The following is a 56,345-nucleotide window of genomic DNA, read 5'->3' on the forward strand; positions in this document are numbered from 1 at the left end:
TGCGCGTAGTCGTTGTGCGGTCCGCCGCTGTAGAGGTCGTAGCCGCCGTACGAGTTGTAGGCCTGCCACGTGGTGACACCGTTGATCAGCACCACCTTGCCGGCCGTGGACGTCGACCTGACGGTGATCGGCACGAACCGCGCGCCCTTCACCTTGCCGCCGACCGCGTCCAGCCGGATCAGGTACGAGCCCTCGGGCCAGTTGCCGGTGGCCACCGTCAGGGACGGCTGCCAGGTCGTGCTGACCGTGTTCACCTGAGACTCGACGGTGTACTTCGGCTGCACCTTCCCGGGCGTCGCGTCGGACTTCCACACCTGCCGGGCCTGCGTCCCGCCGTAGTAGCCGATCCGGTACGCGGTGGCTGTGAACTGCGGCGCGGCGGTGTTGACGTACAGCTTGAAGCTCTGTCCGGAGGTCACGGCTATCTGGTCGGCGTAGCCCTCGATCCCGTGGTCCTCGCCGGAATCTATGCCCTTGTTCCAGTTGGCCGTGCCGGGCTGGGCGTTCTCGGCCGCGACGTTCAGGGCCCCAGCGGGAGCCCCAGTAGGTCCGCCGGGACTCGCGCCGGAAGCACCACCCTGAGTGGTACCCGGCGCCCCGCCGTTGTTCGGACCCGACTGCTTCGAGCCGCCCCCCGAACACGCCGCCGCCGATGCCACCATGAGCACCGCGGCGACGAGCGCTGCCGCCCGGCCTATTCGAGCCTTCACAGGCTCAGTCTTCCTTATACGCGCGATGCAATGCGACGATTCCGCCAGTCAGGTTACGGTGCGCGACCCTGCGCCAACCCGCGGCACCGATCACGGCCGCGAGTTCCCGCTGGTCCGGCCAGGCGCGGATGGACTCGGCGAGATAGACGTAGGCGTCCGGGTTCGAACTCACCTTCGTCGCCACCGCGGGCAGCGCCTTCATCAGGTACTCGATGTACACGGTGCGCAGCGGCGCGAGCGTCGGGTGCGAGAACTCGCAGACCACCAGCCGCCCGCCGGGCTTGGTGACGCGCAGCATCTCGCGCAGCCCGCCCTCGGTGTCCTGGACGTTGCGCAGCCCGAAGGAGATCGTCACCGCGTCGAAGACGCCGTCCCGGAACGGCAGCCGCGTGGCGTCCCCGGCGGCGAACGTCAGGTGCGGCAGCCGGCGCTTGCCGACCTGCAGCATGCCGAGCGAGAAGTCGCAGGAGACGGTGTCCGCCCCGGCGGCGTGGAACGGCTGCGTGCTGGTGCCGGTGCCGGCCGCCAGGTCCAGGACGCGCTGCCCGGGCCGGGCGTCCACGGCCTGCCGCACCGCCCGGCGCCACAGGCGCGTCTGGCCGAGCGCGAGCACGTCGTTCGTCAGGTCGTAGCGCTCGGCCACGCCGTCGAACATGGCGGCGACCTCGTGCGGCTGTTTGTCCAGGGATGCTCGGCTCACGGGGCGATTCTCTCACCCGGGGTGCCCGGCTCCCGTACCGCCTCAGACGGTGCGGTGCACGATGGTGCCGCCGAGCACGGTCGCCACGCAGGTCCCGTGGTCGATCAGGCGCCGGTACGGATCGCTGTCGCCTTCCTCAACGCCGCCTGCTTCAGCGCCGCCTTCCTCAACGGAGAACACCGCGAAGTCGGCGCGAACCCCGGGCTCCAGCCGTCCGACCCCGTCCGGCCCCTCGGTCAGCCCGAGCGCGACCGCGCCGCCGAGCGTCGCCGCCTCCACGATGCGCCGGTCCAGATCCTCGGCGGCGTACCCCTGTGCGCGGGCCACCGCGCGCAACGCCCGCGCCTCGTCGAGCAGGTCGAGCGACGGCGAGGAAGCAGCCGAGTCGGTGCCCACCCCGATCGGCGAGCCCTCCGCCAGATACGCGGCGACCGGCGGCTCGCCGGCCTCCAGGATCCGGTTCGAGCGCACGCACAGCGCCACCGCCGTCCCGCGCTCCCGCAGCAGCGCCCGGTCGGACTCGCTGACGTGGATGCCGTGCGCGATGTGGCAGTCGTCGCCGAGCGCGCCGCGCGCGTCGGCCCACTCCACCGGCGTCATGCCGGTGCCGCGGTCGAGGATGTCGGAGAAGTCGAGCCCGAACTGCTTGGCGTTGTCGGCGAAGGGGCCGGTGCCGGTCAGCACGTACTCCGATTCCTGCGTGGTCTCGGCGATGTGCGGGTGCAGGCGCCTGCCGCGCTCGTGCGCGATGGTGACGCAGTCCTCGTACACGCCGGTGCTGATGGTGAACGGCGTGTGCGGCGAGACGCCGCGCGCCGGGCCGCCGGCCCCGTCCACCGCCGCGACGAGCTCGGCCCGCTTGCCGGCCGCCCACGAGGCGTCGTCGGCGAAGACCGCCTCGATGTAGGCCACGCCCCGGATCCCGCTGCGCGCGATCGCCGAGAGCACCACCGGCTCGGTGACGATGTCCGCGACCGCCGTCGTCCCGGTCTTCAGATACGCGTGCAGCCCGCGCCGCGTGGACTCCTGCCACATCGCGTCGGTGAAGGTCGCCCGGCGCTCGACCATCTGGTGCAGCCACTCCGGGAACGGCAGGCCGGAGGTCGCCAGGTCCGCGAAGTCGTAGTACTGCGTGTGCGCGTGGCTGTTGACCAGTCCCGGCGTGAGGATGCCCGGCCAGTCCCGCACGCGCGCCTCCGGATGCGCGGCGACGAGGTCGGCGCGGGTTCCGACGGCGAGGACGCGGTCGTTGTCGACGACGATCGCGCCGTCGGCGATCGGGGCGGAGGTCATCGGGAGGACGAGCGGGGCGGCGTGGAGGGTCAGCACCGTTCGAGGTTAAGGCACGGCGTGCGGCCGGGCCCGCGCGAGGGCTTACGGTCCGCGGAAAACCGCCGGGCCGGTGCGCGGAACGCACCGGCCCGGCGGCCTTGTCTCAGCTCACCTCGGTTGAGGTCGCGATCAGCTCAGTCGCACTCGCGGCCCAGGGCGGGCAGCACCTTGGTGTGCTCGATCCGCACCGCCTGCAGGCGCTGCGGGTCCAGGCCGAGCAGCCGCAGGATGGTCGGCGCGATCTGCGTGGTCTCGACCGGCTGGTCGTTCACGCCGCGCGCGTCCACGCCGGCACCGGAGACCACGATCGGCACGTCGCGATCGTCCTCGGCCGCGCCGCCGTGCTCGGCGATCTTCGCCTGGCCGCCGGTGAACACCACGCCGTGCTGCGCGATGCCGAAGACGTCCGGCACCCGGGTGTCGCCCGGCTGCACGTGGAAGTACTTGCGGGCCTCGGCGCCGGCGTAGACGGTGGTCAGACCGCTGTGCGTGAACGCCTTCGGGTCGCCCTTGATGTCGTTGCCGGTGCCGCTCTGGGCCAGCAGGTACTTCTTGGCGAAGTCCGCGGCGGCCTGGCTGCGGTCGTTCAGCCACAGCAGCATGCCGTCGTCGTCGGTGGACAGCGCGACCAGGTCGCCGGCGCCCGGGTGGGCCTTCTTCCAGGCCGCGTTCAGGCCGTCGAGCAGCGGGCCGTCCGGGATCCGGGTGAGCGCGGCCGGGTTCTTCGGGGACTGGCCGTGCTTGGCCGACAGGATGATGGTGGTGTTCTTCGCCAGGCCGTCCTTCTTCAGCTCGGCGGTGAACCGGCCGACCTCGCCGTTGACGAAGTCCAGCGCGCCGGACAGCAGCGGGCCGGGGGTCTGGCCGTCGGCCAGGTAGCCGCCGGTCTGGCCGTCGGAGGTCGGCAGCTTCTGCGCGGTGGAGACCGCCTGGAAGTTCAGGCCGAAGATCGCCGGGGTGCCGACCTTGGTCTTGCCGCTGTGGTCGTAGCCGTCGATCTCGTTCAGGACGCCCTGGACCTTGTAGTCGTCGTACTGGCGGGTCGCGCCGTTGTCCGTGGTCCAGTCCGAGCCCGCGGCCAGCGCCGGGTCCTGGCTGTTGATCTGTATTTGACTATTAATCTCGGGGGAGAACAGGTCCTGGATGCCGGTCCCCTCGGGGCCGGACAGCAGGTCGTACGCGGCGTGCTTGTCGGACCAGGCGGTGCCCAGGCCGGCGTCGTGAACGACGTTGAAGACCGTGTTCACCTGCAGGTAGTTGTTCGGGTAGACCGGCTTGCAGGTCTTCGGGTCCACGGGCAGCTTCGCCGGGTTGATCAGCGACTTGGCGTCGCCGGTGAGGTTCAGGATCGAGTTCGGCAGGCCGCTCAGACCCTGGCCGGCGTCGATGGAGTTCTTGTTCCAGTCGAGGTCTTCGGTGTAGTCGACCTCGGCGCCCAGCGGGACGCTGCCGTCGCACTTGGTGGTGCCGGCGGGCAGCAGGCCGTGGTTGTAGGTGTCGTCGTAGTAGACCCCGGTGGTGCCCGGGTTGCCGCCGGTGACCTGCGCGGTCATGCCGGGGAAGGAGTCCGACGGGACCGGGGTCGAGGCCGCGGAGTAGTCCACGCCGCCCTTGACCAGCTTGGCCAGCGCCGAATCCGGGTGCTGCTTGACGTACCAGGCCAGGTCGGACTGGTGCAGGCCGTCCACGGAGATCAGGAGCACGTGCTTGGCCGGGGCGTGCGACTTGGCGGGCGAGGCCGCCTGCGACGGGGCGACGGCGAGGACGCCGCCGAGCAGGGCGGTGAGGCCGCCGGCGACGGCGAGCCGGGTGACGGTGCGGGACAAGGTTGGGACCCCCTTGTGATGTGCGACCGGCCCGGGATGGCCGGTCGCCGCCCGGTATCCTCCGAGGCCAAGGTGGACGGCGGGCGCACCGTCAGCTGAACAGAGTCCCAACTGCGCGCTTCTGGATCATGGATGGTACGACAAAGAGGGGCGTTGTGGATGGCAGGGGGCTGACGTCACGGGGTTGCCGAGCGGGGTCGAAGGCCCCGGACGTCAGCACGATCCGGTGGCGAGCAGGGTGCTGATCAGTTCACCTTGCGCTCCCGGCCCTCCCAGTACGGCTCGCGCAGCTTGAACTTCTGGAGCTTGCCGGTCGCGGTGCGCGGCAGCGTCTCCCGGAACTCCACACTCGTCGGCGCCTTGTAGCCGGCGATCAGGCCCTTGCAGTGCTTGATCACCTCGGCCTCGGTGGTGGCGCGCGAGGAGTGGTCCTCCTTCAGCACGACGAGCGCCTTGATGGTCTCGCCCCACTTCTCGTCCGGTACGCCGATCACCGCGCACTCGGCGATCGCCGGGTGCTTGTAGAGCGCGTCCTCGACCTCGATGGAGGAAACGTTCTCTCCGCCGGTGATGATGACGTCCTTCTTGCGGTCGGAGATGGTCAGGTAGCCGTCGGCCCCGATGGTGCCGCCGTCGCCGGTGTGGAACCAGTCCTCGGCCAGCGCCCGCCCGGACTCCTCGGGCTGCTGCCAGTAGCCCTCCAGGACCACATTGGAGCGCACCAGGACCTCGCCCTCGGGGTCGGTGACCATCCGGGTCCCCAGGGAGGGCACGCCGGCGCGCATCAGGTTCTGCGCGCGTTCCAGGCTCGACAGCGCGTCCCACTCCTCGCGGGTCCGGTTCACGGTGACCAGCGGCGCGGTCTCGGTCAGGCCGTAGATCTGGTTGAACTGCCAGCCCAGGACGTCCTCGACCTGCTGGATGACGGTGCTCGGCGGCGGCGCGCCGGCCACCACGATGCGCACGCGGTCGCGGCCGGGGATCTCGCCGTCCCAGTCCTTCGCGGCCGCCAGCACCATCGCGATGACGGTCGGGGCGCCGTTCAGGAGGGTGACGCCGTGCTGGTCGATGCGCCGCAGGACCTCGGCGCCGTCCACCTTGCGCAGGACGACCTGCTTCGCGCCGAGGCCGGTGACGACGTACGGCATGCCCCAGCCGTTCGCGTGGAACATCGGGAGCGTGTGCAGGTAGACGTCCCGGTCGCTGACACCGAGGTGCAGGCCCATCAGAACCGCGTTCAGCCACAGGTTGCGGTGCGTCAGCTGCACGCCCTTGGGCCGCGCGGTGGTGCCCGAGGTGTAGTTGATCGTCGCGGTGTCGTTCTCGCCGACCGCGTGCCGCACCGGCTCGTGGTCGCCCTCGAAGAACTCGGCGTCGGTCTCCGCGCCGATGACGAACCGGTGGCGCGCCTTCACGTCCTTGAGCGCGTCGTCCAACTCCGGGTCGACGAGCAGCACGTCGGCCCCGCTGTGCTCGACGATGTACGCCACCTCGTCGGCCCGCAGCCGGAAGTTCACCGGCACCAAGACCCGGCCGTAGCCGCTGACGCCGAAGAAAGAAGTGAGCAACCGTGCGGAGTTGTGCGAGACCACTGCCACCCGGGCCCCTGCGCCGACGCCTAGGCGGTCCAGCGCAGCCGCCTGCGCACGCGCACGCTTAGCGATGTCCTTATACGTGAGGGTGCCCCAGGACGGCGCAGGCTGATCGGGTTCGTCGACGACAGATGCTCGGTCGCCGTAGACGACTTCTGCGCGGTCCAGGAAGTCGGAGACAGTGAGGGGAATCTGCATTCCCTCACTGTCTTACTTCCTAGTAGCTCTGCATAGAGGCTGTTCGGCGTGTCGCGCCCGTCGGCTTTCTCTACCGGACGTCGACGAGCTTCAGCTCCGGGTGCGCGGTACCGCCCTCGATCGCCGTGGAGGCGATGTGGCTCATCACGTGGTCGTCGACCGGGTCGTGCGCCGGGTCGTCGTGCACGGTGATCAGCTCGTAGGTGGTGCTGCGCTGGGCCGGGACGCGGCCGGCGGCGCGGATCAGGTGGATCAGCTCCATGCGGTTGGAGCGGTGCTTCGCGCCGGCGGAGGAGACCACGTTCTCCTCCAGCATCACCGAGCCGAGGTCGTCGGCGCCGTAGTGCAGGGACAGCTGGCCGGCCTCCTTGCCGACGGTCAGCCAGGAGCCCTGGATGTGCGCGACGTTGTGCAGGTACAGGCGGGCGACCGCGATCAGCCGCAGGTACTCGAACATCGTGGCCTGCGTGCGGCCCTTGAGGTGGTTGTTCTCCGGCTGGTACGTGTACGGGATGAAGGCGCGGAAGCCGCCGGTGCGGTCCTGGACGTCGCGGATCATGCGCAGGTGCTCGATGCGCTCCGCGTTGGTCTCGCCGGTGCCCATGAGCATCGTGGAAGTGCTCTCCAGGCCGAGGCCGTGGGCGGTCTCCATGATCTCCAGCCAGCGCTCGCCGGACTCCTTCAAGGGAGCGATCGCGGTGCGCGGGCGGGCCGGGAGCAGTTCGGCGCCGGCGCCGGCGAAGGAGTCCAGACCGGAGTCCTTCAGGCGGGTGATGGCCTCTTCGATGGTGACGCCGGAGACCTTCGCCATGTGCTGCACTTCGGAGGCACCCAGGGAGTGGATGACCAGCTGCGGGTACTCGGCCTTGATGGCGCGGAAGTTCTCTTCGTAGTACTCGACGCCGTAGTCCGGGTGGTGGCCGCCCTGGAACATGATCTGCGTGCCGCCGAGGGCCACGGTCTCCGCGCAGCGGCGCAGGATGTCCTCCAGCGGCCGGCTCCAGACCTTGTCGGACTTCGGGGCGGCGTAGAAGGCGCAGAACTTGCACGCGGTGACGCAGGCGTTGGTGTAGTTGATGTTCCGCTCGATGATGTACGTCGCGATCTCGCCGTCCTCGCCGTACACACCGGAGTAGCGCTTGCGGCGGGCCGCGTCCGCGGCGGTGCCCAGGGAGTGCAGAGGCGCGTGGCGGTACAGCTCCAGTGCTTCCTCGTACTCGATGCGCCCGCCGTCAGCCGCCCGGTCGAGGGCGTCTTGGAGCTCCGCGGAGATCTGCTTGCTCATCGGGCGTGCCCTTCGTCCGGGATCTTCAGTGCCCCTCCAGGGTACTTCGGTTGTCAGTGCGGAAACTGTCTGGGTATCCGGCGCTCCGCCAGACCGTCGCGGAACCGCTCGATGATCAACGAGATCTGTCGGAAGGTCTGAGTACCTTCCAACTCCGGCAAGTAGAGGTGTCGGGCCGCGAGTCCTTCGACAGTGACTGTGAAGTACATCGCCATGAGTGGGTTCACAAAAAGCACACTGTTGTGTGTGCGTTGTGTGAAGTGGATGTCGCCGGACACGCCGAGCATCGCCGAGGCGATCTGGCCGTGCACGATCGACGGCCGCAAAGGGGTGTTCTCCTGCGCGTATGCGACAGCGTCGAGGTAGAGCGAGCCCTCGCGGCTGGCGCGCGGGATGGAGAAGGCGCCCAGGTACGCGCCGTCTGTATCGAGGTCGGCGAGGTTCTCCAGGACCTGCACGTGGTTCACGCCGTGGTAGGCGTCGATACCGAAGCCGATGCTGACCACCAGCCGGACCGGGATCTCGGCCAGACCGGCCACGACCGCCAGGCTCAGCATGTCCTCCGCCGGCGTGCCCAGGCCTGTCTCGTCGCCGCGCATGAGGATGTCGGTGCCGCCGTCGACCAGCACGATCGCGTCGATCTCGTGGTGCGCGATCAGGGCCCGATAGGCCTCGCGCAGGGGCTCGACGCCGGTGCGCTGGAAGGAGTAGACGGTCGACGGTTCGCCGACGGTCTTCAGCCAGCGCGCGAGCGTGCGCTCGGGGAAATAGTCGGTGAAGCCGCCGCTGGTCGGCGTGATGGTCGCGACGTCGGGGGCCAGCCAGGCGTCGAGGCTGAAGCCGGAGGAGACGAAGGTCAGATTGCCGAGGAACACCTCGGCACCGCGCTCCCGCAGCGCCAGGGCCAGAGGGATCCCGCCGAGGACGTCGAACCCGCCGCCGGCGCCGACGATCAGGATCCGGCGGGAGTCGGCGAGGGCGGCGAACAGCGGCAGTTCGCGCAAGCTGGTGGTCATGGGAGAGGACGATAACGGCGGGGCGGCCGCTGCGCGCCGCTGTTCTTTGCACGCTGCTTCTCTATGCGCGCTGCTCTCTTTACGCGCTGCTTCTCTATACGCGCGGCTACTTGTCGCCGGCGCGGAAGATCATGCAGGTCGAGGTGGCGGTCGCGTAGAGCTTGCCGTTCCCGTCGACGATCCGCGCCTCGGCGAGCGCCGTGCGGCGGCCCATGTGCGTGACCGTTCCGATGCACTGCACCTCGCCGGTGTCCTTCGTCATGCCGCGCACGAACTTCACCGACAGGTCGAGCGACGTGTAGTAGTCGCCGGCCGGCAGCAAGGACTGCACCGCGCAGCCGCAGGAGGAGTCCAGCATCGTGGCGAAGACACCGCCGTGCACCGACCCGATCGGGTTGTAGTGGAACTCCTGGGGGGTCAGGGTGAACACCACCCGGCCCTCCTCGACGTCGCCGAGGTAGATGCCGGTCGTCGCGGCGATCGGCGGCCAGGGGATCCGGCCCTCGGCCATGGCCCGCAGGTATTCGATGCCGGACAGTCCCGCGCCCTCGGCGAAGGAGGCCAGCGGATCGCTCCAGCTGTAGGTGCGGGTGCGGTCGGCGTCGGCCGCGGCGGCGTCGTCGACGCCCTCAACGGTCTCGGTCATGGCGGCGGTCCTCCCAGATCCGGGCGCGACTCACTGAGTTAGCTACCGATAAGTAACAACCAGTCTAGCCCACGCCGCGTCTCCAGGCGGTGTGCGGACGATCCCCGCGGCGCCGGCTCCCCTCCGGCGCCGCCGGACGAACCCGGCTCAGACCTGCCGCGGCAGCAGCATGACCTCCGGCACGTCCAGCACGCCGATCTGGTCGCCGACCTGCCGGGCGAACTCGCGGACCCCCTCCAGCTGGCGCTCTCCGAGGGAGAAGTCCAGCGTCGTGAAGTAGTCCTCCAGCTCCGCGGCCGGGAACTGCTCCCAGCGCTCGACCTGGCGGGCCACCTTGTCGACGTGCTCCAGGGAGATGTCGCGGCTGCGGAGGAAGCCGCGGTGGACCTCGTGGACGATGTCCGGGCAGCGCTCCAGGTACTCCTTGCGGACCGCCCAGACGGCGAACACCATCGGCAGACCGGTCCAGTCCTTCCAGGCCTGGCCCAGGTCCAGCAGGTTGGTGCCGAGGCGGTCGGAGTCGTAGAGCCAGGCGCGCAGGGCCGGGTCGCCGATGATCACGCCGGCGTCACCCTCACGGAGCATCTGCTCCAGGTCGGGGGCGCAGGGGAAGTACTCGGGCGTCACGCCGTACTTCTCGCGCAGGATGAGCTTGGCCAGCTGGACCGTGGTGCGGCTGGTCGAGCCGAGCGCGACGCGGGCGCCGTGCAGCTGCTCGTAGGGGATCTTGCTGACCAGGTTGCAGCTGGTCACCGGACCGTCGCTGCCGACCGCGACGTCGGGGAGGACCACCAGGTCCTCGGCGTTGCGGAGGTACTCCACCAGGCTGATCGGGCCGATGTCCAGGTCGCCGGCCACCAGCATGGTGGAGAGCACGTCGGGGCTGTGTTTGACCAGCTCCATGTCGAGGATCGCGCCGGAGTTGACCAGACCCCAGTAGATGGGAAGGCAGTTCAGGAACTGGATGTGCCCGACACGGGGTCGCCGCCGGCACTGGGAGAGATGCGCTTCGAGCCGCGCTCCGGAGAGTTCGTCCACGGGGTTCAGGGTACGACCGGGTGATCAGGTGTCCAGAGGCGGGGCAGTCGGGCGAAAGCGGCGAGCCGGACACGCGCCCCCCGGCGCGCCGCGTCCGCCGGATCAGTCCTCGTCCTCCATGGCCGCGTTCTCCTCGAACTTGTGGGCCATGCGCTCGGTGCGGCGGGTCACCTGCACGGACATCGCGTCGCGCTGCCGGGAGAGCAGGAAGAAGGACGCCACGCCCGAGATGAGCAGCGCGCCCATCATCAGGTACAGCACGCCGTTGCCGGTCACGATGTGCCCGGTCGCCGCGACCGCGCCCCACAGCACGGCGAGCGAGACGATGAAGATCGCGATGCGCAACGTCGCGTAGCGCATCGTGGCGTGCTTGCCCTGTGCCACGGCCGCACCCGCGGCCAGCACCTCGGAGTCGGACCCGGGCTCGGAGCCGGCCGCGTCCTGCACCTCGGCCTTGTCAGCCGTCTTGTTGTCGGCAGGCATCCGCCGACTCCTTCCATCGGTATGAGAGACCAGCCCCGGGCCGAGGTCTACAGGCTCAGGGCCATGTGGATCTCGTCCCGGTAGTCGTCCGCGGCGACCCGCAACATGCGCGGGATGCGGCCGACCTCGGTGTATCCGCACTTGCTGTAGAAGTGTTCCAGCCCGAGCCCGCCACGGCAGGTGAGGTGGAGCATTTCGACACCGTCGAGGGTACGCGCCACCCGCTCGGCTGCCCGCAGCAGTTCCGCCCCATAGCCCCGACCCTGGCGCTTCGGGTCCACGACCACGGTCTTGAGCAGCCGCGCGTGGTCCATCAGCGGGAACTGGTGGTCCACGATGACCAGGAACGCGGCGGGCTCGCCGGCCTCGAACCCGACCAGCATCAGATCCTTGCCGACCGTGAAGGCACGGAACGCCTTGGCGTCCACCGCCTCGCGCTCCACCGGCGCGACGAAGCCGACGGCACCGCCGGCGTTGGTGGCATCGGTCCAGATGTCGACGAGCAGAGGACGCAGGTCCTCGGAGATCTCGGCGTACGTCTCGAAGGTCAGAGCCATGACAACACCGCCCCGCTCAGCGCTCGACGGCGTCGGCCCCGCGCCGCGCCCGCCGCAGACCCACCGCGATATTCAGCACCGTCACCGCGACCACGACCAGAGCGGCCCCGCCCACCTCGGAAGGCACAACCGGCTGCGACTCGTTCAGCAGCAACGCGCCGCCGGCCACCGCGAACAGGCCGACGGCCAGCACGCGCAGCTCGGTCGCCAGGCTGAAGGCGCGGGGACGACGGGGTCGACGGCTGAGGCGGCTGCGGCGGTCGCGGAAGTTCACAAGATAGGACTATGCGGCACCGGTCCGCCGATTCCCAAATCAGTCCCGCAGGGTAGACGCGCCCCCTACCGGTGGGGGCGGGGCTGGGATTGGGAGCGGCCGACAGCCCAGCCGCGCGACGCCGAACCACTCAGGTCGCAGCGCCTACCTGGTCGGCAGCTTGCCCGACCACTCCGCCCGCCCGACGCTCATCCGCTGACCGCTCAGCCGCGCGGTGCCCGGCCGCCGACCGGCACCGCGCCCGCCCCGCCGCGGCCTCAGAACGTCATCAGCTGCGGCTCTTCCCGCCGATTCAGCTCCGGCCCCTCGTACTCCCGAATCACCTCGTACCGCGTGTTGCGCTCCATCGGGGTGAAGCCGGCGTCGCGGATCAGCTCCAGGAGGTCGTCGCGGGTCATCTTGTTCGGGGTGCCGAAGTCGTCGGCGTCGTGCGTGATCTTGTACTCGACCACCGAGCCGTCGAGGTCGTCGGCGCCGTAGTTGAGCGCGAGTTGCGCCGTGGACAGGCCGTGCATGACCCAGAAGCACTTCACGTGGTCGAAGTTGTCCAGCAGGAGGCGGGAGACGGCGAAGGTCTTCAGTGCCTCGACGCCGGTGGCCATCGGCTGGTTCATCAGGCGGTTGCGGACCTTGCCGTCCTTGCTGTCGTGGAAGTCGTGCTGGAAGCGCAGGGGGATGAACACCGCGAAGCCGTTGGTCTCGTCCTGGAGCTCGCGGAGGCGGAGGACGTGGTCCACGCGGTGGCGGGGCTCCTCGATGTGGCCGTAGAGCATGGTGGCCGGGGTGCGCAGGCCCTTGGCGTGCGCCAGGCGGTGGATGCGGGACCAGTCCTCCCAGTGCGTGGCGTGGTCCACGATCTGGGAGCGGATCTCCCAGTCGAAGATCTCCGCGCCGCCGCCGGTCAGGGACTCCAGGCCGGCTTCGATCAGCTCGTCGAGGATCTCCTCGGCGCTCAGGCCGGAGATCTTCTCGAACCAGTGGATCTCGGTGGCCGTGAAGGCCTTGATCGAGACGCCGGGGAGGACGGCCTTGAGCTCGCTGATCGACTTCGGGTAGTAGCGCCACGGCAGCGTCGGGTGCAGGCCGTTGACGATGTGGAGCTCGGTGATGCCGTCCGGCTCCATGTCCTTGGCCAGGCGGACGGCTTCTTCGATGCGCATCGTGTAGGCGTCCTTCTCCCCCGGCTTGCGCTGGAAGGAGCAGTACGCGCACGAGGCCGAACAGACGTTCGTCATGTTCAGGTGGCGATTGACGTTGAAGAAGACCTTGTCGCCGTTTTTGCGGGTCCGCACCTCGTGCGCGAGCTCGCCGAGCCAGGCCACCTCGTCGGTGTCGTACAGCGCCACGCCGTCCTCGAAGGACAGCCGCGAGCCCGCGAGGACCTTTCCTTCGATCTCCCGCTTGAGCCCGGAGTCCATGGCCTCACCCTTCCGTCGGACGTCTACCTGATCACACAGCAGAGTACGGCAGTGCCCGGTGACGACCTCGTCCGGATTGCGTGATCACGTTGCGATCCGGCGGCCGGACAGCGGATAGTCGTCATCATGTCCGAAACACCCTCACGACGAGCCGCCGGCCGAACCCCCGGCCGACCCCCCGGAGACGACCGGAGTCGTCGTGGGCGGTACGACGAGCGCGAGCGCTATGACGAGCGCCACGACGACCGCTACGACGAGCGCCGTGACGACCGCTATGACGAGCCGGAACGCTACGACGCCCCGCCGCGGCGCGGCGCCGCCCCGCGGTCCGCAGCGCCCCGCTCCGGCGGCTCCCGACGGGCCGGCGCGGCCGGCGCGGGCGCCGGCACCACCGCCACCGCGACCGGAACCCTGGCGACGGCCGGCGGCCCCGCGCTCCCCCTCGGCCCGCGCCTCGGCATGGCGTTCGTCATCGGCGCGATCCCGGCGCTGCTGGTCGCGTTCCTGTGCGGCGTGGCCTCCAGCGGCGGCTCGTCGCGGTCGATCGCGGGCGTCACGCTGAACTCCAAGCTGCTGGCGCTCTCGGTGCTGGCCATCCCCGCGATGATCCTGATCATCGGCGGGCTGCTGCGCTGGCGGCGCCTCAACCCGCTCGGGCTGACCTGGGGCTTCACCGTCGTGGCCGGGCTGAGCTGGCTGACGCTGCTGTTCGCCGCGCAGATGGAGAAGGTGATCCCGCACCTGACCCCGCTGCTGACGGTGCCGCTGGTCACCGGGGCCGCGGTGGCCGCCGCGGCGTACCTGACCGACGAGAACACCACGACCTCCGGCCGGTACGCGTGCCTGGCCGCGGTGATCGCCTCGCACATCGGGATCGTGACGATCGTGGTCACGATCGTGCTGGCCTGAGCACCGCCCCGAACAGCCCAAGGGCCGCGCCGGAATCCGATCCGGCGCGGCCCTTCGCTTGCTTCGGCCCTTCGCTTGCTTCGGCCCTTCGCTGCTTCGACCCTTCGCTGTTCAGGCCAGGCGCTACTTGGCGTCGTCTTCCTCCGGCCCGGCCAACGGCATCGGCCGGTCCTCCCACTTCGTCGACAGCGCGACCGTGGTCCGGGTCCGGGCCACGCCGCGGATCCGGGTCAGCCGCCCGATGATCCGCTCCAGGTCCTCCGGGTGCCCGGCGCGCACCTTGAGCAGGAACGACTCCTCGCCCGCGACGAAGAAACAGTCCTCGATCTCCGGCACGTCGCGCAGCCGCCAGGCCACGTCGTCCAGTTCGGCGGAGTCCGAGAGCAGGATCCCGATCATCGCCGTCACGTTCAGGCCGAGCTGCTCCGGGGCCACCATCGCCCGGTAGCCGGTGATGACTCCGTTGCTCTCCAGCCGGTTGATCCGGTCGGTCACCGACGGCCCGGACAGACTGACCAGGCGTCCCAGCTCTGCGTACGACATCCGGCCGTTGGTCCGCAGCGCGTCGATCAAGGCGCGGTCCACCGCGTCCATGCTTCCTGATCACCTCATCCGCATCGATGGACGCGCCCGCCTGGTTCTCCCACCGAGCTCAGCGTCCGTTTCACCGCCGGTGTGAGCGTATCGGCTCCCCGGACGGCCCCGGCCCCCGCGCGGGGCCGTCCGGGGTGCGTGTGGCCCCCCGCTAACGATCTGTGACCGTCTTCACCTTCAATCAATTGGACACAGAGCGTAGAACTCCTTAGAATCTAAGGCATAGAACAGATTAGGCCCGACGGATCAAAGGAGTCAACGATGAACTTCCCGCCGTACGAGCTGCAGGCCGCGCACAACCGCCTGAACGACCTGCGCAAGCAGGCCGCCAAGGCCCGCCTGGCGCGCACCGCGAAGGCCGGCCGCAAGGCCTGACCTGCGGCGACAGCCCAGAGCAGCACGCACACAGCAGCGAAGACAGCACCGAACGCACCACCGAAGAACCGCGAACGAACCACCTGAAGCTCCGGCCGCCGGTCGCGTCGATCAACTCCCCCCCGTGATCGACGCTCGACCAGCCGCGTTGGTCAACACCCCCCCCGGATCAACGCGCGGGTGATCGGCGGCCGGGAACCACGGGAGCGCCCCTCCAGTCCGTCCCCCCGGGACTGGAAAGGGCGCTCCTTTGCGTTGCGCGGCGCATCGTTCCCCGGCGGCTCAGCCCGCCGGCGCGAACAGCCGCTGGAACGAGAACGCGTGAGGCGTCGCGCCGTGCTCGCGGAAGTGCGCCAGCCGATCGTGCGCGTCCTGGATGGTCGGGACGGTGCCGGCCGGGACCCACCACAGTGTGGCGACCGCCTCGGGCAGCTTCTGGAAGAACTCCTTGCGGCGCGCCAACAGCGTGCGGTGCTCCCCGGTGAAGGCGAAGTCCCGCAGCGCCCCGACGGATTCCCAGACGGTGAGGTTGACGAACATCTCGGGGTCGCCGGGCCAGGCGATGTCAGTGGCGCCGAGTTCCGGATCGGAGCCCTCCAGCAGCCAGACGAAGCCCGGCATGGCCTTGCCCTGGTCGTTGACGCGGGACAGGTTCTTCGTGAAGTCCTCGATGGCCGGGTCGCCGAGCGGCGCGACGAGCCGGCCGATGTTCAGCTGGGCCAGGTGGAAGCCCTCGAAGGGGCCCAGAAGTGCGTCGGGAGTGTCCATGGGCGCAGGCTACTCAGAGGACTTACGTCTATGCGCCCCGCGTCTCGGGTCCCGGGACCGGGCCCGGATTCAGCGCGCCGAGCAGGGGTTCATTAACGACGCAGATCCCCGCGCCAGCGCTGGAAGAGCGTGTGCGGGACGCCCAGCACGTCCAGGATCTTGCCCGCCACGAAGTCCACCAGCTGCTGCACGTCCTTCAGCCCGGCGTAGAACCCGGGCGCGGCCGGCAGCACCACGGCCCCGGCCTCGTCCAGCTCGACCATGTGCCGCAGCGTGCCGCGGTTCAGCGGCGTCTCCCGCACGCAGACCACGACCGGCCGCCGCTCCTTGAGGTTCACGTCGGCCGCACGCTGCAACAGGTCCTTCGACAGCCCCAGCGCGATCCCCGCGACCGCCGCGGTCGAAGCCGGCACCACCACCATGCCCTTGGCCGGATAGCTCCCCGACGACGGCCCCGCGGCGAAGTCCCCCGCGGGCCAGTAGCGCACGACGTCCAGCCGCGGGTCCTCCGGCACCCACCCGAGCCACGTCGCCAGGTCCTCGCGCCAGTGCGCGTCGCGGAAGGAGATCCCGGTCTCGTCCAGGATCGTCAGCCGCGCCGCCCGGCTCACCACCAGATCCACCGCCTCCCCGGCATCGAGGAGCGCGCGGATGGTGGCGGCCGCGTACGGCGTGCCGGAGGCGCCGGAGACGCCGACGATCCAGGGGGTGCGGGGGGTGGTCATTGTTCTATTGTCCGTCTGGTCGTGAAGCGGTCAGACATCAAGGATCCGACGCAGGACGAACTTGATCCGATCGATGTCGGGCGCGCCCAGGACACCGCGATGGGGACCGACGATCCGCCCCCGCGACAGCGCCTTGACCTGATCGCACATCGCGAAGCCGTCTCGGCCGTCCAGGGTGACCCGAGGTTGGAACGGCAACCCGCGATCGGTGCCGGTGCACGGAACGACCAGCACCAGCCCGTTCGGAAGAGCGCAGGCGAACCGCGAGCCGACGACGATCGCCGGCCGCCGCCCCGCCTGTTCCCTGCCCAGCCGCGGATCGAAGTCCATCCACCACACCGACCACGGCGTGACGACTGGGCTCACCCGCGTACCTCGACGTCGGTTTCGGCGAGGGTCTCCGCCTCGGCCCGCATCTCGGCGAGCTGTTCGGGCGAGAGCCGGGCCAGCGCCGCGAACGACTCGTGCTCGAACAGCAGCATCTCCAGCGCGCTGTCCAGGCTCGCGCCGTTCAGCTCCGACGACGCTATGGCGGCCAACCGGTCCCGGTTCCGGGTGGTGATCTTCATCGTCGTCGTCGTCATACCCCGAGTATACCTCGGGTAGACGGACCCATCCGGGCTCAGAGGGAGGATTGCGACGATTTGCGGTACACGGAACCGCCGGCTGACTACGAAACGAGCGAAACGGTCCAGGAGCAAGCATGGCTAGACAGGTGGCCCGCGCATCCTGGTTGGCTGTAAGGGCCACCTGGCGACGCCAGGCGCCGCTCATAGATCGTTTCGCGCCGCGAATCGTCACAATTCGCCCTCTCAGGCCCCCAGCCCGCGCACGATCAGGTCCACCAGCGCGCAGCAGAACAGCGAGATCCCCACGAAGCCGTTCGTCGTGAAGAACGCGCGGTTCACCTTCGACAGGTCGGTCGGCTTCACCAGCGAGTGCTCGTACCAGAACGCGACCGCGACCACCGCGATGCCGATCCACCACAGGGCGCCGCCGTGCGCGACCACGCCGAACCAGATCAGCAGGCCGAGGGTGATCACGTGGGTGGCGATCGAGGCGCGCAGGGCGGCGGCGATGCCGAAGCGCGCCGGGACCGACTTCACGCCGATCACGCGGTCGGCGGCGACGTCCTGGCAGGCGAAGATCAGGTCGAAGCCGCCGATCCAGAAGCCGACGGCCAGGCCGAGCAGTGTGGCCTGCCACGACCAGTGGCCCGTGACCCCGATCCAGGCGCCCATCGGGCCGATGGCCTGGGCGATGCCGAGGATGGCGTGCGGGTAGTTCGTGAAGCGCTTGCCGTACGGGTACAGGACCAGCGGGATCACCGCGACCGGGGCCAGGTACAGCGACAGGCGGTTCAGGGAGGCCGCGGCGGCCAGGAACACCGCCAGGGCCGCGAAGGAGCCGAGGTAGGCCGTCTTCACCGACACCGCGCCGGTCACCAGCTCGCGCATCTGGGTGCGCGGGTTCCGGGCGTCGATCTCGCGGTCGATGATCCGGTTCATCGCCATGGCGAAGGTGCGGGCGCCGACCATCGCGATCGTGATCAGCAGCAGCTTGAGCCAGTCGACGTGGCCGCTGGTCTCGAACATCGCCCACAGGGCACTGATGTAGGCGAAGGGCAGGGCGAACACCGAGTGCTCGATCAGCACCAGGCGCAGGAACGCCCGGGTGCCGCCGACCACGCCCCGGGCGGTCTCGGGCGCCTCGTTGACCTCCCGGGTGGTTCCGGTGGGTTCCTCCACGGGGTCCACAGAGGATGCAGCTGCGGCGGACATCAGAAGCCGTACTCCTTCCAGCGGCGGTCGACCTTCGCCGCCGTCATCGGGTCCGAGGTGATCATCTCCGGCCAGCCGCGGTGATAGCCCTCCTCCGGAAGCTTGCGAGTCGCGTCGATTCCCGCCTTGCCACCGTAGAACTGCTGGTAGGAGGCGTGGTCCAGATGGTCGACGACGCCTTCGACCACGGTGAGGTCCCGGGAGTAGTCCACGTTGCCGAAGGCGCGCCAGGCCACCTCGGCGTAGTCGTGGACGTCGCAGTCGGCGTCCACGACGATGATCAGCTTGGTCAGGGACATCAGGTGCGCGCCCCAGATCGCGTGCATCACCTTCTGCGCGTGCTTGGGGTAGCGCTTGTCGATCGAGACGATCGCGCAGTTGTGGAAGCCGCCGGCCTCCGGGAGCGCGTAGTCGACCAGGTCCGGGATGATGATCTTGAGCAGCGGGAGGAAGAAGCGCTCGGTGGCGCGGCCCAGCGGCCCGTCCTCGGTCGGCGGGCGGCCGACCACGATCGACTGGAGCATCGGGTCCTCGCGCATCGTCATCGCGGTCACCGTCAGCGCCGGGAACGGCTCGACCGGCGTGTAGAAGCCGGTGTGGTCGCCGAACGGGCCCTCGGGGAGCGTGACGCCGGGCTCCAGCCAGCCCTCCAGGACCACCTCGGCGTTCGCCGGGACCTGGAGCGGCACCGTCTTGCAGTCCACCAGCTCGACCCGCTTGCCCTGCACGAAGCCGGCGAACAGGTACTCGTCGATGTCCGAGGGCAGCGGCGCGGTGGCGGCGTAGGTGACGGCCGGCGGGCAGCCGAAGGCCACGGCGACCGGGAGCCGCTCGCCGAGGCGCTGCGCGACGGCGTAGTGGTTGGTGGAGTCCTTGTGGATCTGCCAGTGCATGGAGATGGTGCGCTTGTCCTGGCGCTGGAGCCGGTACAGGCCCAGGTTGCGGCCGCCGGTCTCCGGGTGCTTGGTGTGCGTCAGGCCCAGGTTGAAGAAGGAGCCGCCGTCGTCCGGCCAGGTGTGCAGGGCCGGGAGGAGGTCCAGGTCCACCGCGTCGCCGGTGAGGACGACCTCCTGCACCGGGGCCTTCTTGACGTGCTTGGGCGGCACCGACTTCAGCTGCGCGGCCTTGCCGAGGGCGTCGCGCAGGCCGGAGACGCCGTGCGGGAGCTCGGGCTTGAGGAGGTCGCCGATGCGGTCGCCGATCTCGTCGAGGTTCTTCAGGCCGAGAGCCAGGCAGAGGCGTTCCTCGGTGCCGAAGACGTTCATGGCCAACGGGATCGGCTTGCCGTCGGGTGTCCGGGCACCACGCACGTTCTCAAACAGCAGGGCGGCGTTGGCGTGATGATCTTCCCGCGGCGCCTTCTGCACCCGGTCGGTGATCTCCCCGACCTCCAGGTGCGGGTCCACCTCCGCACGGATGCGCTTGAGCTGCCCTCGGCGTTCGAGGGCTTTCAGGAAAGAGCGCAGATCGTCGTAGGCCATGGTGACCAGTATCCGTCAGAGGGGGGAAGACCCCCGTACCGGTCCCGTAGTGACGGCGCGGCCGTTACTGTTGAATGTGGAAAACCCACGACTTCCCGGGAGGCTGGGCGTTGCTCCGTTTCGTGGTCCAGTGGCTGGTGCCCATCGCGCTGGCCATCTTCGCCTGGGTCGACTGCCTGCTCACCCCGCGCCCCTGGGTCCGCTTCCTGCCGAAACCGGTGTGGGCGGTGCTGATCGCGGTGCCGTACCTCGGGGCGCTGGCGTGGATCTTCACCGGACGCACCGCGCAGCCGCGGGACCTGCGGCGGCGGGCCACGGACCCGCATCCGGGGCTGTTCTCCTCGCTGGGGCGGGGCGGGACGCACCAGCGGCGGCCGCGGATCGTGGACACCTCGGGGTCCGGCAGGGGCGGGAGCTCCCGGCGGACCGGGACCGCGCCGAGCACGTGGGCGGTGGCTCCGGACGACGATCCGGAGTTCTTGCGGCAGCTCGGCGAGCAGTTGAAGAAGGACCGGCCGGAGGGCTGAACCACCGCCGGCCGGAGGGCTGACCGACTCGACCCTCCGACCGTCGCGGCGCTCAGAACGACGCTCAGAAGAACAACACTCGGAACGGCACGCGGAACCCGCTCAGCCCGCCGAGGACTGCATCGTGAACCCGAACATGTGCCGGTCCATCGTGAACACCGGATCCGCGTACGACTGCGGGAAGTCCTCGAAGCTCTCGCCGACCGCCTCGACCAGGTAGTCGGCGATCGGTTCGGCCAGCCCGACCCTGCGGGTCGACCAGCGGGCCCAGGCCATGGCGGCCGGTTCCAGCAGCTCCAGCTGGGCGTCGTCGGCGTTCACCCGGGCCGGGATCAGGACGTTGATCAGGGTGTCGAACTTCTCCGGGCCGAACAGCGGCGGATCGCCGGCGAACTCGGTGAGGCCGAGGCGGGCGAAGACCTCGCCCCATTCGCGGACGATGGCCTGGTGCGGGAGCGCGCGGGCATCCGCGGAGGCGGCGAACTCGTCCAGGAGCGGGGGGAGGTCGTCGAGGTCGTAGCCGAAGTCGGCGCCGCCGGGCAGTTCCGCCGGTTCGGGCAGGACCGCCAGGCGGGACAGCATCAGGGCGCGCAGGGCGGCGAAGTCGTCGCCCTCGTCCTCTTCCTCGTCGTCCTCATCGTCTTCGTCATACTCGGCGTGGTGGCTGTGCGCGTCGGGCTGGGCCGCCAGAGCGTCCAGTTCGGCGAAGGCCTCGTCCACGGCCTCCGTCTGGAGCGCCGGCTCGTCCTCCAGCTCCTCGTCCAGCCGGCCGAGCTCATCGAGCTCGTTCAGGCCGTCCTGGTCCTCGTCCTCGTCGTCATCCTCGTCGTCGACCTCCTCGAAGACGTCCTCGAACTCGTCGTCCTCCTCGTCGTCGACAAGGGTCTCGCGCACCGCCGGCTCCAGCCGCCGGCGCAGCTCCCCGGCGTCCAGCTTGTCCAGGGAGAACACGCCCTCGGGCCCCTCGGCGAACTCCGCGCGGATCTCGCCGAGGATGTCCGGAAGGTCCACCGGGTCGACGAGCAGGACCTCCACGACGGTGCCCTGGGCGTTGTTGGCGACGGTCGCGGTGAAGGCGTAGCGGTCCTTGCCGCGCTTGAAGGCGGCGATCAACAACTCGCCGTCGGCGAACACGTCGGAGACCGACCACGCCTCCAGGAACTCCACCTGCTGGAGCGCGGCCCCGTACCACTCGGGGCGCCGGACGCCCTTGTGGAACAAGCGCTCCGAGGCCTGTCCTGCGCGGGCCGCGACTTCCGGCGAGGCCACCGAGGCCAGCGCGCACAGCACCGCCTGCGTGCGCGGGGAGCCGACCAGTTCCAGAACCTCGACCAGGCCGAGTTCGGCCCCCTCGGGCTCGTCGTCCTGTTGCAGCGCCGCGGTCCACAGGCCGCCGAGGAAGGCCGACGCCCACAGCTCGGCGTCCAGGGGCGTGCGGACCGTCCGCGGATCGCCGTAGACCTCGTCCAGGGCGTCGAAGAGCTGCCCGAACTCCGGGGGCAGCTCGGGATGCCGGGCCGGGGACGGCGGATGCGCCCTGCGGTTGGGCACGCCGGGACGCGAGGAGTGGCTGGGCTGACGACGAGGCTTCGGTCTCACCGTCTCATGCTCTCAGATCGCCGGATCCCGGATGCGGGCAATCCCCGACACAGGGCACCACAGACCGCGGCGGCAACCCATTCGGATGGAGGTGGCCTTTGTGGAACCCGCCGAACATCAAGGACAACAGCAGCATCACGATGAGAAAAATCAGGGCGAACCATAAACAGCCGGTGCTCCGGGACCGACGTCCTTGCCGGTCACGGTCTTCCCCGCGTCGTCCCGAGCGCATACGGATGGCTGCCATAGGTCATAAGATAACTGTGATAGGGGGTGGCCGTGGCGGCTAAGGGCGAGCAGGTTGAAGAAGGCTCCAAGAACGAGACGCGCATCATCGTCCGCACCCGGGGCGGCGGGCTGCGTTCGACCCTCCTGCGCTGGGGCGTGGGCGGGGTCGTCGTGGTGGTCCTGCTGGCGTTCCTCGGTTCCCTGACGAACCTGATCCATTTCAGCAATCCGTTCGGCGAGACCACCACGACCCGCAGCGGGCCGGTGCTGCTGAAGTCGATCACGGAGCTCAAACGCTTCGAGGCGGCCAGCGGCGAGTTCCAGGTCGTGACCGAGGTGCAGAAGGCGTCGTGGCTCCCGTCGTTCCTGGCCGGCAGCGACACGTTCTTCCTCGGCGACGGCACCGTGAACGCCTTCGTGGACTTCAGCAATCTGGACGCCAACCACGTGAAGGTGTCCACCGACCGGCTGTCGGCGTCGATCACGCTGCCCAAGCCGGTGCTGGACCCGACAGCGCTGGACGTGCACAAGTCGTACATCATCGGCCAGCAGCAGGGCGTGTTCGACCGGCTCTTCAACAGCGACCCGAACCAGGTCCAGTCGCTGTTGGTGGAGGCCACCAAGCAGATCGACGGCGCGGCGCAGAAGAGCTCGCTGGTGTCGGTCGCGGAGAAGGACACCACGCAGATGTTGCAGAGCCTGCTGCACTCGCTGGGGTTCACCGGCACGATCGCGGTGAACTACACGTAGAACCACCAGTAACGCCGGAACAGCAAGCGGCGCCGGGCGAATCCGCCCGGCGCCGCTTCCGTTCTCAGCTCTCGACTGTTCAGCCCGCGGCTACTTCACCCCGGCGTAGGAGTGCATGCCGTTGACGAAGATCGAGACGATGAAGTAGTTGAAGATGAAGCACCCGTAGCCGACCAGCGCGATGAACCCGGCGCCGCGCCCCTTCCAGCCGCGCGTCGCGCGCGCGTGCAGGTAGGCCGCGTAGACGACCCAGGTGATGAACGCCCACGTCTCGGTCGGGTCCCAGCCCCAGTAGCGGCCCCAGGCGCGCTCGGCCCAGATCGAGCCGGCGATGACGGTGAAGGTCCACACCGGGAAGGAGAACGCCAGGATGCGGTACGCGGTCAGGTCCAGCTTCATCGCCGAGGGCACGCGCCGCCACATCGAGTTCGGGTTCGCCGTGCCCAGCTTCGCCTTGGTCTCGTAGCGCGACTTGAACAGGTACAGGACCGTGGCGACCGTCGCGACGGTGAACATGCCCGAGCACAGCACCGCGGCGGCGACGTGCACCACCAGCCACGGCGAGTGCAGCGCCGGGACCAGCTGCTCGGCGTCCTTGTACAGGACCTCCATGGCCAGGCCGAGGATCGCGACGATCACGCCGGTGACGAACACCCCGAGCCAGCGCGCTCCTCTGCGGAACAGCAGGCCGACGTAGAGCGCCATGGCGACGGCCGAGCCGGCGATGGTGAACTCGTAGAGGTTGCCCCACGGCACCCGGCCCGCGGCCACGCCGCGGGTGACCACGCCGATCACGTGCAGCACGAAGCCCAGCACCGTGGTGCTGACCGCGATGCCGCCGGCGGTGATGGCGCGCAGGTTGCCGCCGTCGATCGCCGGGGTCGGCTCGTCCTCGTCCGGCCGGCCGTCCAGGGCGTCCAGATCGTCGAGGTCGTCCAGCCCCGACAGATCGTCCGACACCCGGGCCTTGCCGCCGGCCGCGACCAGCACCTCGGCCTGGGCCGGCACCTTCGCGGCGGTCTCCACCACGAACGACGACTTCCGCCCGAAGACCCACTCCGCCGTGTAGGCGAAGAACGCGATCAGGTAGACGAACATCGCGCCGTAGATGGCGTAGTTCGAGAACCGCGCCAACGACTCGTTGATCACTTCTGGACTCCCGCCTTCGGAGGACGCAGGCCTCTGCCCACGCCCCGCACTTCGTCCCGCAACCGCGCGTCCTCAGCCCGCGCCAGCCCGGCCACCTCGACCCGGACGGCGTCCTGCTCGGCGGGCCGGACCCGCACGAACACCCGCCGTCGCCGGATGCCCAGCGACCCGATCAGCCCCACGACGATGCCCACGGCCGAGACGAAGACCAGCATCTTCGACGGGTCGTGGTTGAGGTCGAACTGCGCCCACTGCACCACGCCGTCGAACTCGATGGTCCCCGTGCCGTCCGGCAGGGCGACCGTGTTCTTGCCCTTGTCCAGGGTCAGCACCACGGCCGGGTTCGTCGGCTCGACCGGGTTCGGCAGCTTGACCTGCTGCGCCTTGGTCACGTCCATGGTGTACACACCGGGGTTCGCCCCGAGGTTGCCGGTGTACGCGGTGAGGACCAGCGCCGGGTTCGAGGCCGTCGGGAACAGCGACACCGCGCCGAGCCCGGGGATCATCGCCCCCGGGTAGTCGGGGACGAAGATGCCGGACAGGCCCAGGTCCTGCGGGCTGTCGAACTTGTCGGTGTAGCCGTTCTTGACCTTGTAGATGCCCGAGCCGACGCCCATCGCCCCGGAGTCGAAGAACGGCACGGCCGCGTGGTCCACGATCACCTTGCCGTTCTTGTCGCGGACGGTGATGACCGGCGAGTAGCCGTGGCTGCTCAGGTAGACGCTGACGCCGTCGACGCTCAGCGGGCTGTTCTCCTTGAGCGTCGCCTTCTTCTCCGGCGCCGTGAGCGAGGACTTGTAGCTGACGTCGGCGGTGAAGTCGCGGGCCTGGCCGTAGTCCGGAGCGTTGTGGTTCGGCTCGTAGGTCGCGGTGAACTTGTTCAGTGTCAGCCCGAAGGGCGGCAGCTTCATCGGGTCGACGCCGCCGCCGAAGGTGTGGTCGTCGTAGTCCATCGTGATGTTCGAGAACGACTCGCCCTCGCTGATCACGACCTTGGCCTGGTAGCCGTAGTAGCCCTTGATGGCGAACCCGGCCAGGATGCCCACCAGCGACAGGTGGAAGATCAGGTTGCCGGCCTCGCGCAGGTAGCCCTTCTCCCCCGAGACCCACCCGCCGCCGTCGGCGTCGGTTCCGCGCACGACACGGAAGCGCTTCTTCTTCAGCGCCGCCTCTGCGGAACTGAGCTTGTCCTCTATAGAGGTGCCCGAAGTGTCGTTCCAGCGGAAGTGCGCCGGCATGCGCGCCAGGTTGCGCGGAGCGGCCGGCGGGGGCTTGCGCAGCACTTTGAGATGCTGCGCGGTGCGCGGCAGGATGCAGCCGATCAGCGAGATGAACAGCAGCAGGTAGATCGAGGAGAACCACACCGACTTGTAGACGGTGAAGAACTGAAGCTTGTCCAGGATCGGCCCGACCGTCTTGTGCTTGGCCAGCCAGTCGGTGACCGTCGTCGGGTCGGTGTTGGCGCTGCGCTGCGGCAGCAGAGACCCGGGGATGGACGCCAGGGACAGCATGAACAGCAGGATCAGCGCCACGCGCATGGACGTCAGCTGCCGCCAGGCCCAGCGCAGCATCTCCAGCCGGCCGAGCCTGGGCAGGCTGACGGAATCCGTGCCGCTGCCTTCTTCGCGCGGCGCCGTGGTCAGGCTTGCCGCGTCCATCTCTTCTGTGGGCGATGCCATTCGATACGTCGTCTCGTTCTAACTAGATCGGGGACTGGAAACCGGGTGTCTGGCCCTGAAGCCAGGTCACCAGGTGGTCCCACTCACCGGTCACCAACAGGACGCCGATCAGGACGAGCATGCCGCCGCCGATCCGCATCACGGCCTGGTAGTGGCGCTTCACATAGCCGAACGCCCCCATCGCCTTGCGGAACGCGATCGCGGTGAGGACGAACGGAAGACCCAGCCCCAGACAGTACGCCACTCCGATGAGAACCGAACGACCGGCGTTCCCGGAGTCGATGGACAGCGAGGAGACCGCCGACAACGTCGGTCCCATGCACGGCGTCCAGCCCAGCCCGAACAGGATCCCGAGCAGGGGCGCGCCGGCCAGGCCGACCCGCGGGTCCTTGTGGAACCGGGCCTCGCGGTTGAACACCCGGCTGATCGCGCCCGGCACCACGCCGGCGAAGGACAGGCCCATCAGTATCGTGATGCTGCCCAGCACGATCTGGATGGTGCGCTTGTGGGCGTACAGGAACTGCCCGCTCCAGCCGGCCAGCGACTCCAGCAGCACGAACACGATGCTGAACCCGAGCACGAACAGCAGCGCGCCGGCAATCATCCGGCCGCGCTTGGCCCGCGCCGCCTCGTCCAGCGTCTGGTCGCCCAGATCCACGCCGGTGAGCCCGGTCACGTACGACAGGTAGCCCGGCACCAGCGGGAGCACGCACGGCGACAGGAACGAGATGAGCCCGGCGGCCAGCGCGATCGGCACGGCCACCAGGAAGCTGCCGTACTCCACCTTCGTCTCGGTGGAGGTGTAGCTGGAGGCCAGATGCGTGAGGACGGCGGCGGCGGCGCTCATCGTCGGGCTCTCACTTACCGGACAGGACGGTGTCGAGCGCCGCGGACACGTCGTTGAAGTCCACAGGGCGCAGCGCCCGCCACGCCAGGCCGCCGTTCTTGTCGATGATCAGCGTCGAGGGGACCGAGGCCAGCGAGGTGATCCCGGCCAGCTGGCCGAGCAGCGTCTCGTTGCCGTCGTCGACCAGGTTCGGGTAGCTGATCTGCTTGGCCTTCACGAAGGCCTGGGCCTGCCCGTTGTTGTCGCGGGTGTCGATGCCCACGAACTGCACGCCCTTGTCCCGGTACGCCTCGTTCGCGTGCTCCAGGTACGGCGCCTCGGCCTGGCAGGGATCGCACCACGACCCCCAGATGTTCACGACGATGACCTTGCCCTTGAACGAGGCCAGGTCGAGCTTGGAGCCGTCGAGCGTGGTCCCGGAGAGCATCGGGAACTGCTTGCGGTCGTTGACGGAGAACGCGGCGGCGGTCCCGAGACCGTCCTTGTTCTTCGAGCCCGACCCGCCGCAGGCGGTCAGGCCGAAGGCGAGTGCGGCGGCCGTCATCACCGAGAGCACGGCGACCGACCTGCGTGTTCCATCCGTCCTGCGCAGCATGTGAAAAGTTTCGCATGGCTGCCGCGCGCTCTTGCGGCAGGGTCCCCGAATCGGACGAAGCGTCGCGCTCCGCCCATGCTGGAAGACCCTGCGCGACGGCCCTGTAACGGCACTATGACGACGGCGCTATACGGAGGACTCCGTATAGCGCCGTGCGGCTAAGAGGTTTTACAGAGCGGTTCTACGCGCCCGCGACGAACTTCTTCGTGTTCTTCACCGGCAGCAGGTCCTTGGCCGGCTCGCTGTAGCGCACCGCCGTGATCCGGCCGTCGGTGATCTCGAAGGAGGTCAGCGAGGCCAGCGTGCACTCGCGCTTGCGCGGGTCGTGGAAGAACGACCGGTGCTCGGCGGCCAGCCGGCTGATCCAGATCGGCAGCTGGTGGCTGACCAGCACCACCTCGTGGCCGGGAGCCAGCTCGGCGGCGTCGAGCAGGGCCGCGTGCATCCGCTTCACCTGGTCCTTGTACGGCTCGCCCCAGGACGGCTTGAACGGGTTCCACAGCTTGAACCAGACCGCCGGCCGCTTCAGCACGCCGTCGCCGACCGAGAACTTCTTGCCCTCGAAGAAGTTCGCCGCCTCGATCAGCCGCTCGTCGGTGCCGACCTCCAGGTCGTGCCGGGCCGCGATCGGGGCCGCGGTCTCCTGCGCGCGCTGCAGCGGCGAGGCGACGACCGCCTTGACGTCGTGGTCGGCCAGGTGGTCGGCGACCCGCTCGGCCATCTTCTGCCCGAGGTCGGAGAGCCGGAAGCCGGGCAGGCGGCCGTAGAGGATGCCGTCCGGGTTGTAGACCTCGCCGTGGCGCATCAGGTGGACGACGGTCTTGGTCTCAGCCATGACAGGTGGGGTTCCCTTCCGGGGATCAGGGATCAGTGGGATTTCTCGGCAGCGGCCGCGGCCTTGGCCGCGTGCGGCAGCGCCTCGGCGACGGTCTCCACGGCCGCGGCGTCGTGCGCGGCCGAGACGAACCACGCCTCGTAGGCGCTCGGCGGCAGGTAGACGCCGTGGTTCAGCATCGTGTGGAAGAACTCCGCGTAGGCCTTGGTGTCCTGCGTCTTGGCGTCCTCGTAGTTCTTCACCGGGCGGCCGGTGAAGAACACGGAGAACATGGTGCCCGCGAACTGCACGGTGTGCGGGACGCCCTCCTTGGCCAGCGCCTCGGAGGCCAGGTCGGCGATCTGGTGCGCGGTGGCGTCCAGGTGGCTGTAGACGTCCGGGGTGCAGTTGCGCAGCGTGGCGAGGCCGGCGGCGGTCGCGACCGGATTCCCGGACAGCGTGCCGGCCTGGTAGACCGGGCCCACCGGGGCCAGGTGCTGCATGACGTCGGCCCGGCCGCCGAAGGCCGCGGCCGGGAAGCCGCCGCCCATGACCTTGCCGAAGGTCATCAGGTCCGGGACCACGCCGTCGATGCCGTACATGCCCTCGCGCGAGGCGCGGAAGCCGGTCATCACCTCGTCGGAGATGAACAGCGCACCGTGCGCGCGGCAGATGTCGGCGAGGAACTGGTTGAAGCCGGGCTCCGGCGGGACGATGCCCATGTTGCCGGCCGCGGCCTCGGTGATCAGGCAGGCGATCTCGCCGCCGTGCGCCTCGAAGGCGGCCTTGACGGCCTCCGGGTCGTTGTACGGCAGCACGATCGTGTCCGCGGCCTGCGCCCCGGTCACGCCGGGGGTGTCCGGCAGCGCGAAGGTGGCGACGCCGGAGCCGGCCGCGGCCAGCAGCGAGTCGACGTGGCCGTGGTAGCACCCGGCGAACTTCACGATCTTGGTCCGGCCGGTGAAGCCGCGGGCCAGCCGGATCGCGCTCATCGTGGCCTCGGTCCCGGAGGAGACCAGGCGGACCTGCTCCAGCGGGGCGACGCGGGCCACCATCTCCTCGGCCAGCTCGACCTCGCCGGCCGACGGCGCGCCGTAGCTGGCGCCGCTGTGCAGGGCCTTGAGCGCCGCCTCCAGCACCGCGGGGTGGTTGTGGCCGAGGATCAGCGGGCCCCAGGAGCAGACCATGTCGACGTAGCGGTTGCCGTCGACGTCGGTGAGGTACGCGCCCTGGCCCGAGGCGATGAAACGCGGGGTGCCCCCGACCGCGCCGAACGCCCGCACCGGGGAGTTCACACCGCCCGGCGTCACTGCCCGGGCCCGGTCGAACAGGTGCTGGGACTGGGTCTCGGGGGGCTCGTACGGATGCGCGTTCATGCCGCCATGGTCTCAGATCCGCGGAGCCGGGCCGCTATCGCGGTGTCAGCCGTCACTCGGCGCGATCCGCATCGCCGTCACGGCCTCGACGAACGCCTCCGGGGGCCGGTAGCCGTGGTCGCGGATGTAGTGGACGACCAGCGTGGGGGCGGTGAGCAGGCGGCCGTCGGCGGCGGCCACGCGGATCTCGGCGCTGCCGAGGTACAGGACGCGGGTGCCGTAGACGGCGCCGTACTGGAAGTCGGCCTCGAAGGGGTGCCGGAAGCGGCAGCCGTGGACGCCGCGGGTGACGGCGACGGTGTGGTCGGCGGCGAGGGTGACCAGGTTCTGCCAGAAGACGGGGTCGGAGTCGTCGTCGGCCGCGGTCGGGAACTCGTGCCCGGGCTCCAGCCACCCGACGGCGAGCAGTTCCACCCCCTCCGGCACGGTCTCCGGCAGGTAGTCGTACAGCGCCAGGTCGGGGTAGTACGTCATGCCGGAATGGTGCCCTCCCGGGACGCCCACCGACCAGAAGCCGCGACCGCGACCATCGCCGCGATGATGAACGCCGGCAGCAGCAGGTAAGCGGTGTGGATGCCGACCCGGTCGGAGAGGAAGCCGAGCGCGAACGGCGCGGTCCCGACCGCGATCCCGCCGCCGAACATGTTCACCGCACCGGCGAGCTCCGCCTGACCGCCGGCCATCTCGATACCGCGCGCCGCCAACAGCGGGTACTGCAACGACACCCCGAGCCCGGCCACCGCCAGCCCGCCGAACATGATCACCGGGTTCGGCGTCGCCCAGAAGAGCGCGAAGCCCACGAGGTTGGTCCCGAACGCCGCGAAGATCAGCCAGTCGATCGGCACCCGGAGTGCGAGGCGACCGCCGATCGCACGGCCGACGGCCATGCCGGCGACGACGGCGGTGACGCCGGTCGCGGCCACGCCGGCGGACAGGTGCGCGCGGTCGCGGAGCAAGGTCGCGCACCAGAGGGTGAGGCAGAACTCGATGGCGCCGGCGCAGACGCCCGCGACCTGGTTGATCCAGAAGCGGCGCGGGAGGTCGCGGAAAGTGGCCGAGCGAACGGGTTGGTCGCTCGGGGAGCGGGGCGCCGGGACTCGATCCACAGCCGAAACCCGGCCTCGCACGTCATCCGCAAGACTCACGACCGTGCCGATCCGCCCACCAGAGCCATCGGTGCCGGCCGCATACTCGGGCCCGGCTACCGCGCCGCGGCCAGCGAGTTCTTCGGTACCGCCGGCACTCGCGCCGGCCGTGTCGACCATGCCGAGCCCGTAAGCCTCGACCGCCTCGCCCACAGCCACCGGCTCGGTCTCGGCCGCCGCCACCCACGCCGGCTCGCGCACCCGCCCGAGCGCCACGTACAGCAGCGCGCTCAGCGGTGCGACCGACAGCAGCGCCGTGCGCCAGCCGATGCCCGCCGCGGCCGCGCCGCCCACCGCGAGCGGGGCCGCGATGCCGACGAAGGCGGCGACCGCGTTGGCCTCGGTGATCGCGGCCGGGCCGGTTTCCGGGCCATGCGCGCGCGACAGTGCCGCCGGCACGGCTATACACATCAGCGCGCCGAAGACTCCGCAGATCACGGCCGCCGGAAGCGTTACCGACAACGACGGGACAGCGCAGAAAAGCCCCACCGACAGCGACAGGCCGACCAGCCCCCACCACAGCGCGGGGCGTGAGCCGCCCAAGCGGCGGATGTACCAGGGCGCGCTGAGGCTGCCGACGGTGACGCCGGCGGCGTAGCAGGTGCTGTGCAGCCCGGCCACGCCCGCGGAGAGGTGGAGGTCGTCCTTGAGCAGGTCGATCGAGGGGCTGAAGGCGTAGAGGAAGAAGGCGAAGGCGCCGAGTTGCAGATAGAGCAAGCGGGTCCAGCTGTCGTGCCGGACCCGCAGGACGGGCTCAGTGGGGGTGGCGCTCACATGTCACGCATCGCGGGTCAGCTTTCATCGACGGGCTCTTCCTCTGGCACAACCTCGGCCACGACCTCGGCCTGCACGACCTCGACGGCGGCGACAGTTTCGGCCTCGGGCTCGGGCTCGGCGTCCTCCACGTCGGCCGCCGCCACCGCCACCTGCACCGCCGCCGCGGCCGCGGCAGCGGCCTGCGACGCCTCGTCGGCGGGCCGCACCACGCGCTCGCCGAACGTCACGGTGTCGTACCGGTACTCGTCGACCACCGGCTCCGACGTCGGGTACGTCACCGGCACCACGGCGGCCTCCGAGTGCGCGCCGCAGCCGAAGTCCAGGGACACCACGCGGCCGTCGCTCGGGGAGATCTCGTTCGTGCACACGCCGAAGCCCTGGCCGAGCATCCCGGCCAGCGGCGCCAGGAACCCGCAGCCCGAGCAGCGCGCCGGGGCGGCCTGCGCCATCGGCGAGTGCGGGCCGAACTCGCCCTCGTGCCAGCGCTCGGCGGCCTCCTCGCGGCCCTCGCGGGACAGCACGCGCGGCCGGCCGAGGCCGATCTGGTAGGCGATCAGCGGCAGCGAGTCGCGGGTGATCTCGCGGTAGAGCTCGGGCCGCTCCTCGTCCTCGCCGGTGTAGGCCGGAACCAGGCGGGCGTCGTCCTCGGCGATCGGCAGCAGGTCGCCGGGGCCCAGGTCGCCGGGGCGCAGGCGCTCGCTCCACGGCACCCACTCCGGGGCCAGGACCGACTCGTTGCCGGCGACCAGCACGGTCTCGTCGAGGGTGACGAACTTCGTGCGCGGCGCGCGGGTCAGCGTCACGGCCCAGTTCCAGCCGCGGTACCCCCGCTCCTTGCACTCGAACAGGTGGGTGACCACGCGGTCCCCCTCGGCGAGCATGCCGACGTGCCGGCCGACCTCGCCGATCCCGGCGACGTCCTCGGCCGCGGCCAGGGCCAGGTCGACCGCGTCGGCGCAGACCTGGTCGAGGACCGGCTGGCGTCCGCGCGGCCGGCTGTCTGCGGAGCGGGCTGGGGTGGCGGTCGCGGCGTTCACGGCTCGATTCTCCCCTATCCGGAGGTGTTCGTGTGACAGCGGTTCGGCTGACGGTGCATCGCGGCCGGTCCACAAGGGTCGCCAATTGAATCACCGGCTCCCCACGTTCACTTTTTCCGGGCAGGATAGGGGCGTGGCCAAGGATCAGACGCCGAACCGGGACGGCGAGGAGCGGACGCGGGTTTTCGACGCCCCGGAGGCGACCCGGCCGTTGATCCCGCAGCCCCCGCCGCTGCCGCCGAAACGCCCCCGGGACGGCCGGGACGCCCGGGACGCCGGCGGCCGCACGCAGAACGGCGGCGGCGCGGCGGCCGATCCCGCGCTCGCCGACACGCTGCCGACCGGGGATTCCTCAGCGGCCTCAGCGTCCGCCGCGGCCTCGGCCGCGCGCGCCGGCGGCCACCACGACCCGGTCCCGACCCGCATCATGGCCGCCCAGCACCCGGACGACGCCCCGATCGCCACCATCGACCTGGCCGCGACCCTGCCGCAGTTGGCCGAGGTCGCCCCGGACCTGTCGGCGGCCGACATAGAGATGCTCACCCCGGTCCGGCCGGAGTCCGACGCCGCGCGCATCCTGCGCCGGGTCGGCGAGGGCACCGAGGCCACCGGCCGCGCCATGGGCAAGGTCGGCGGGGTGGTCGGGCGCCGCATCCGGAAGTACACCGAGTCCGGCGGGGCCCGGGAGTCCGGGCTGTCCCGGCTGATCGAGCTGCACGCCGTGAACACCGCCGGCGACCTGCTGATCACGCTGGCGCTGGCGCAGTCGGTGTTCTTCGGGGTGCAGCCGGGGCAGGCGCGCGGCAAGGTCGCGCTGTACCTGGTGATCACCATGGTGCCGTTCGTGCTGCTGGCGCCGGTGATCGGCCCGCTGCTGGACCGCTTCGGGCACGGCCGGCGCATCGCGATGGCGCTGACCATGGCCGCCCGCCTGGTGCTGGCGCTGATCATGGCCCGCACCGTGAGCGGCAGCGCCAACCTGGCGCTCTACCCGGCCGCGTTCGGCTGCCTGGCGGCCTCCAAGGCCTACGGCGTGACCCGCAGCGCGGTGATCCCCCGGCTGGTCCCGCACGGCAGCACACTGATCAAGGCGAACTCGCGCACCTCGATGGCCAGCATCATCGCCACCTTCGTGTTCGCCCCGGTCGGCGGCCTGCTGCTGAAGCTCGGCCACGCCGGACTCTGCCTGATCGGCGCGGCGCTGGTCTTCGCGCTCGGCGCGTACCTGGCGCTGCGGCTGCCGTCCCACGTGGACTCCGCCGCGGGCGAACAGAAGGCGCAGCTGAAGAAGAAGGACCGGAACATGGACCCCCGCCTGGAGGAGACCATGCCGAACCTGCGGCTGCGCTCGGTGGGCCCGGCGGTGATGCTGGCGCTGCGCGCCAACGCCGCCTTCCGCTGCTTCTCCGGCTTCCTGACCATCTTCATGGCGTTCCTGGTCCGCTACCACCCGCTGGCCGGCTACAAGGACCTGGTCGCGATCGGCATGATCGCCGGCGCCGCGGCCGTCGGCAACGCCGTGGGCACCTCGCTGGGCTCGATGCTGAAAGCCCGGGCCCCGGAGGGCGTGATCTCCGCGATGCTGGCGCTGACCACCGGGGCGGTCCTGGCCTGCGCCTTCTATTACAACCTGATCACGGTACTCACCGTAGCCGCGGTCGCCGCCATGAGCGCTGCGCTGGCCAAACTGTCCCTGGACGCCCTTTTGCAGCGCGACACGCTCGAACGTGTGCGCACGTCTGCCTTCGCCCGATCTGAGACACTGTTGCAGCTGGCCTGGGTGGTCGGCGGCGGCCTGGGGATCGCGATGTCGTTCCCGGGCAACGGCAACGGGACCTTCGCGTTCATCGTGGCCGCCATCGCGTTGCTGGCGGTCTGCGTGGTGACTTTGAAGGCGTTGTCGGATCTGCGTTTCGTGGCACCGAACCCCGCGCAAAGTCTCGGAGTCTGAAGGCTCAAGGCACAAGGGATGGGGAGCCGGATGCCGGGTACGTTTCCGGCGTGCGGCGAAGCGAATACGTAAGCCATCCGCGGGACGACGGGGAGTGACCGAATGTACGAGTTCTTGCTGGCGACAGCCGTCGGCGCCGAGCGTGACGCTCTTCAGCGCCACGCCGACGGCCTGACGGTGATAGTCACCGGCGCGGGCCCCGCGGCCGCGGCGACCGGCGCGGCCTGGGTCCTGGCCTCGGAGCCCTACAAACTGGCGGTCTCAGTCGGCATCGGCGGCGGCTTCGCCCCGCGCGCGCCGATCGGCTCGGTGGTGGTCTCCACCCGGGTGGTCGCGGCCGACCTCGGCGCCGACTCCCCGGAGGGCTTCCTGCCGATCGAGGAGCTGGGCTTCGCCCCGCGCGTGGAGCAGCCGGACGAGGCCTGGGCGGCCCGGATCGGCGGCGCGTTGAGCACCGCCGGGCTGACCGTGGTCACCGGCGCCGTGCTGACCGTGGCCACCGTCACCGGCACCGCCGAGCGCACCGCGGAGCTGCTGGCCCGGCACCCGGACGCGGCCGCGGAGGGCATGGAGGGCTTCGGCGTGGCGAGCGCGGCGACGATGGCCGAGCTGCCGTTCGTGGAGATCCGCGCGATCTCCAACGTCGTCGGACCCCGGGACCGGGAATCGTGGCGGATCGGTGAAGCCCTGGACGTCCTGGCGACCGTCGGGCAGACCCTGGCCGCCCTCCAGGCGCCGGGCGTCGCATAATCAGCCATATGTCTGACGCCGCGACCGTCCTGCCCGACAAGCTGTCCATCGCCTACTCCCCGTGCCCCAACGACACGTTCGTCTTCCACGCGCTGACCCACGGCCTGCTGCCCGGCGCCCCGGTCTTCGACGTGACCTTCGCCGACATCGACGTCACGAACTACTGGGTGCAGGAGGCGGACGCGCCGGACGTCCTGAAGATCTCCTACCCGGCCCTGCCGCTGGTCGCCGACCGCTACGAGCTGCTGCACTGCGGCGGCGCCCTGGGCCGGGGCTGCGGCCCGCTGGTGCTGTCCCAGGGCGCGGTGTCGGCCGAGGCGCTGGCCGGCGGCGTGGTGGCGGTGCCGAGCCTGCTGTCGACCGCCTATCGGCTGTTCGAGCTGTGGGCGGAGAAGAACGTCCCGGGTGGTATGCAGATCAAGGTCTTGCCGTTCCACGAGATCATGCCGGCCGTGGCGGCCGGCGAGGTGGCCGCCGGCCTGGTGATCCACGAGGCCCGCTTCACCTACCAGAAATTCGGCCTGACCTGCCACGCCGACCTCGGCGAGTGGTGGGAGTCGGAGACCGGCCTGCCGATCCCGCTGGGCGCGATCGTGGCCCGCAAGGACCTCGGCGCCGAGGCGCTGGCCGAGCTCAGCGGACTGATCCGGGACTCGGTGGAGTACGCCTGGGCCGACCCGAAGGCCTCGCACGAGTACGTGATGGAGCACGCGCAGGAGATGGACCCGGAGGTCGCGCAGCAGCACATCGGGCTGTACGTCAACGAGTTCACCCGGGACCTCGGCGCCGACGGGCTGGCGGCGGTCGAGGCTTTGCTCGCGAAGTAGCCGAACGAAAAGCCGAGGTCCCGGCGGGTTCCGCCGGGACCTCGGCCAACAATACTGTTTTCTCAGTACGCCCGCGCGAACAGCACGCGCTTGCCGTACGCCGACGGCGCGTCGCAGCGCACGCAGGTCCCGGACTCGGCCGGCGCCTCCAGCGGGATGCAGCGCGGTGTGGCGGCGGTCTCGGCCTTGATGTCCTCCTCGCACTCCGGGCGTCCGCAGTGCAGGGCGCGGGCCCAGCCGGTGGCGACGGCCGCGGTGAACTCGTCCCAGGTGTCGACGGTGTGCGTGTGCGCCTCGCGGAAGGCGGTCGCGCGCTCCAGCAGGTACTCCTGGAAGTCGTCGAGGGTGTCGAGCAGCACCTCGGGGGCGGTGTCGAGGGAGATCGCGACCTTCCCTTCGTCGCCGAGGCGCTTGGCCAGCAGCGCGGTCCCGGCGGCGAGGTCGCGCGGGCCGATCTCCAGGCGCAGCGGGACGCCGCGCATCTCCCACTCGTTGAACTTGAAGCCCGGGGAGACCTGGGGGCGGTCGTCGACGTGTACGCGGATCCCGGCTTCCTTCAGCCGCACGGCCAGCTCGCGCACCGCGTCCAGCACGGTCTCGGCCTGGTCGCCGCGCGCGATCGGGACGACCACCACCTGGTACGGCGCCAGCTTGGGCGGCAGGACCAGGCCCTTGTCGTCGCCGTGGGTCATGATCGTGGCGCCGATCATGCGCGTGGTCATGCCCCAGGAAGTGGTGTGGCAGAGCTGGAGCCGGCCGGTGTCGTCGGAGAACTGGATGCCGAAGGCCTTGGCGAAGTTCGTGCCCAGATAGTGCGAGGTGCCGTTCTGCAGCGCCTTGCCGTCGCGCATCATGCCCTCGACCGTGAAGGTCTTCACCGCGCCGGCGAAGCGCTCGCCGGGCGTCTTCTCGCCGGGGACGACCGGGATCGCCGCCAGGTCGCGGCAGACGTGCTCGTAGACGCCGAGCATCTGCAGCGTCTCGGCCATGGCCTCGGCCTCGTCGGCGTGCGCGGTGTGGCCCTCCTGCCACAGGAACTCGGTGGTGCGCAGGAACAGGCGGGGGCGGAGCTCCCAGCGGACGACGTTCGCCCACTGGTTCAGCAGCAGCGGCAGGTCCCGGTAGGAGGAGACCCACTTGGCCATCATCTCGCCGATGACGGTCTCCGAGGTCGGCCGCACGACCAGCGGCTCCTCCAGCTCCTTGCCGCCGGCGTGGGTGACGACCGCGAGCTCCGGGGCGAAGCCCTCGACGTGCTCGGCCTCGCGCTTGAGGTAGGACTCCGGGATGAACAGCGGGAAGTACGCGTTCTCGTGCCCGGTGTCCTTGATGCGGCGGTCGAGGTCGGCCTGGAGCAGCTCCCACACCCGGTAGCCGTACGGTCGGATCACCATGGTGCCCTTAGCCGGGCCGCGCTCGACCAGCTGGGCCTTGGTGACCACCTCGTTGTACCAGGCGGAGAAGTCCTCGCTCTGCGGGGTGACCCCGCGCTCGTCACGTGCCATGACGGAACGCTACCGAGCCGGGACGCGCTCGGGCGATGAGTTTAGACGTGGCGGGTCGTCCGTATCACCGACAGCGACCGACTCGAGCACCGGGAGAGCACCATGACCGCCACCTACACCTTCGACGTCTTCTCCAGCCTCGACGGCTTCGGCGCCGCCGGCGGCGACTGGACCGGCTACTGGGGCAAGCAGGGCCCGGAGCTGCTGGAGCACCGCCTCGGCCTGTACAGCCAGGAGCAGCGGATGGTCTTCGGAGCGAACACGTACCGACTGTTCGTCGGGTTCCTGGCGCAGGCCGCGGACGACGCCGACGTCCGCGACCCGTGGGTCACCCGGATGATCGACACCCCGGCGACCATCGTGTCCTCCACCCTGACCACGCCGCTGGACTGGCCGGACGCGACCCTGGAGCGAGGCGACGCCGTCGACGTCGTCGCGCGGCTCAAGCAGGAGTCGGACGTGCCCCTGCGCTCGCACGGCAGCCTGGCGATGAACCGCGCCCTGATGGCCGCCGGCCTGGTCGACCGGGTCCAGGTGACCCTGTTCCCGGTGATCACCGGACAGCACGGGCTGGACCCGATCTTCGCCGGCGCCGCCGACTTCGACCTCGAACTGCTGGAGACGCGGACGCTCGACGGGCGGATCCAGGAGCTGGTGTACCGGCCCACGCTGCACGGCTGAAATCCGCCCGGGCTACCCTCCGGCGACCAGATCCTCCGCCAACCCCACCACGGCCGTCGACCCCGGCAGCGCCTGCCGCTGCACCGCGTACGGGTGGAACGAGGTCGCCCGGCGGGCCCGCGCGGTCGCGACCACCACCGGGGCGCCGCTGCCGTCCTCGTTCTCGGCCATCGGGGCGTAGCCGTTGGCGCGGAGGCCTTCGAGGAGTTCCGATGGCGGGAGCTCCGAGACGGCGACGCCGGGGGCGATGCGGCGCAGGCCCAGGCCGCCGGTGCGGCGGTCGGCCAGCATCTCGGTGAGGGCCGCGTCGTTGTCGGCGCGGACGTAGGAGATCGCGGCGCCGACGCGGATGCGGCCGTGGCGGCGGGCGACGTCGTCGACGAGGTAGGTCAGCGCTTGCGGGATCTCGTGGAGGGAGTGCTCGGCGAGGAAGGTGTGCAGGTCGTCGGCGCCTCGGCCGGCGTCGAAGGCGCGGCGGACCGAGGCGGTGGTGAAGCGGTAGACGGTCGCGGCGCCGGCCGACTCGATGTCGGCGACCAGTGCCATCTCCCGGGCCAGTTCGGGGGCCAGGGGGCCGGGGGCGATGGCGGTCAGGTCGCCCTGGATCAGCACGTGTCGCACCGGCTCGGGCAGGGCCGCGCCGAGGGCTGAGGCGAGCGCGTCGCGCGGCAGGCCGAGCAGCAGGGCCCGGCCGTGCGTGGACAGGATCCCGGCGCCGCCGCGCACCGGGGCGACCACGCCGAGCCAGACCGCCTCGCGCAGGGTCCAGTCCACCAGCTGCCGCACCGCCGGGCCGCTGCGGCGCGGACGCTCCCAGAACAGCCGGTCCACGACCGCGTCCAGCGCGGTGGTGGCGCCCTTGGGCAGCCGGTCGAGCTCGCCGAGCAGGTCGCGGCGCAGTTCGGTCACGGCCCAGGAGGCGACCTCCGCGGACAGCGGCGCCACCTGCCGGTTCCGCTCGTCCGGCGCCCCGACCCGGCCCGCGGCCCGGTCCGAGACCAGCCACGCCGCCGCCAGCTCCGCCCAGCGCCGCTCCGGCGGCAGGTCCAGCCAGCGGTCGTAGGCCGGGGTCGGCAGCCAGAAGCCGGACGCCAGGTCGGCAGCCACCAACCCGGCCGCGTAGGCCAGCTCGGCCAGGAACGCGGCCTCCTCCTCGGGTACGTCGAGCAGCGCGGCGGTGCGCCGCAGGTCCCTGATGCCGGCGCCGCCGGAGCGCAGCACGCCGGGGGGACCGGCGGCCCAGGCGTCGAGCAGTTCCTCGACGCGGCGCGGCACGGCGACCGCCGCGGCGCCGGCCGAGGCGTCGGCGTTCCGGGCGTCGTGCTGGGTGACGGCGACCGCCGGCGGCTCGGAGGCGAGGTCGTGGTGCAGGCCGCTGCCGAAGACGTGGCGGCGGAGGAAGAACGCGATCTCGCGGGGCAGGACGACGGTGTCCTCGGTCCAGCGGCCGAGGATGCCGCGGGCCAGGAGCCATTCGAGCGGGGATTCGGAGGACTCGGCAGATCCGGCGGTGTCAGAGACCTGCGCCGCCGCGTCGTCGCGATGGCCGCCCGAGCCGCCGGAGCCGGAGTTGGCGCCGGAGTCAGCGTCAACGTAGTCGGCAGCCGTCCCGATCCGGCCGAACGGCGGCCCCCAGACCAGCTTCTCCAGCACCGCCTCCACCCCGACCGGCGCGGCGTCGAGCACGGCACGCATCCGCGGCGCGTCGGCGGCCAGCGCCGAGATGGCACCGACCGCGCTGACCGGATCCGGCGTCGCGGGCAGCCCGAGCCGCCGCAGGAACTCCTGCATCCCGGCCGGAGACGAGTTGTTCAGCGCGGAAGCCAGCGGCGGGCCGAGCCCGACCGGGTTCTCCCCCAACGCCTCGCGCGCGTTGACCAGCGGCCGCAGCCCCTCGTCGGGCCCCCACAGCAACGCCGTGTCGCGCAGCAACGCGACGGCCTCGGTGACCGCGCCGTCCTCCGGCACCCCCAGCAAAGCCGCCGTGGACCCGGCGGTCACCGGCTCCGGCGAGACCGCCAGCGCCTGGAGCACTTGCAATGTGAATGCATCAAGTCGGTCCATCGCCAGCGCGACCGACGCCCGCTGCGACGCCCGCTCCGCCAACGCCGCGATCGACGCCGGCGGCGGCACCGCCAGATCCGGCCGCACCGCGAGCAGGTTCGCCAGCCGCTCCACGGGCCAGGACCGCAGCTCGTCGGCCAGCGAGCGGCGGCGCGGCGCGGCGCCGTTCGCCCGGCCCCCGGAGCCTGGAGTGTCCGAACCCTGAGACACTTTTCCGCCCGCGGACCGCGCTTCGGCGCGCGTCATCGCCCGCGCACCTGCGGTGCCGGGTGACGCGGAATGGCGGGGGTGTTCGGTGGGCATCAAAGACAACGGTAGTCGAGTCCCGACGATCACAGCGCCCGCATACGATACGGATGCGGGTGCCACAGGCACCTCATCCGACGTACGGTGCCTCAACAGAAACAGGGGGAACGCAGCGGTGACGGCCGAGACCGACCAGGAGATGTTCCGGTACCTGGCCGAGCTGTCCACGCTGGCGGAGGGTCGCATGTCGCCCACGTCGCGCAGCCAGCTCGTCTCCCGCACCCGTGCGGAGATCGAGTCCCGGGTCTCCGCGCGCAAGGCGACGCGCACGGCCGACGTGCGCCAGATCCTGCTGGGCATGGGCCGCCCCGAGGCCCTGGTGATGGCCGAGGCCAACAAGGACCCGCTGTACGCCGCGCGCGAACGCCAGCGGCGCGGCGGCGGCAGCAACGGCTCCTACGGCTCGGCCTCCGTCTTCTCTCCCGAGGTCGACCCGGCCGTGGCCCGGCTGGTCACCCCGGAGACGCTGACCAACCCGCCGCCCGGCGGCTTCGGCGCCTCGGACTCCGACGGCGACGCGCTGCCGGGCCCCGAGGTCCCCGCCGAGCCGGACCCGTTCGGCGCCGGGAGCCACGACTGGTACTACAGCGGCGAGCCGGAGGAAGGCGGCGAGGGCGGCGGCGGCGGAGGGCCGCAGATCCCGATCGAGAGCGGCAGCAGCTTCACGCCGGCCCCGGGACCGGCGCCGGCACCGCCACCGATGCCGATCAGCGCCGGGCCGATGGTGCGGCGCACGGCGCACAGCCACACGCAGGCGCTGGCCGCGGTCACCGTCCTGTGCCTCGGCGCGATCGTCAACGCGGTCGCGATGTCGCCGTACACGATCGCCATAGTGGTGGTCGGCTATCTGCTCGCGATGACGTCGTACTCGTTCACGCCCGGCGAGAAGCGGTTCGCGCTGATCGGCGTGCCGCTCACCGCGTTCGTGTTCTACGCCTTCGGGCTGTTCCTGGCCCGCGGCCGCTCCACCGGACACACGACGCCGTTGGACAACAGCGCGACCTGGCAGGCGGCCAAGGACGGCTTCACCGCGGTGCCGACGATGCTCGGCCTGCTCGCCGCGCTCTACCTGTTGTGGCGGCTGTTCAAGGCGGTCGCTAAGTCGGGCTGACCCCGGCCCGGCCCCGGTAGTGCGCCGGGGAGACCTCGCCGCGCAGGCAGGCGAACGCGACGTCGGCGGCCGAGCCGCGGTCCAGGCGGCCGTGGTACGTGCCGTCCGGCAGGCACACCATGTTCGCCGCGAACTGGTCGCCGCCCAGGTGCGTGGTCTCCCAGGCGGGCAGTCCGCGCGCGGCCAGGTCCCGGGCCACCGGGGCGCCGTAGCGGGCACAGCACACGTCGCGCTTCCCGTGGGTGCACACCAACAGGACGCGCTCCCGCAGCGGCGCGCCGAATCCGGGCGGGCCGCCGTCGGCCAGAGCGGCCAGGTCCAGCTTCTCGACGTCGCAGAGGTCGGCGGTGAGGCGCCGTTCCAGCCAGCGCGCGCCGACCGGCCCGCCGGCGACGAAGACCACGCGCTCCCCGGTCACCGCACGGCCTTCGCGGTCCGGGCGCCGGATCAGCTGCGGACGCACGGCGTAGGCCGGCGCGGCGGTCAGCACCTCGGCGACGCCCGGGGGCAGATCGGACGGCCAGCCGAAGGCCGGCCACGGTCCGGGGTGCTCCACCGCGAGCCACGCCCTGGCCTGCGGCGGCGCGGTGTCCCGCAGCGGCTCGCGCGCGGCCCGGCACAGCGCGGCGCAGCCACCGGGAGCGGATTCGCAGACGGACACGGGCGGGTCTTTCCGGGCAGCGCGGTCAGGGTAGCCTCACCTTACCCTTGGCACACGGAGTCCTACCCTCTGTGCCCTCCCCGCTCGCCCAAACCGGTGACCTGGTGCGGCGCGACCTGCGGCGGCACCGACCGGGGTCCTCCCCGAAGGGGCCTCTACCCGAAGGCGTCGTTCAGCACGCGCCGCAGCACGCCGCCGACCGCCAGGTACACGATGGTGGCGAGCCCGTAGTTCAGGAACACGTTCAGCTTCGGGCTCTTGGGGGTGAACAGGTCCTTGAACCAGGTCGCGAAGAAGCCAGCCCAGTCCGAGTCCGTCCGCACGATGTCGTTCTGACCGTTGGCGCCGATCAGCACGAACACGATGTACCCGACCAGGATGATCGCGATGACGGTGACGGCCACGAAGACCAGGTCTCCGGCCGCCCGCTTGCCTCCTGCTCCAGCCATGGCTCCCCGTTGCCCGCCGCCGGGCGGCGAAAACGTGTTCGGCGATACCCTGTTCGCATGATCGCGACCCCTCTGACCGTGGGCTTCGACCTTGACATGACCCTGATCGACTCGCGGCCGGGCATCCACGCGACGATGACCGAGCTGTCCCGGCGCACCGGCGTGCACATCGACGCCGACGCCGCGGTCACCCGGCTCGGGCCGCCGCTGGAGGAGGAGCTGGTGCGCTGGTTCCCGGCCGGCGAGATCGACGCGGCCGGGGACGAGTACCGGAAGCTGTATCCGGAGTTCGCGATCGCGCCGACGCCGGCGCTGCCCGGCGCGGCCGAGGCGTACGCGGCGATCCGCGAGCGCGGCGGCCGGATCATGGTCGTCACCGCCAAGTACGGACCCAACGCGGCGCTGCACCTGGAACACCTCGGCCTGGTCCCGGACATCCTCGTCGGCTGGCACTGGGGCCCGAAGAAGGGCGAGGCGCTGCGCGAGCACGGCGCGACGGTCTACGTCGGCGACCACATCGGCGACATCCTGGGCGCGCGGGCGGCCGGGGCGGTCGCGGTCTCGGTGGCCACCGGGCCGGTCAGCGCCGCCGATCTGGCCGCCGCCGGGGCCGACACCGTGCTCCCCGACCTGCGTGGTTTCCCGGCGTGGCTCGACGGGTATCTGGCCGCCTGATCGGACCCGCTTCCGGGCCCGGCAGCCCCGTCCCGAGCTGCCCCGGAGTTCCCGGTCGGACCCTGGGATAACCCTGCCCAAGGCGGGTGTTTCCTGGTTACGCTTACCCCGCAAGAGTGAATCACCGACGACAGCAGACGCGAGGGTCCCACCGTGCCTACCGGCAAGATCAAGTGGTACGACACCGAAAAGGGTTTCGGCTTCATCACCCGCGACGACGGGCCCGACGTGTTCATGCACTCCTCCGCTCTGCCCGCGGGCACAGCGGAGCTCAAGAGCGGCCAGCGGGTCGAGTTCGGGGTGGCCGCGGGCAAGCGCGGCGACACCGCGATAGGCGTGAAGCTGCTGGAGACCCGGCCGAGCGTGGAGGCCGCGGTCGCGGCCCGCGACCGCAAGCCGGCCGAGGACATGGTGGTCATCGTCGAGGACGTGATGAAGCTGCTCGACGGGATGTCCGAGACCTTCCGCCGGGGCAAGTACCCGGACAAGGCCACCTCGCGCAAGCTCGCCGGCGTGCTGCGGGCGGTCGCGGACCAGCTGGAGAGCTGAGCGGGCCACCACATCGTGAACGGCTATGCCGCATCCGCCGGCCCGCTCGCATAATCACTTCCATGAGCGCTGATCGGAACATAGCCCGGGTAACCGCCACAGCAGCCGTCCACGCGGGGCGAACCGCCACGAACCCGACTCCGCCGATCGACCTGTCGGCGACCTACTACCTGCCCGGCGTCGACGCCGGCGGCGAGAGCTACGAATCGCTCACCGCCGGCGGCCCGCCGACCGCCGAGGGCGGCCTGGTCTACCAGCGGATGTGGAACCCGACCACGGCCGGCTTCGAGCGCGCGCTGGCCGAGCTGGAAGGCCTGCCCGAGGCGGTGTCGTTCGCCAGCGGCATGGCCGCCATCACCGCGTGCCTGCTGGCCGCGACGGCCACCGCAGCCGCCGACGGCAAGCGGCACGTGGTGGCCCTGCGGCCGATCTACGGCGGCACCGACGGCCTGCTCACGAAGGGCACCCTGGGCACCGAGGTGACCTGGGTCGACGGCCCGGCCGACATCGCCCCGGCGATCGCCGCGCGCCCGGACACCGCGCTGGTCGTGGTGGAGACCCCGGCGAACCCGACCGCGCGCCTGCTCGACCTCGACGCGGTCGCGGCGGCCTGCGGGGACGTGCCGTACCTGGTGGACTCGACGTTCGCCACGCCGGTCCTGCAGCAGCCGGCCCGGCACGGCGCGACGCTGGTCGTGCACAGCGCGACGAAGTACCTCGGCGGACACTGCGACGTCCTCGGCGGCGTGGTGGCGACCACCCCGGAGTGGGCCGCGCGGCTGCGCGACATCCGGATCCAGACCGGCGGCCTGCTTCATCCGATCGCCGGCTACCTGCTGCACCGAGGCTTGCAGACGCTGCCGCTGCGTGTGAAGCGCTCCTCGGAGACCGCGGGAACGGTCGCCACGTGGCTGGCCGCGCACCCGGCCGTGGAACGCGTCCACTACCCCGGGCTCCCCGGCGGCGACCCGGACGGCCTGATCGGCCCGGACAAGCAGATGCTGCTGCCCGGCGCGATGCTCTCCTTCGAGATGCGCGGCGGCTACGACGCGGCGGCCACGGTCGCCGAGAACGTGAAGCTGATCCTGCACGCGGCCTCGCTCGGCGGCGCCGAATCGCTGATCACGCACCCGGCCTCCCTGAGCCACCGGCACGTCGCGCCGAACGCGCGGCCGGACGGCGGGCTGCTGCGGTTCTCGGTCGGGCTGGAGGACGCAGAAGACCTCATCGAAGACCTCGAAGCCGCGTTCGCGAAGATCTGACGACAGCATCCGCGGGGATCGGCGAGCGGCCTGCGCGAACACCTGGAGCGCAGGCCACATCACCCGTTTCCCCGTCCCCGCATGCACCGCCGCGGCCCCCGGTGGATAAAGGCTGCATGGACCCGCTGGAGCTGACGCGCCTGGACTTGCTCTGGGCGCTGGTGCGGGTCCTGCTCGGCGGGATGTTCCTGCGCAGGGCCTGGATCCACCCCGTCTCGTCCTGGTCCGACCGGCTGCTCGTGCTCGCCCTGGCGGGCGTCGGGGCGGGGCTGGTCTTCGGGATCGTCATGCGGTTCACGGCCGTCTGCGCGGCGGTGTTGCTGGTGCTCATGCGCGGCAACCCCCTCGTGGACCACCGCCTCGTCTTCGCACTCGTCGTGCTGGGCATCGGCTTCACCACGCTGGGATGGCGCTACGGGCTCGGGCGGTGGTGGTCCGGGACGCCGCTCGTGCAGCGGCATCCGTGGCTGGCCTGAACGCGGCCGGCGCGGACGGCGCGGAGGCAGGTGTAGATACAGAGTCCTTCCAGGTGATAGGTCTTCGAGCGTGTTCGACAGCAAGCTCTTCCTCGAGGCGTACATCACCCTGTTCGTCATCATGGACCCGCCGGGAACCCTGCCGATCTTCCTGGCGCTGACCAACGGCCGCAGCAAGGCCCAGCGCACCAAGGCCGCGTGGCAGGCGGCGCTGGTCGCGTTCTGCGTGATCTGCGTCTTCGCCCTGTTCGGCCAGCAGATCCTGGACTACCTCGGGGTGACCCTGCCGGCGCTGCAGGGCTCCGGCGGCCTGCTGCTCCTGCTGATCGCCCTGGAGCTGCTGACCGGCCGCAGCGAGGAGCCCTCGCACTCCAACGAGGCGGTGAACGTCGCGCTGGTGCCGCTGGGCACGCCGCTGCTCGCCGGGCCCGGCGCGATCGTCGCGGTGATGGTGTTCGCCAAGCGCACCGACCACCACTGGTCCGGCGTGCTCGCGGTCGGCGCGGCGATCGTCGCGATCCACATCACGCTCTGGCTCACCATGCGCTTCTCGGTCCAGGTGATCCGGGTGATCAAGGACTCCGGTGTGACGCTGGTGACGCGGATCGCGGGTCTGCTGCTGTCCGCGATCGCGGTGCAGATGGTCGCGGACGCCGTGCGCGCATTCGTCAAGGCCGGGTGACCTAGGATTTTTCCGTGACCTTCGGACAGCAGTTCCTCGACCAGATCGACGCCTCGGCGCAGGACTTCACCTTCCCGTTCCTGGACCACGGGTTCTATTCGGCGATCGACGTCCGCTTGCACGTCTACCGCGACAGCAAGCACTGGGCGGTCGTCATCGAGACGGTGGGCTTCAATCCGAAGGCGCGCAGTGTCACCGACGCTCTGACCGGCTACGGCGTGCGCGTCGGCAGCCAGCTGAACCGCGTGGAGAACATCGAGGCGCTGATGGACGCCGACGAGAACTATCTCGGCGGCGTCCCGATCCGGGTGCGCGGCAAGGATCTGGCCGTGGACGCGCCGGCCGGCGAGTACTTCGCCGAGGTGGTGCGCGAGCTCGTGCCCGAGCACCGTGACCTCCTGCTGGCCGACGAGTCCGAACTGCGGGCGCTGATCCCGGCGGACCTGCCGGAGATCCTGCGCCTGGAGGCCTGGCACCACCCGGACGTGCTGGTCGAGCGCCCCAGCCGGGAGGAGACGTTCCAGCTCCTCGCCAAGGTGCTGGACTCCGGGAACCCGCACGACTACCGGCCGACGCAGGCGCCGAACACGCACTGGTCGAACTGGCCGGAGTCGGGCAACTCCTAGGTCAGCGAACGCCTAGGCGCTGACCGGTTCGGCGGTCTTGACCGTCGAACCCGTCGAGCCCGTCGAACCCCCCGCACCCGCAGGCGCGTCCGCGGCCTGATGCGTCGCGGCGGCGGCCAACGCGGCGCGCATCGCCTTCGCCCCGGGCAGGAAAGCCGCCGTCACCAGCGTCACCGCCGTGCACGCCAGCGCCCACCAGAACGTCGCGCCGTAGGCCGAGGCGACGCGCGACGCCGTCGGCGCCCCGCCGGCGAGGCCGCGCACCAGGATCACCGCCAGGACCGCGGTGCCGATCGAGCCGCCGACCCGGTTCAGGATGTTGAACGTCGTGGTGGCCTGCGGGATCGCGGCCCGGCGCAGGGTGCTGTACCCGGCGGCGATCAGCGGGGCCATCACCAGTCCGAGGCCGAGGCCGCGCAGGAACAGCGGCGCCAGCAGCGCGGCCGCCGACGTGTGCGCGCCGACCAGCGCGAAGGGCAGCGTCGCCGCCGTCGCCACCGCAGTGCCGGTCATCACCAGCACGCGCGGCCCGACCCGGTTGGTGAGGCGGCCGGCGGCGAAGGTCGACAGCGCCGTTCCGACGCCCTGCGGCGCGAGCACCAGGCCCGAGCGCAGCGGCGAGAAGCCGTGCGCCTGCTGGAAGTACAGCGGCAGCAGGAACATCGCGCCGAACAGGGTCGCGCCCATCAGCGCGGTGTTCAGCATCGCGACCGCGAAGGCCTTGTCACGGAACAGGCGCAGGTCGACCAGCGGCTGGATCCTGGTCCGCAGGCTGTAGAGCACGAACACGGTCACCAGCACCGCTCCGGCCAGCACCGGCCCCCACGCGGCCGGCGCGGAGAAGCCGCCGTGGTCGCCGGCCGCCGAGCAGCCGTAGACCAGCGCCGCCAGGCCCGGCGAGATCAGCGCGAAGCCGCGCACGTCGAAGCGCGCGCCGCCGGCCGGACCCGGGACCGAGGCCGGGACCCAGCGCCGCACCAGCACGATCCCCGCCACGCCGATCGGCACGTTGATGAAGAAGATCCAGCGCCAGCCCGCCTCGGCCAGCAGCACGCCGCCGACCGCCGGGCCGAGCACCGGGAGCAGGGCCATCGGTATCGACATCACGGCCATCACCCGCGCCATGTACCGCGGACCGACGTTGCGGCCGAGCAGCGCCTGGCCGACCGGCTGGATCAGGCCGCCGCCGACCGCCTGCAGGACCCGGAAGGCGATCAGGCTCGGGATCGACCAGGCCAGCCCGCACAGCACCGAGCCGGCCAGGAACGCGGCCACCGCGACCAGCCACACCCGGCGCCCGCCGAACCGGTCCATGGCCCAGCCGGCCAGCGGGACCACCACGGACATGGTGAGCAGGTAGGCCGTGGTCACCCAGGCCACGGCGGACAGCGCCGAGCCGAAGCGCTCCGCGAGGGTACGGGTCGCGACCGCGACCACGGTGGCGTCGAGCATCGCCATGGCTGCCCCGAGGACCAGCGCGAAGCCGATTCTCAGGTACTCGCGGGGCAGCCGGTCGCCGGCGGGCTGGGGATTCATCGTCACTCCCGGAGGACATGGACTCTCTAGTCCAAGTTTTTAGACTCAACAGTCCAAGAGATTAGACTGAGGGGTCCAACCGCGCAACGAGCTTTCGGGCGAGGAGAATGAGCCGCATGAGCGCGACCGCCACGACCCCGACCGCGACCGCCGAGGAGCCGCAGGGCAACCCGAGGAAGCGGCGCGCGATCCTCGACGCCGCCGGCACGGTGTTCCTGCGCGACGGCTTCAGCCGCGCCAGCATCGACGCGATCGCGGCCGAGGCGAAGGTCTCGAAGCAGACCGTCTACAACCACTTCGGCGACAAAGAGCGCCTGTTCATGGCGATGACCGACGATGTGCAGGACCGCACCACCGCACACGTCATGGAGCTCATGGACCGGGACTTCCCGGACCCCTCGCAGCTGGCCGGCCCCGAGGACCTGCGCGCCGCGCTGCTCCAGCTGACCGGCGCGTGGATCCGCGTCGTCTACACCGGACCGCTGGTGGCGCTGCGCAGGCTGGTCGACGCGGAGTCCGACCACCACCCGGACCTGCAGGAGCGCTGGTTCGCCAACGGCCCGGGCCGCACCATGCCGCGGCTGAACAAGCTGCTCTCAGCGCTGGCCCGGGCCGGGCTGCTCGACGTCCCCACCGAGGTGCTGGCCGTGCCGGACCTGTTGGCGCAGCAGCTGACGTCCCCGGCCGGCTCGAACGTGCGCCGGATCCCGCGCGAGGCGGACTTCGAGGCCGAGTTCGACCGACGGGTCGCGCAGGGCGTGGACTTCTTCCTGCGGGCCTACGCGCCGCGCTGACGCGGACCGCGCTGAGGCGAACCGTGGAACGAGATGCCGCTCCGACCTACCGTTGCGACCTACCGTTCCGACACACCGCTCCGACACGCCAAAACGGCCCGACCGCGAGCGCCCCGCAGCAGGCCGTGAAAAACCCTCGAATCCCTTACGGATGCTGCCCGATCGGCACCGACACCGACCCGCCGAGCGGGCACGTCCACAGCGGGGCCCGCTGCCCGCGCGTGGCCATCATCGGATGCGCGTGGCTCGGCAGGCACGGCGGCCACTCGATGACCCGGCCGCCGATCGACAGATTGCCCTGCACCAGACGCTGCGTCTGCGCGGCCAGATAGAGCGTGCGCGAGGCCGTGTCCAGCACGGACGCGCCGAGCGTCAGCCGTCCCACCTTCACGCCGGACACGATCAGCACGGCCGTGGCGCCCGCCGCCGGCTCGCCCGGGTTCGGGTCCTCCGTCAACTGGCAGTCCAGACCCGCGGCACGCAGATCATGGGCCACCGGCTCGAAGGCCTCCAACAGGGACACGTCCACGCTTCCAGCGTAAGCGCCGAATCAGCAAATGCACAGACCCTATGCACGTGCAAAACAGACCCTTGTTTCGACCGGTCGCCCGCCGGACCCCGTCCGGGCCCGATACGCGGTCAGTGCACTGTTTCGGTCATGTCAGGGTCGGAATACTCCTGGGTGATCGCATCGTCACCGGACGTCTCCGGAGCGACGTTGTAGCGAGTCAACAGCTCGGCAAATCGCGTGATGTCCTCGTCCCCCCAGCCTTCCAGACGCTCGGCGACGGCGGCGTACCGGCTCTCGGTCACCTGCGCGAGGATGTCGGCCCCGGCCGGCGTCAGGTGGAGCATCTGCGCGCGGTGGTCCTCCGGCGCGGGGCGGCGCTCCAGGAACCCGAGGCGTTCCAGCGCCTGCACCTGGCGGCTGACCGTCGACTTGTCCAGGCCGTAGCGCGCGGCGAGGTCCTTGGCCAGGCAGCCGCCGGAGTCCTCCAGGTGCGCCAGCACCGTGTACGACACCAGCGTCAGCTCCGGGTGCAGCCGGCCGGCGAAGGCCCGCGCGCGCCGCGCGAACACCGTCATCTCGCGCTGGATGGCGTCCACCGCCTCGCGGTGACGCGTCTCACTCCCGGTCACGGTCTCACTCCCTCCAGATAGTTGTATAGTACATCTATGGCTAGGTTGTAGTTAGCAACCAATTCGGAGGAAGAAGGCACGGCCGATGAACGCGGCGACGAATCCGGCAGCGAGCCCGGCGATGAGCCCGACCCGGCAGCACCACCGGCAGGACCAGCACCCGCACCCGCACCCGCAGCAGGCGCAGGCGACGCAGACGGCCTCCGTCCGCCACGTCCTGGTACACCTGATCACCCCGCTCCTGATGTGCGTCGGGATGGGGCTGGCCTACATGAGCGCGTTCATGGTGCCGCATCCGCACCACGTGAAGGTGGCCGTGATCGGCGAGGGGCCGCGGGTGACGGCGGTCGCGCAGGCGATCCAGAGCAAGGCCGGCGACGCGCTCCAGGTGTCCACGCTGCCCACCACCGACGCCGCGGTCGCGCAGCTGCACAGCCGGAACCTGGTCGGCGCGTTCGTCCCGGACCCGGCCAAGCCGCAGCTGTTCATCGCCGAGGGCGACAGCGACTCCTCGGCCACCGTCGCCACCAAGGTCTTCACCACGGTCGCCGCCGTCGAGGACAAGCCGCTGACCCTCACCGACGTGGCCCCGACCACCCCCGACGACCCGGCCAACTCAGGGCCCTTCTTCCTGATGATCGCCGTGAGCATCGGCTCCTACAGCGCGGTCGCCGCGATCGGCGCCGGCGCGGCCGGCTGGTCGTTGACGCGCAAGGCGGTCCTGGCCCTGGGCACCGCGACGGTGGTCAGCGTGATCGGCGCGGCGCTGGCCGGCCCGGTGTTCCACCTCGCGCACCACAGCCTGGCCGGGGTGTGGGGACTGGCGTGGCTCTACTCGGCCTCGATCCTGCTGATCGGCGTGGGGCTGCACCCGTTCCTGAAGCGGTGGACCACGCTGGTGATGATGGTGCTGTTCGTGATGCTGAACTTCACCAGCTCCGGCGGATTGTTCCAGCCCGCGCTGCAGAACGGGTTCTTCGGCGGCCTGCACGCCTTCTGGAACGGCGCGGGCCTCGTCGAGGGCGTCCGGAGCCTGCTCTACTTCGGCGGGACCGGTGTCGCGCGGCACGCCTGGACGCTGGTCGGCTGGGTCGGCGTCGGGGTGCTGACCGTCGGCGCGGCGGCGCTGGCCGAGCGCCGGAACCGGGTGTCCGAGGACGAGACCGAGGCCGAGGCTGAAGAGGAGCTGGAAGAGCTCGTCGCCGTCTGAACCACAGCCTCTCCTTCCATTAACGCTGACCGGCTATTCCAGCCGGTCAGCTTTCCTCGTTTTATCGATGAACGATCCGTGAGATCTTGACCGGATGGACGCGCCCGAGATCTCGATCATCCCCAAGCCGCTGCACATACAGGCCGGATCCGGCCGGCTCATGTTCGACTCCGCTGTCGTCGTGAACGCCTCCGTCGGCCACGCCGAACTCGGCCCCGAGGGCTACCAGCTGACCGTGGACGACAACGGCATCACGTTCCTGGCCGGCACCAAGACCGGGATCTTCTACGCCGAGAAGACCCTGATGCAGCTCCTGCCCCCGGCCTCGCTGCGCACCGACGCCGGCGACAAGGCCTGGCCCCTCCCCCACGTGCAGATCACCGACGTCCCGCGCTTCCGCTGGCGCGGCGCGATGCTGGACGTGGCCCGGCACTTCCTGCCCAAGCGCGACGTGCTGCGCTTCCTGGACCTGATGGCGCTGCACAAGCTGAACGTGCTGCACTTCCACCTGACCGAGGACCAGGGCTGGCGCATTGAGATCAAGCAGTACCCGAAGCTCACCGAGGTCGGCGGCTGGCGCCGGGAGACGGTCGGCGACGGCAGGCCGCACGGCGGCTTCTACACCCAGGACGACATCCGCGAGATCGTCGCCTACGCCACCGAGCGGCACATCACGGTGGTGCCGGAGATCGACCTCCCCGGGCACTCCACGGCCGCCATCGCCGCCTACCCCGAGCTGGGCAACCAGGACGTGCCGAGCGCCCAGGAGCCGCGCGAGGTGTGGACGGAGTTCGGCATCGCCAAGACGGTGCTGAACGTCGAGGACGCGACCATCGAGTTCTACAAGACCGTCCTGGACGAGGTCTGCGAGCTGTTCCCGGGCGAGTTCGTCTGCCTCGGCGGCGACGAGTGCCCGAAGGACGAGTGGAAGGCCAGCGCGCGGGCCCAGGCCCGCAAGGCCGAGCTGGGGCTGGCGACCGAGGAGGACCTGCAGGCCTGGTTCATGAACCAGCTCGGCGCGCACGTCTCGGCCAAGGGCCGCAAGCTGCTGGGCTGGGACGAGATCCTGGAGGGCGAGCTGTTCCCGGGCACCGTCGTGTCCGCGTGGCGCAGCACCGAGTACGCGGTCGAGGCGGCCCGGCGCGGCCACGACACCCTGACCAGCCCGACCCGGTGGGTCTACTTCGACTACCGGCAGTCCGACGCGGACGGCGAGCCCGGCGCGCCCTGGGCCGCGCCGACGTCGCTGGAGCAGGCGTACAGCTTCGAGCCGGTCCCCGAGGACCTGCCCGAGGAGCTGGCGGGCCACGTCATCGGCTCCGAAGCCACGCTGTGGAGCGAGTACATCCCGGACGCCCGGATCCACGACTACCAGTCCTGGCCGCGCCTGGCGGCCTTCTGCGAGACGGTGTGGTCCGCGCCGGGCCGGGACTACGCCGAGTTCCTGCCGCGTCTGACGAAGCACCTGGAGCGCCTGGACGCGCTGGGGGTGGAGTACCGGCCGCTGGACGGGCCGCATCCGTGGCAGAAGCAGCCGGCGCCGCGCTGGCGGGAGGACCCGCACGAGGCGGGCGAATAGTTCGCACGGAAAGCGTAGAAACCCGGGATCTCCTCGGAGCCGACCACTCAGTGCGGCTCCGGGGAGATCTTTTGGTCACCGGGACCGGCCGCGATGAGCGACACTAGAAGGATGCCCGTCGCCCGACCCAAGCGCCGCGCCCGGAGGTATGCGTGACCTGCCTGATCGTCCAGTCCGACAAAACTCTCCTGCTCGAGATCGACCACCCTCAGGCCGAGGAGTGCCGCCGCGACATCGCCCCGTTCGCCGAACTGGAGCGGTCCCCGGAGCACATCCACACCTACCGCATCACCCCGCTGGCGCTGTGGAACGCGCGCGCCGCCGGCCACGACGCCGAGCAGGTCATCGACGCGCTGCTGCGGCACACCCGGTACCCGGTGCCGCACTCGCTGCTGGTCGACATCGCCGACACCATGGACCGCTACGGCCGTCTCCGGCTGCTCCAGCACCCGACGCACGGCCTGGTCCTGGAGACCACCGACGTCCCGGTCCTGGAGGAAGTGGTCCGGCACAAGAAGGTGCAGCCGCTGATCGGCGAGCGCCTGGACGAGCACACCATCAAGGTCCACCCCTCCGAACGCGGCACCCTCAAGCAGGTCCTGCTGAAGGTCGGCTGGCCCGCCGAGGACCTCGCGGGCTACGTGGACGGCGAACACCACGACATCGCCCTGCGCGAGGACGGCTGGACCCTGCGCCCGTACCAGAAGGAGGCCGCCGAAGGCTTCCGCCACGGCGGCTCCGGCGTGATCGTCCTCCCCTGCGGCGCGGGCAAGACGATCGTCGGCGCGGCCGCGATGGCCGGCGTCGAGGCGACGACGCTGATCCTGGTGACCAACACGGTCAGCGTCCACCAGTGGCGCAAGGAACTCCTGAAGCGCACCACGCTCACCGAGGACGAGATCGGCGAATACTCCGGCGCCCGCAAGGAGATCCGCCCGGTCACCATCGCCACCTACCAGGTCCTCACCCGCAAGACCAAGGGCGTCTACGCCAACCTGGAACTGTTCGACGCCCGCGACTGGGGCCTGATCGTCTACGACGAGGTCCACCTCCTGCCGGCCCCGGTCTTCCGCTTCACCGCCGACATCCAGTCCCGCCGCCGCCTCGGCCTGACCGCCACCCTGGTCCGCGAGGACGGCCTGGAAGGCGAGGTCTTCTCCCTGATCGGCCCCAAGCGCTTCGACGCCCCCTGGAAGGACATCGAAGCCCAGGGCTACATCGCCCCGGCGGACTGCGTGGAGGTCCGCGTCACCCTGACCGACCACGAACGCCTCCGCTACGCGAGCTCCGAGCAGGAGGAGAAGTACCGCATCGCCTCCACCACCGCGACCAAGTCGAAGCTCGTCGAAGCCCTGGTGAAGAAGCACGCAGGCGAGCCGACCCTGGTCATCGGCCAGTACCTGGAGCAACTGGACGACCTCGGCGAACGCCTGAACGCTCCGGTCCTGAAGGGCACCACCCCGGTGAAGGAGCGCGAGCGCCTGTACGAAGGCTTCCGCACCGGCGAGATCCCCACCCTGGTGGTGTCGAAGGTCGCGAACTTCTCGGTCGACCTGCCCGAGGCGAGCGTCGCGATCCAGGTGTCCGGCACCTTCGGCTCCCGCCAGGAGGAGGCACAGCGGCTCGGGCGCGTCCTGCGCCCGAAGGCCGACGGACGCGGCGCGCGGTTCTACGCGGTGGTGTCGCGCGACACCGTGGACCAGGAGTACGCGGCGCACCGGCAGCGGTTCCTGGCTGAGCAGGGGTACGCGTACCGGATCGCCGACGCGGACGATGTGTTCGCCGGCAAGGAGATTTAGGGGTCCGGCCTGACGCCGAACCCGATGACCGCATGATGACGGCACAGAGATCCCGCCTGCCGCACGGCGGGCGGGATCAGAAGTCGGTGCCGGTCAGCTGCACCGGCAGCGCCGCACTGTGCACCACATGCAACCGCGACACCGCGCGGGTCAGCACCACATACAGCCGCCGCAGCCCGCGGGGCTCGGCGGCGACGATCTCGGCCGGTTCGAGCACCAGTACCTGGTCGTACTCCAGACCCTTGGCCAGCGTCGCCGGCACCACGATCAAGCGCGGCCCGACCGTCTCCGCCAGCAGCGACTCGACCAGTTCCGCCTCGGTCTCGGTCGCGCCCTCGATGGCCGGGGCGGCGGGCTCCGAGCCCAGAACTGTGTGCTCGACACCCTCGGCGCTCAGCGCGGCGGCCACTTCGGCGACGCGGGCGTCGGCGGCGATCAGGCCGATCGAGCCCTCCTGGAGCGTCAGCGCGAGCTGCGCCGCCGTGACCATGGTGCCGACGAGGTCCGCTTCGCTCGGGACCGCGTCGATCTCCAGCGCGCCGCCCTGCTGTCGGACCGAGGTCGGCGGCAGCAGGCCCGGGGCCGCGTCGGGGAGGAGCTTGGCCGCGAAGTCGATGATCTGGCGGGGCACGCGGAAGCCGAGCGTCAGCTCCTCGATCACCGCCTCCGGCTTGCCGAGGTGCTTCAGCGTTTCCGCCCACGACGGCGTCGCCCACGGCGTGGTGCCCTGCGCGATGTCCCCGAGCACCGTGACGCTCCCGGTCGAGCAGCGCCGCCCGACCGCCCGGTACTGCATCGCCGACAGGTCCTGCGCCTCGTCGAGCACCACGTGCGCCAGCGACGGCAGCCGGTCGAGCTGGTCGTGCGCCTCGTCGATGAGGACCGCGTCGGCGCTGGACCACTTGGCGGTGCCCGCCGACCGCGGCGCCTTCGGACGCGTCGCTGTCCACAGAATCGCCGCCTGCTCCTCGGCTGTGAGGATGCCTTCGGCCGCGGCCGCGAGGACTTCGGCGTCGGCGTACAGCTCGAAGACGACCTTCAGCGGATCGATCGCCGGCCACAGCAGATCCACGGCCTTGCGCACCTCGCTGGTCCGCGCGACAGCGTTCTGCGTCCGGTCGTCGGTGGTCTCCCCGGCGACCTCCATCCGGTACAGAACCGCGTGCGCGATGCGGGGCGCGAGCATGGCGCGCCCGGCGCCGTAGCGGACGTCGCGCTCCTTGGTGGCCTCGATCAGCTCGTCGATCTCGGAGGCCGGGACGCGCCACCGCCGGGAGCCGCGGACGATCATGATCCCGTCCGGCAACGCTTCCTGAGCCGTGCGCAGCCGCGACCAGATGACGTTGTGCAGCACCTGCGCCATCCGCGCGTCGCCCTTGACGACGCCGGCTTCCGCGGGGTCCTGAGCCGTGATCTTCACCCGGGCCACCAGGTCGTCGACCGTGGTCTGGCCGACCTCGATCTCACCGAGCGCGGGCAGC

Annotated in this window: 56 protein-coding genes (2 of these 56 running past the window's edge); 18 read left to right on the forward strand and 38 right to left on the reverse strand. The window is 70.7% G+C overall.

Annotated features, from left to right (window positions below; all coding sequences use genetic code 11):
- The 13 genes from ABH920_RS05805 to mqnE form a co-directional block, all read right to left on the reverse strand.
- Positions 1-710: the start of a N,N-dimethylformamidase beta subunit family domain-containing protein gene (locus tag ABH920_RS05805; RefSeq protein ID WP_370347556.1), read on the reverse strand. It extends 916 nt beyond the left edge of the window; 710 of the gene's 1,626 nt are visible here — the first part of the coding sequence; its start codon is at positions 708-710; its stop codon lies off the left edge, out of view.
- Positions 711-714: 4 nt separating this feature from the next.
- Positions 715-1,410, reverse strand: coding sequence for a demethylmenaquinone methyltransferase (locus ABH920_RS05810; protein ID WP_370347558.1), 696 nt, complete (start codon positions 1,408-1,410; stop codon positions 715-717).
- A 42-nt stretch (positions 1,411-1,452) separates the two neighbouring features.
- Complete coding sequence (locus ABH920_RS05815) at positions 1,453-2,739, reverse strand: amidohydrolase family protein (RefSeq protein ID WP_370347560.1); 1,287 nt, start codon at positions 2,737-2,739, stop codon at positions 1,453-1,455.
- Positions 2,740-2,876: 137 nt separating this feature from the next.
- Entirely contained in the window at positions 2,877-4,568 is a 1,692-nt protein-coding gene (locus ABH920_RS05820) for an alkaline phosphatase family protein (RefSeq protein ID WP_370347562.1), read from the reverse strand.
- A 245-nt stretch (positions 4,569-4,813) separates the two neighbouring features.
- Positions 4,814-6,358: an AMP-binding protein gene (locus tag ABH920_RS05825; protein WP_370347564.1), complete on the reverse strand. Its 1,545-nt coding sequence runs from the start codon at positions 6,356-6,358 to the stop codon at positions 4,814-4,816.
- Positions 6,359-6,428: 70 nt separating this feature from the next.
- Positions 6,429-7,643 carry a cyclic dehypoxanthinyl futalosine synthase gene (gene mqnC, locus ABH920_RS05830; RefSeq protein WP_370347566.1) on the reverse strand — a complete coding sequence of 405 codons (1,215 nt, stop codon included), beginning with the start codon at positions 7,641-7,643 and terminating at the stop codon, positions 6,429-6,431.
- Between the two features lie 53 nt (positions 7,644-7,696).
- The gene (locus tag ABH920_RS05835; RefSeq protein ID WP_370347568.1) at positions 7,697-8,659 is read right to left on the reverse strand and encodes a DUF1152 domain-containing protein; all 963 of its coding nucleotides are present in this window, start codon (positions 8,657-8,659) and stop codon (positions 7,697-7,699) included.
- A 106-nt stretch (positions 8,660-8,765) separates the two neighbouring features.
- Positions 8,766-9,305, reverse strand: a complete 540-nt coding sequence (locus tag ABH920_RS05840; RefSeq protein ID WP_370347570.1) for a PaaI family thioesterase — start codon at positions 9,303-9,305, stop codon at positions 8,766-8,768.
- 147 nt (positions 9,306-9,452) lie between these two features.
- Positions 9,453-10,343, reverse strand: coding sequence for a menaquinone biosynthetic enzyme MqnA/MqnD family protein (locus ABH920_RS05845; protein WP_370347572.1), 891 nt, complete (start codon positions 10,341-10,343; stop codon positions 9,453-9,455).
- 102 nt (positions 10,344-10,445) lie between these two features.
- The gene (locus ABH920_RS05850) at positions 10,446-10,826 is read right to left on the reverse strand and encodes a DUF4229 domain-containing protein (protein WP_370347574.1); all 381 of its coding nucleotides are present in this window, start codon (positions 10,824-10,826) and stop codon (positions 10,446-10,448) included.
- A 47-nt stretch (positions 10,827-10,873) separates the two neighbouring features.
- Positions 10,874-11,383, reverse strand: a complete 510-nt coding sequence (locus ABH920_RS05855; RefSeq protein ID WP_370347576.1) for an N-acetyltransferase family protein — start codon at positions 11,381-11,383, stop codon at positions 10,874-10,876.
- 16 nt (positions 11,384-11,399) lie between these two features.
- On the reverse strand, positions 11,400-11,657 hold the full coding sequence (locus ABH920_RS05860) for a hypothetical protein (protein WP_370347578.1): 258 nt from the start codon (positions 11,655-11,657) through the stop codon (positions 11,400-11,402).
- A gap of 257 nt (positions 11,658-11,914) precedes the next feature.
- Entirely contained in the window at positions 11,915-13,075 is a 1,161-nt protein-coding gene (gene mqnE, locus ABH920_RS05865; protein WP_370347580.1) for an aminofutalosine synthase MqnE, read from the reverse strand.
- Positions 13,076-13,201: 126 nt separating this feature from the next.
- On the opposite strand from mqnE, the gene ABH920_RS05870 reads away from it, so the two are divergent.
- Positions 13,202-13,984, forward strand: coding sequence for a hypothetical protein (locus tag ABH920_RS05870; RefSeq protein WP_370347582.1), 783 nt, complete (start codon positions 13,202-13,204; stop codon positions 13,982-13,984).
- Positions 13,985-14,107: 123 nt separating this feature from the next.
- On the opposite strand, the gene ABH920_RS05875 is transcribed toward ABH920_RS05870, so the two are convergent.
- From ABH920_RS05875 to ABH920_RS05905, 7 genes are all read right to left on the reverse strand, one after another.
- Positions 14,108-14,578 (reverse strand): Lrp/AsnC family transcriptional regulator, encoded by a 471-nt coding sequence (locus ABH920_RS05875; protein WP_370347584.1) that lies wholly within the window; start codon positions 14,576-14,578, stop codon positions 14,108-14,110.
- Between the two features lie 657 nt (positions 14,579-15,235).
- Positions 15,236-15,721 (reverse strand): DUF3291 domain-containing protein, encoded by a 486-nt coding sequence (locus ABH920_RS05880; protein WP_370347586.1) that lies wholly within the window; start codon positions 15,719-15,721, stop codon positions 15,236-15,238.
- A gap of 92 nt (positions 15,722-15,813) precedes the next feature.
- The gene (locus ABH920_RS05885; protein ID WP_370347588.1) at positions 15,814-16,446 is read right to left on the reverse strand and encodes a UbiX family flavin prenyltransferase; all 633 of its coding nucleotides are present in this window, start codon (positions 16,444-16,446) and stop codon (positions 15,814-15,816) included.
- A 30-nt stretch (positions 16,447-16,476) separates the two neighbouring features.
- Complete coding sequence (locus ABH920_RS05890; protein WP_370347590.1) at positions 16,477-16,812, reverse strand: type II toxin-antitoxin system PemK/MazF family toxin; 336 nt, start codon at positions 16,810-16,812, stop codon at positions 16,477-16,479.
- Positions 16,809-17,030 (reverse strand): hypothetical protein, encoded by a 222-nt coding sequence (locus ABH920_RS05895; protein WP_370347592.1) that lies wholly within the window; start codon positions 17,028-17,030, stop codon positions 16,809-16,811. The genes ABH920_RS05890 and ABH920_RS05895 overlap by 4 nt, the downstream gene beginning before the upstream one ends.
- Positions 17,031-17,258: 228 nt before the next feature.
- Entirely contained in the window at positions 17,259-18,230 is a 972-nt protein-coding gene (mqnP, locus tag ABH920_RS05900) for a menaquinone biosynthesis prenyltransferase MqnP (protein WP_370348007.1), read from the reverse strand.
- Positions 18,227-19,708, reverse strand: a complete 1,482-nt coding sequence (locus ABH920_RS05905) for a menaquinone biosynthesis decarboxylase (RefSeq protein ID WP_370347594.1) — start codon at positions 19,706-19,708, stop codon at positions 18,227-18,229. The genes mqnP and ABH920_RS05905 overlap by 4 nt, the downstream gene beginning before the upstream one ends.
- 110 nt (positions 19,709-19,818) lie before the next feature.
- On the opposite strand from ABH920_RS05905, the gene ABH920_RS05910 reads away from it, so the two are divergent.
- Positions 19,819-20,235, forward strand: coding sequence for a PLDc N-terminal domain-containing protein (locus tag ABH920_RS05910; RefSeq protein ID WP_370347596.1), 417 nt, complete (start codon positions 19,819-19,821; stop codon positions 20,233-20,235).
- Positions 20,236-20,337: 102 nt separating this feature from the next.
- Here the strand turns inward: ABH920_RS05910 and ABH920_RS05915 are convergent, their stop codons facing one another.
- A complete protein-coding gene (locus ABH920_RS05915) occupies positions 20,338-21,786 on the reverse strand; it encodes a hypothetical protein (protein ID WP_370347598.1) in 1,449 nt (482 codons plus the stop codon).
- Between the two features lie 327 nt (positions 21,787-22,113).
- On the opposite strand from ABH920_RS05915, the gene ABH920_RS05920 reads away from it, so the two are divergent.
- Positions 22,114-22,812: a DUF4230 domain-containing protein gene (locus tag ABH920_RS05920; protein ID WP_370347600.1), complete on the forward strand. Its 699-nt coding sequence runs from the start codon at positions 22,114-22,116 to the stop codon at positions 22,810-22,812.
- Positions 22,813-22,902: 90 nt separating this feature from the next.
- Here ABH920_RS05920 and ccsB read toward each other — a convergent pair whose 3' ends face one another.
- The 9 genes from ccsB to ABH920_RS05965 form a co-directional block, all read right to left on the reverse strand.
- Positions 22,903-23,910 carry a c-type cytochrome biogenesis protein CcsB gene (gene ccsB, locus ABH920_RS05925; RefSeq protein WP_370348008.1) on the reverse strand — a complete coding sequence of 336 codons (1,008 nt, stop codon included), beginning with the start codon at positions 23,908-23,910 and terminating at the stop codon, positions 22,903-22,905.
- Between the two features lie 47 nt (positions 23,911-23,957).
- A complete protein-coding gene (locus ABH920_RS05930) occupies positions 23,958-25,640 on the reverse strand; it encodes a cytochrome c biogenesis protein ResB (RefSeq protein WP_370347602.1) in 1,683 nt (560 codons plus the stop codon).
- Between the two features lie 22 nt (positions 25,641-25,662).
- Positions 25,663-26,487, reverse strand: coding sequence for a cytochrome c biogenesis CcdA family protein (locus ABH920_RS05935; protein ID WP_370347604.1), 825 nt, complete (start codon positions 26,485-26,487; stop codon positions 25,663-25,665).
- A gap of 10 nt (positions 26,488-26,497) precedes the next feature.
- On the reverse strand, positions 26,498-27,082 hold the full coding sequence (locus tag ABH920_RS05940; protein ID WP_370347606.1) for a TlpA family protein disulfide reductase: 585 nt from the start codon (positions 27,080-27,082) through the stop codon (positions 26,498-26,500).
- Positions 27,083-27,263: 181 nt separating this feature from the next.
- A complete protein-coding gene (locus ABH920_RS05945; RefSeq protein ID WP_370347608.1) occupies positions 27,264-27,917 on the reverse strand; it encodes a histidine phosphatase family protein in 654 nt (217 codons plus the stop codon).
- 32 nt (positions 27,918-27,949) lie between these two features.
- Positions 27,950-29,272 carry a glutamate-1-semialdehyde 2,1-aminomutase gene (gene hemL / locus ABH920_RS05950; RefSeq protein ID WP_370347610.1) on the reverse strand — a complete coding sequence of 441 codons (1,323 nt, stop codon included), beginning with the start codon at positions 29,270-29,272 and terminating at the stop codon, positions 27,950-27,952.
- Positions 29,273-29,317: 45 nt separating this feature from the next.
- The gene (locus ABH920_RS05955) at positions 29,318-29,746 is read right to left on the reverse strand and encodes a hypothetical protein (RefSeq protein ID WP_370347612.1); all 429 of its coding nucleotides are present in this window, start codon (positions 29,744-29,746) and stop codon (positions 29,318-29,320) included.
- Positions 29,743-31,191, reverse strand: a complete 1,449-nt coding sequence (locus ABH920_RS05960) for a sugar MFS transporter (protein WP_370347614.1) — start codon at positions 31,189-31,191, stop codon at positions 29,743-29,745. The genes ABH920_RS05955 and ABH920_RS05960 overlap by 4 nt, the downstream gene beginning before the upstream one ends.
- 17 nt (positions 31,192-31,208) lie before the next feature.
- The gene (locus tag ABH920_RS05965) at positions 31,209-32,231 is read right to left on the reverse strand and encodes a DUF3027 domain-containing protein (RefSeq protein ID WP_370347616.1); all 1,023 of its coding nucleotides are present in this window, start codon (positions 32,229-32,231) and stop codon (positions 31,209-31,211) included.
- Between the two features lie 133 nt (positions 32,232-32,364).
- Between ABH920_RS05965 and ABH920_RS05970 the strand changes: the two genes are divergently transcribed.
- The 3 genes from ABH920_RS05970 (at position 32,365) to ABH920_RS05980 (ending at position 35,759) form a co-directional block, all read left to right on the forward strand.
- Entirely contained in the window at positions 32,365-34,182 is a 1,818-nt protein-coding gene (locus ABH920_RS05970) for an MFS transporter (RefSeq protein WP_370347618.1), read from the forward strand.
- A gap of 102 nt (positions 34,183-34,284) precedes the next feature.
- Positions 34,285-34,932 (forward strand): futalosine hydrolase, encoded by a 648-nt coding sequence (locus ABH920_RS05975; RefSeq protein WP_370347620.1) that lies wholly within the window; start codon positions 34,285-34,287, stop codon positions 34,930-34,932.
- 8 nt (positions 34,933-34,940) lie between these two features.
- Positions 34,941-35,759, forward strand: a complete 819-nt coding sequence (locus ABH920_RS05980) for a 1,4-dihydroxy-6-naphthoate synthase (RefSeq protein ID WP_370347622.1) — start codon at positions 34,941-34,943, stop codon at positions 35,757-35,759.
- A 62-nt stretch (positions 35,760-35,821) separates the two neighbouring features.
- Here ABH920_RS05980 and proS read toward each other — a convergent pair whose 3' ends face one another.
- Positions 35,822-37,264: a proline--tRNA ligase gene (gene proS, locus ABH920_RS05985; protein WP_370347625.1), complete on the reverse strand. Its 1,443-nt coding sequence runs from the start codon at positions 37,262-37,264 to the stop codon at positions 35,822-35,824.
- Positions 37,265-37,366: 102 nt separating this feature from the next.
- Between proS and ABH920_RS05990 the strand changes: the two genes are divergently transcribed.
- Entirely contained in the window at positions 37,367-37,945 is a 579-nt protein-coding gene (locus ABH920_RS05990; RefSeq protein ID WP_370347627.1) for a dihydrofolate reductase family protein, read from the forward strand.
- A 12-nt stretch (positions 37,946-37,957) separates the two neighbouring features.
- Here the strand turns inward: ABH920_RS05990 and ABH920_RS05995 are convergent, their stop codons facing one another.
- The gene (locus tag ABH920_RS05995) at positions 37,958-40,255 is read right to left on the reverse strand and encodes a helicase-associated domain-containing protein (RefSeq protein ID WP_370347629.1); all 2,298 of its coding nucleotides are present in this window, start codon (positions 40,253-40,255) and stop codon (positions 37,958-37,960) included.
- A gap of 175 nt (positions 40,256-40,430) precedes the next feature.
- Here ABH920_RS05995 and ABH920_RS06000 point away from each other — a divergent pair, with 175 nt between their 5' ends.
- A complete protein-coding gene (locus ABH920_RS06000) occupies positions 40,431-41,426 on the forward strand; it encodes a hypothetical protein (protein ID WP_370347631.1) in 996 nt (331 codons plus the stop codon).
- Here ABH920_RS06000 and ABH920_RS06005 read toward each other — a convergent pair.
- Entirely contained in the window at positions 41,413-42,087 is a 675-nt protein-coding gene (locus tag ABH920_RS06005; RefSeq protein WP_370347633.1) for a sucrase ferredoxin, read from the reverse strand. The genes ABH920_RS06000 and ABH920_RS06005 overlap by 14 nt on opposite strands.
- Positions 42,088-42,242: 155 nt before the next feature.
- On the reverse strand, positions 42,243-42,536 hold the full coding sequence (locus tag ABH920_RS06010; RefSeq protein WP_370347635.1) for a hypothetical protein: 294 nt from the start codon (positions 42,534-42,536) through the stop codon (positions 42,243-42,245).
- Positions 42,537-42,593: 57 nt separating this feature from the next.
- Here ABH920_RS06010 and ABH920_RS06015 point away from each other — a divergent pair, with 57 nt between their 5' ends.
- From ABH920_RS06015 to ABH920_RS06040, 6 genes are all read left to right on the forward strand, one after another.
- A complete protein-coding gene (locus tag ABH920_RS06015) occupies positions 42,594-43,211 on the forward strand; it encodes an HAD family hydrolase (protein WP_370347637.1) in 618 nt (205 codons plus the stop codon).
- Positions 43,212-43,364: 153 nt separating this feature from the next.
- Positions 43,365-43,760 (forward strand): cold-shock protein, encoded by a 396-nt coding sequence (locus ABH920_RS06020; RefSeq protein ID WP_370347639.1) that lies wholly within the window; start codon positions 43,365-43,367, stop codon positions 43,758-43,760.
- A 62-nt stretch (positions 43,761-43,822) separates the two neighbouring features.
- On the forward strand, positions 43,823-45,022 hold the full coding sequence (locus ABH920_RS06025) for a PLP-dependent aspartate aminotransferase family protein (RefSeq protein ID WP_370347641.1): 1,200 nt from the start codon (positions 43,823-43,825) through the stop codon (positions 45,020-45,022).
- A gap of 116 nt (positions 45,023-45,138) precedes the next feature.
- Positions 45,139-45,498 carry a hypothetical protein gene (locus ABH920_RS06030; RefSeq protein ID WP_370347643.1) on the forward strand — a complete coding sequence of 120 codons (360 nt, stop codon included), beginning with the start codon at positions 45,139-45,141 and terminating at the stop codon, positions 45,496-45,498.
- Between the two features lie 70 nt (positions 45,499-45,568).
- Complete coding sequence (locus ABH920_RS06035) at positions 45,569-46,180, forward strand: MarC family protein (RefSeq protein WP_194916361.1); 612 nt, start codon at positions 45,569-45,571, stop codon at positions 46,178-46,180.
- A gap of 14 nt (positions 46,181-46,194) precedes the next feature.
- On the forward strand, positions 46,195-46,806 hold the full coding sequence (locus ABH920_RS06040; protein WP_370347645.1) for a hypothetical protein: 612 nt from the start codon (positions 46,195-46,197) through the stop codon (positions 46,804-46,806).
- Positions 46,807-46,818: 12 nt separating this feature from the next.
- Here the strand turns inward: ABH920_RS06040 and ABH920_RS06045 are convergent, their stop codons facing one another.
- The gene (locus ABH920_RS06045; RefSeq protein ID WP_370347647.1) at positions 46,819-48,342 is read right to left on the reverse strand and encodes a DHA2 family efflux MFS transporter permease subunit; all 1,524 of its coding nucleotides are present in this window, start codon (positions 48,340-48,342) and stop codon (positions 46,819-46,821) included.
- Positions 48,343-48,458: 116 nt separating this feature from the next.
- Here ABH920_RS06045 and ABH920_RS06050 point away from each other — a divergent pair, with 116 nt between their 5' ends.
- Positions 48,459-49,136, forward strand: a complete 678-nt coding sequence (locus ABH920_RS06050; protein WP_370347649.1) for a TetR/AcrR family transcriptional regulator — start codon at positions 48,459-48,461, stop codon at positions 49,134-49,136.
- 145 nt (positions 49,137-49,281) lie between these two features.
- On the opposite strand, the gene ABH920_RS06055 is transcribed toward ABH920_RS06050, so the two are convergent.
- Both ABH920_RS06055 and ABH920_RS06060 read right to left on the reverse strand, forming a co-directional pair.
- The gene (locus ABH920_RS06055) at positions 49,282-49,665 is read right to left on the reverse strand and encodes a hypothetical protein (protein WP_194916363.1); all 384 of its coding nucleotides are present in this window, start codon (positions 49,663-49,665) and stop codon (positions 49,282-49,284) included.
- A gap of 110 nt (positions 49,666-49,775) precedes the next feature.
- Positions 49,776-50,222 carry a MarR family winged helix-turn-helix transcriptional regulator gene (locus ABH920_RS06060; RefSeq protein WP_370348009.1) on the reverse strand — a complete coding sequence of 149 codons (447 nt, stop codon included), beginning with the start codon at positions 50,220-50,222 and terminating at the stop codon, positions 49,776-49,778.
- 175 nt (positions 50,223-50,397) lie between these two features.
- Between ABH920_RS06060 and ABH920_RS06065 the strand changes: the two genes are divergently transcribed.
- The 3 genes from ABH920_RS06065 to ABH920_RS06075 all read left to right on the forward strand — a co-directional run bounded on the left by ABH920_RS06065 (position 50,398) and on the right by ABH920_RS06075 (position 54,864).
- Positions 50,398-51,486, forward strand: coding sequence for a hypothetical protein (locus ABH920_RS06065; RefSeq protein ID WP_370348010.1), 1,089 nt, complete (start codon positions 50,398-50,400; stop codon positions 51,484-51,486).
- Between the two features lie 94 nt (positions 51,487-51,580).
- A complete protein-coding gene (locus tag ABH920_RS06070; RefSeq protein ID WP_370347652.1) occupies positions 51,581-53,065 on the forward strand; it encodes a beta-N-acetylhexosaminidase in 1,485 nt (494 codons plus the stop codon).
- 152 nt (positions 53,066-53,217) lie between these two features.
- Positions 53,218-54,864, forward strand: a complete 1,647-nt coding sequence (locus ABH920_RS06075; RefSeq protein ID WP_370347654.1) for a DNA repair helicase XPB — start codon at positions 53,218-53,220, stop codon at positions 54,862-54,864.
- Between the two features lie 76 nt (positions 54,865-54,940).
- Here the strand turns inward: ABH920_RS06075 and ABH920_RS06080 are convergent, their stop codons facing one another.
- Positions 54,941-56,345, reverse strand: the 3' portion of a protein-coding gene (locus tag ABH920_RS06080) for an AAA family ATPase (RefSeq protein ID WP_370347656.1). The gene runs 779 nt beyond the window's last position; the window shows 1,405 of its 2,184 coding nt (coding positions 780-2,184); the start codon falls outside the window, past its right edge — the gene reads right to left on this strand; it ends in the stop codon at positions 54,941-54,943.

Source organism: Catenulispora sp. EB89 (assembly GCF_041261445.1).
Lineage (GTDB): Bacteria > Actinomycetota > Actinomycetes > Streptomycetales > Catenulisporaceae > Catenulispora.

Excerpts from the sequence above, each read along its gene's own strand:
- ABH920_RS05955 (WP_370347612.1), bottom strand. The coding sequence starts at position 29,746 with ATGACGTACTACCCCGACCTGGCGCTGTACGACTACCTGCCGGAGACC.
- ABH920_RS05995 (WP_370347629.1), bottom strand. The coding sequence starts at position 40,255 with ATGACGCGCGCCGAAGCGCGGTCCGCGGGCGGAAAAGTGTCTCAGGGT.
- proS (WP_370347625.1), bottom strand. The coding sequence starts at position 37,264 with ATGGCACGTGACGAGCGCGGGGTCACCCCGCAGAGCGAGGACTTCTCC.
- ABH920_RS06050 (WP_370347649.1), top strand. The coding sequence starts at position 48,459 with ATGAGCGCGACCGCCACGACCCCGACCGCGACCGCCGAGGAGCCGCAG.
- ABH920_RS05855 (WP_370347576.1), bottom strand. The coding sequence starts at position 11,383 with ATGGCTCTGACCTTCGAGACGTACGCCGAGATCTCCGAGGACCTGCGT.
- ABH920_RS05880 (WP_370347586.1), bottom strand. The coding sequence starts at position 15,721 with ATGGACACTCCCGACGCACTTCTGGGCCCCTTCGAGGGCTTCCACCTG.
- ABH920_RS05835 (WP_370347568.1), bottom strand. The coding sequence starts at position 8,659 with ATGACCACCAGCTTGCGCGAACTGCCGCTGTTCGCCGCCCTCGCCGAC.
- ABH920_RS06015 (WP_370347637.1), top strand. The coding sequence starts at position 42,594 with ATGATCGCGACCCCTCTGACCGTGGGCTTCGACCTTGACATGACCCTG.
- ABH920_RS05905 (WP_370347594.1), bottom strand. The coding sequence starts at position 19,708 with ATGGCCTACGACGATCTGCGCTCTTTCCTGAAAGCCCTCGAACGCCGA.
- ABH920_RS05940 (WP_370347606.1), bottom strand. The coding sequence starts at position 27,082 with ATGCTGCGCAGGACGGATGGAACACGCAGGTCGGTCGCCGTGCTCTCG.
- ABH920_RS06070 (WP_370347652.1), top strand. The coding sequence starts at position 51,581 with ATGGACGCGCCCGAGATCTCGATCATCCCCAAGCCGCTGCACATACAG.
- ABH920_RS05875 (WP_370347584.1), bottom strand. The coding sequence starts at position 14,578 with ATGGACGCGGTGGACCGCGCCTTGATCGACGCGCTGCGGACCAACGGC.
- ABH920_RS06045 (WP_370347647.1), bottom strand. The coding sequence starts at position 48,342 with ATGAATCCCCAGCCCGCCGGCGACCGGCTGCCCCGCGAGTACCTGAGA.
- ABH920_RS05870 (WP_370347582.1), top strand. The coding sequence starts at position 13,202 with ATGTCCGAAACACCCTCACGACGAGCCGCCGGCCGAACCCCCGGCCGA.
- mqnE (WP_370347580.1), bottom strand. The coding sequence starts at position 13,075 with ATGGACTCCGGGCTCAAGCGGGAGATCGAAGGAAAGGTCCTCGCGGGC.
- ABH920_RS06065 (WP_370348010.1), top strand. The coding sequence starts at position 50,398 with ATGAGCCCGACCCGGCAGCACCACCGGCAGGACCAGCACCCGCACCCG.
- ABH920_RS05895 (WP_370347592.1), bottom strand. The coding sequence starts at position 17,030 with ATGACGACGACGACGATGAAGATCACCACCCGGAACCGGGACCGGTTG.
- ABH920_RS06030 (WP_370347643.1), top strand. The coding sequence starts at position 45,139 with ATGGACCCGCTGGAGCTGACGCGCCTGGACTTGCTCTGGGCGCTGGTG.
- ABH920_RS05935 (WP_370347604.1), bottom strand. The coding sequence starts at position 26,487 with ATGAGCGCCGCCGCCGCCGTCCTCACGCATCTGGCCTCCAGCTACACC.
- ccsB (WP_370348008.1), bottom strand. The coding sequence starts at position 23,910 with ATGTTCGTCTACCTGATCGCGTTCTTCGCCTACACGGCGGAGTGGGTC.
- ABH920_RS06060 (WP_370348009.1), bottom strand. The coding sequence starts at position 50,222 with ATGACGGTGTTCGCGCGGCGCGCGCGGGCCTTCGCCGGCCGGCTGCAC.
- ABH920_RS05885 (WP_370347588.1), bottom strand. The coding sequence starts at position 16,446 with ATGACCACCCCCCGCACCCCCTGGATCGTCGGCGTCTCCGGCGCCTCC.
- ABH920_RS05975 (WP_370347620.1), top strand. The coding sequence starts at position 34,285 with ATGTACGAGTTCTTGCTGGCGACAGCCGTCGGCGCCGAGCGTGACGCT.
- ABH920_RS05825 (WP_370347564.1), bottom strand. The coding sequence starts at position 6,358 with ATGCAGATTCCCCTCACTGTCTCCGACTTCCTGGACCGCGCAGAAGTC.
- ABH920_RS06010 (WP_370347635.1), bottom strand. The coding sequence starts at position 42,536 with ATGGCTGGAGCAGGAGGCAAGCGGGCGGCCGGAGACCTGGTCTTCGTG.
- mqnC (WP_370347566.1), bottom strand. The coding sequence starts at position 7,643 with ATGAGCAAGCAGATCTCCGCGGAGCTCCAAGACGCCCTCGACCGGGCG.
- ABH920_RS05840 (WP_370347570.1), bottom strand. The coding sequence starts at position 9,305 with ATGACCGAGACCGTTGAGGGCGTCGACGACGCCGCCGCGGCCGACGCC.
- ABH920_RS05980 (WP_370347622.1), top strand. The coding sequence starts at position 34,941 with ATGTCTGACGCCGCGACCGTCCTGCCCGACAAGCTGTCCATCGCCTAC.
- ABH920_RS05850 (WP_370347574.1), bottom strand. The coding sequence starts at position 10,826 with ATGCCTGCCGACAACAAGACGGCTGACAAGGCCGAGGTGCAGGACGCG.
- ABH920_RS05945 (WP_370347608.1), bottom strand. The coding sequence starts at position 27,917 with ATGGCTGAGACCAAGACCGTCGTCCACCTGATGCGCCACGGCGAGGTC.
- ABH920_RS05930 (WP_370347602.1), bottom strand. The coding sequence starts at position 25,640 with ATGGCATCGCCCACAGAAGAGATGGACGCGGCAAGCCTGACCACGGCG.
- ABH920_RS06025 (WP_370347641.1), top strand. The coding sequence starts at position 43,823 with ATGAGCGCTGATCGGAACATAGCCCGGGTAACCGCCACAGCAGCCGTC.
- ABH920_RS05990 (WP_370347627.1), top strand. The coding sequence starts at position 37,367 with ATGACCGCCACCTACACCTTCGACGTCTTCTCCAGCCTCGACGGCTTC.
- hemL (WP_370347610.1), bottom strand. The coding sequence starts at position 29,272 with ATGAACGCGCATCCGTACGAGCCCCCCGAGACCCAGTCCCAGCACCTG.